At 34.1% G+C, this 57,671-nt stretch carries 41 protein-coding genes and 1 tRNA gene (2 of these 42 running past the window's edge); 23 read left to right on the forward strand and 19 right to left on the reverse strand.

All coding sequences use genetic code 11. The features are described from left to right. The 10 genes from ACVEGE_RS06015 to ACVEGE_RS06060 all read left to right on the forward strand — a co-directional run. Positions 1-1,009 carry the 3' portion of a 2Fe-2S iron-sulfur cluster-binding protein gene (locus ACVEGE_RS06015; protein WP_173853799.1) on the forward strand. Its footprint begins 41 nt before the window's first position, so the window shows 1,009 of its 1,050 coding nt (coding positions 42-1,050); its start codon lies beyond the left edge, outside the window; its stop codon occupies positions 1,007-1,009. Between the two features lie 3 nt (positions 1,010-1,012). Further along, positions 1,013-2,065, forward strand: coding sequence for an NADH-quinone oxidoreductase subunit NuoH (gene nuoH / locus ACVEGE_RS06020; RefSeq protein ID WP_173857310.1), 1,053 nt, complete (start codon positions 1,013-1,015; stop codon positions 2,063-2,065). A 135-nt stretch (positions 2,066-2,200) separates the two neighbouring features. After that, the gene (locus tag ACVEGE_RS06025) at positions 2,201-2,746 is read left to right on the forward strand and encodes a NuoI/complex I 23 kDa subunit family protein (protein WP_173853801.1); all 546 of its coding nucleotides are present in this window, start codon (positions 2,201-2,203) and stop codon (positions 2,744-2,746) included. Beyond that, positions 2,746-3,258, forward strand: a complete 513-nt coding sequence (locus ACVEGE_RS06030; RefSeq protein ID WP_173857311.1) for an NADH-quinone oxidoreductase subunit J family protein — start codon at positions 2,746-2,748, stop codon at positions 3,256-3,258. Before ACVEGE_RS06025 ends, ACVEGE_RS06030 begins: the two co-directional genes overlap by 1 nt. Before the next feature lies 1 nt (position 3,259). Continuing rightward, a complete protein-coding gene (nuoK, locus tag ACVEGE_RS06035) occupies positions 3,260-3,580 on the forward strand; it encodes an NADH-quinone oxidoreductase subunit NuoK (RefSeq protein WP_173853803.1) in 321 nt (106 codons plus the stop codon). A 6-nt stretch (positions 3,581-3,586) separates the two neighbouring features. After that, on the forward strand, positions 3,587-5,470 hold the full coding sequence (gene nuoL, locus ACVEGE_RS06040; protein WP_192499690.1) for an NADH-quinone oxidoreductase subunit L: 1,884 nt from the start codon (positions 3,587-3,589) through the stop codon (positions 5,468-5,470). A 9-nt stretch (positions 5,471-5,479) separates the two neighbouring features. Continuing rightward, on the forward strand, positions 5,480-6,922 hold the full coding sequence (locus ACVEGE_RS06045) for a complex I subunit 4 family protein (protein WP_192499689.1): 1,443 nt from the start codon (positions 5,480-5,482) through the stop codon (positions 6,920-6,922). Between the two features lie 13 nt (positions 6,923-6,935). Further along, positions 6,936-8,306 carry an NADH-quinone oxidoreductase subunit N gene (locus tag ACVEGE_RS06050; protein WP_192499688.1) on the forward strand — a complete coding sequence of 457 codons (1,371 nt, stop codon included), beginning with the start codon at positions 6,936-6,938 and terminating at the stop codon, positions 8,304-8,306. A gap of 178 nt (positions 8,307-8,484) precedes the next feature. Beyond that, a complete protein-coding gene (locus tag ACVEGE_RS06055) occupies positions 8,485-8,859 on the forward strand; it encodes a hypothetical protein (RefSeq protein WP_192499687.1) in 375 nt (124 codons plus the stop codon). Positions 8,860-8,979: 120 nt separating this feature from the next. Then, positions 8,980-9,696 (forward strand): DsbA family oxidoreductase, encoded by a 717-nt coding sequence (locus tag ACVEGE_RS06060; protein WP_192499686.1) that lies wholly within the window; start codon positions 8,980-8,982, stop codon positions 9,694-9,696. Between the two features lie 84 nt (positions 9,697-9,780). On the opposite strand, the gene ACVEGE_RS06065 is transcribed toward ACVEGE_RS06060, so the two are convergent. Further along, entirely contained in the window at positions 9,781-10,377 is a 597-nt protein-coding gene (locus ACVEGE_RS06065) for a hypothetical protein (protein ID WP_192499685.1), read from the reverse strand. A gap of 186 nt (positions 10,378-10,563) precedes the next feature. On the opposite strand from ACVEGE_RS06065, the gene ACVEGE_RS06070 reads away from it, so the two are divergent. From ACVEGE_RS06070 to ACVEGE_RS06095, 6 genes are all read left to right on the forward strand, one after another. Continuing rightward, complete coding sequence (locus ACVEGE_RS06070) at positions 10,564-11,436, forward strand: AraC family transcriptional regulator (protein WP_173853810.1); 873 nt, start codon at positions 10,564-10,566, stop codon at positions 11,434-11,436. A 136-nt stretch (positions 11,437-11,572) separates the two neighbouring features. Beyond that, the gene (locus ACVEGE_RS06075; protein WP_192499684.1) at positions 11,573-12,847 is read left to right on the forward strand and encodes a Y-family DNA polymerase; all 1,275 of its coding nucleotides are present in this window, start codon (positions 11,573-11,575) and stop codon (positions 12,845-12,847) included. Beyond that, positions 12,847-13,278: a LexA family protein gene (locus ACVEGE_RS06080; protein WP_173853812.1), complete on the forward strand. Its 432-nt coding sequence runs from the start codon at positions 12,847-12,849 to the stop codon at positions 13,276-13,278. Before ACVEGE_RS06075 ends, ACVEGE_RS06080 begins: the two co-directional genes overlap by 1 nt. A gap of 417 nt (positions 13,279-13,695) precedes the next feature. Next, positions 13,696-13,854, forward strand: coding sequence for a RhuM family protein (gene rhuM, locus ACVEGE_RS06085; protein ID WP_173853852.1), 159 nt, complete (start codon positions 13,696-13,698; stop codon positions 13,852-13,854). Between the two features lie 123 nt (positions 13,855-13,977). Further along, positions 13,978-14,820: a HipA family kinase gene (locus ACVEGE_RS06090; RefSeq protein ID WP_173853813.1), complete on the forward strand. Its 843-nt coding sequence runs from the start codon at positions 13,978-13,980 to the stop codon at positions 14,818-14,820. After that, positions 14,817-15,704, forward strand: coding sequence for a hypothetical protein (locus tag ACVEGE_RS06095; RefSeq protein WP_173853814.1), 888 nt, complete (start codon positions 14,817-14,819; stop codon positions 15,702-15,704). The genes ACVEGE_RS06090 and ACVEGE_RS06095 overlap by 4 nt, the downstream gene beginning before the upstream one ends. Positions 15,705-15,921: 217 nt before the next feature. Here ACVEGE_RS06095 and ACVEGE_RS06100 read toward each other — a convergent pair. Next, positions 15,922-16,001: transfer RNA gene (locus ACVEGE_RS06100), tRNA-Leu, on the reverse strand. A gap of 290 nt (positions 16,002-16,291) precedes the next feature. On the opposite strand from ACVEGE_RS06100, the gene ACVEGE_RS06105 reads away from it, so the two are divergent. The 3 genes from ACVEGE_RS06105 to pth all read left to right on the forward strand — a co-directional run bounded on the left by ACVEGE_RS06105 (position 16,292) and on the right by pth (position 18,928). Then, positions 16,292-17,233, forward strand: coding sequence for a ribose-phosphate pyrophosphokinase (locus ACVEGE_RS06105; protein ID WP_192499752.1), 942 nt, complete (start codon positions 16,292-16,294; stop codon positions 17,231-17,233). Between the two features lie 36 nt (positions 17,234-17,269). Then, positions 17,270-17,884: a 50S ribosomal protein L25/general stress protein Ctc gene (locus ACVEGE_RS06110; protein ID WP_173853816.1), complete on the forward strand. Its 615-nt coding sequence runs from the start codon at positions 17,270-17,272 to the stop codon at positions 17,882-17,884. Between the two features lie 417 nt (positions 17,885-18,301). Next, positions 18,302-18,928, forward strand: coding sequence for an aminoacyl-tRNA hydrolase (gene pth / locus ACVEGE_RS06115; protein WP_173857322.1), 627 nt, complete (start codon positions 18,302-18,304; stop codon positions 18,926-18,928). Positions 18,929-19,123: 195 nt separating this feature from the next. On the opposite strand, the gene ACVEGE_RS06120 is transcribed toward pth, so the two are convergent. After that, positions 19,124-21,796 carry a reprolysin-like metallopeptidase gene (locus ACVEGE_RS06120; RefSeq protein ID WP_192499753.1) on the reverse strand — a complete coding sequence of 891 codons (2,673 nt, stop codon included), beginning with the start codon at positions 21,794-21,796 and terminating at the stop codon, positions 19,124-19,126. Between the two features lie 205 nt (positions 21,797-22,001). Here ACVEGE_RS06120 and ACVEGE_RS06125 point away from each other — a divergent pair, with 205 nt between their 5' ends. The 3 genes from ACVEGE_RS06125 to bioB all read left to right on the forward strand — a co-directional run bounded on the left by ACVEGE_RS06125 (position 22,002) and on the right by bioB (position 24,717). Beyond that, positions 22,002-22,931, forward strand: coding sequence for a bifunctional riboflavin kinase/FAD synthetase (locus tag ACVEGE_RS06125; protein WP_173857324.1), 930 nt, complete (start codon positions 22,002-22,004; stop codon positions 22,929-22,931). 102 nt (positions 22,932-23,033) lie between these two features. Next, positions 23,034-23,471, forward strand: a complete 438-nt coding sequence (locus tag ACVEGE_RS06130; RefSeq protein WP_192499754.1) for a hypothetical protein — start codon at positions 23,034-23,036, stop codon at positions 23,469-23,471. A gap of 160 nt (positions 23,472-23,631) precedes the next feature. Next, positions 23,632-24,717 carry a biotin synthase BioB gene (gene bioB / locus ACVEGE_RS06135; protein ID WP_173853821.1) on the forward strand — a complete coding sequence of 362 codons (1,086 nt, stop codon included), beginning with the start codon at positions 23,632-23,634 and terminating at the stop codon, positions 24,715-24,717. Between the two features lie 134 nt (positions 24,718-24,851). Here bioB and ACVEGE_RS06140 read toward each other — a convergent pair whose 3' ends face one another. From ACVEGE_RS06140 to ACVEGE_RS06150, 3 genes are all read right to left on the reverse strand, one after another. Next, a complete protein-coding gene (locus tag ACVEGE_RS06140) occupies positions 24,852-29,435 on the reverse strand; it encodes a LamG-like jellyroll fold domain-containing protein (protein ID WP_192499755.1) in 4,584 nt (1,527 codons plus the stop codon). A 721-nt stretch (positions 29,436-30,156) separates the two neighbouring features. Continuing rightward, positions 30,157-33,348 carry a DUF7507 domain-containing protein gene (locus ACVEGE_RS06145; protein ID WP_225738029.1) on the reverse strand — a complete coding sequence of 1,064 codons (3,192 nt, stop codon included), beginning with the start codon at positions 33,346-33,348 and terminating at the stop codon, positions 30,157-30,159. Positions 33,349-33,925: 577 nt separating this feature from the next. Further along, positions 33,926-39,235 carry an Ig-like domain-containing protein gene (locus ACVEGE_RS06150; protein WP_192499757.1) on the reverse strand — a complete coding sequence of 1,770 codons (5,310 nt, stop codon included), beginning with the start codon at positions 39,233-39,235 and terminating at the stop codon, positions 33,926-33,928. Positions 39,236-39,493: 258 nt separating this feature from the next. Between ACVEGE_RS06150 and ACVEGE_RS06155 the strand changes: the two genes are divergently transcribed. Continuing rightward, the gene (locus ACVEGE_RS06155) at positions 39,494-39,967 is read left to right on the forward strand and encodes a regulatory protein RecX (protein ID WP_192499758.1); all 474 of its coding nucleotides are present in this window, start codon (positions 39,494-39,496) and stop codon (positions 39,965-39,967) included. Positions 39,968-40,543: 576 nt separating this feature from the next. Here the strand turns inward: ACVEGE_RS06155 and ACVEGE_RS06160 are convergent. The 13 genes from ACVEGE_RS06160 to ACVEGE_RS06220 all read right to left on the reverse strand — a co-directional run. Then, positions 40,544-41,698, reverse strand: a complete 1,155-nt coding sequence (locus tag ACVEGE_RS06160; RefSeq protein ID WP_192499759.1) for a beta-ketoacyl synthase N-terminal-like domain-containing protein — start codon at positions 41,696-41,698, stop codon at positions 40,544-40,546. 317 nt (positions 41,699-42,015) lie between these two features. Continuing rightward, the gene (bioA, locus tag ACVEGE_RS06165) at positions 42,016-43,320 is read right to left on the reverse strand and encodes an adenosylmethionine--8-amino-7-oxononanoate transaminase (protein WP_192499760.1); all 1,305 of its coding nucleotides are present in this window, start codon (positions 43,318-43,320) and stop codon (positions 42,016-42,018) included. A 2-nt stretch (positions 43,321-43,322) separates the two neighbouring features. Further along, positions 43,323-43,940: a dethiobiotin synthase gene (gene bioD / locus ACVEGE_RS06170; RefSeq protein ID WP_192499761.1), complete on the reverse strand. Its 618-nt coding sequence runs from the start codon at positions 43,938-43,940 to the stop codon at positions 43,323-43,325. A 52-nt stretch (positions 43,941-43,992) separates the two neighbouring features. Continuing rightward, positions 43,993-44,598 carry a hypothetical protein gene (locus tag ACVEGE_RS06175; protein WP_192499762.1) on the reverse strand — a complete coding sequence of 202 codons (606 nt, stop codon included), beginning with the start codon at positions 44,596-44,598 and terminating at the stop codon, positions 43,993-43,995. Further along, positions 44,588-45,091: an RNA polymerase sigma factor gene (locus tag ACVEGE_RS06180; protein WP_173855499.1), complete on the reverse strand. Its 504-nt coding sequence runs from the start codon at positions 45,089-45,091 to the stop codon at positions 44,588-44,590. Before ACVEGE_RS06180 ends, ACVEGE_RS06175 begins: the two co-directional genes overlap by 11 nt. 7 nt (positions 45,092-45,098) lie before the next feature. Then, complete coding sequence (locus ACVEGE_RS06185) at positions 45,099-45,962, reverse strand: TraB/GumN family protein (RefSeq protein WP_192499763.1); 864 nt, start codon at positions 45,960-45,962, stop codon at positions 45,099-45,101. A gap of 185 nt (positions 45,963-46,147) precedes the next feature. Continuing rightward, complete coding sequence (locus ACVEGE_RS06190; protein WP_192499764.1) at positions 46,148-47,284, reverse strand: aminotransferase class I/II-fold pyridoxal phosphate-dependent enzyme; 1,137 nt, start codon at positions 47,282-47,284, stop codon at positions 46,148-46,150. 183 nt (positions 47,285-47,467) lie between these two features. Then, positions 47,468-47,749 carry a FoF1 ATP synthase subunit delta/epsilon gene (locus tag ACVEGE_RS06195; RefSeq protein ID WP_173838899.1) on the reverse strand — a complete coding sequence of 94 codons (282 nt, stop codon included), beginning with the start codon at positions 47,747-47,749 and terminating at the stop codon, positions 47,468-47,470. A 78-nt stretch (positions 47,750-47,827) separates the two neighbouring features. Beyond that, entirely contained in the window at positions 47,828-49,339 is a 1,512-nt protein-coding gene (atpD, locus tag ACVEGE_RS06200) for a F0F1 ATP synthase subunit beta (RefSeq protein ID WP_173838900.1), read from the reverse strand. Between the two features lie 257 nt (positions 49,340-49,596). Further along, on the reverse strand, positions 49,597-51,162 hold the full coding sequence (locus tag ACVEGE_RS06205) for an SGNH/GDSL hydrolase family protein (RefSeq protein WP_192499765.1): 1,566 nt from the start codon (positions 51,160-51,162) through the stop codon (positions 49,597-49,599). Positions 51,163-51,199: 37 nt separating this feature from the next. Next, complete coding sequence (locus ACVEGE_RS06210; RefSeq protein ID WP_192499766.1) at positions 51,200-54,061, reverse strand: TonB-dependent receptor domain-containing protein; 2,862 nt, start codon at positions 54,059-54,061, stop codon at positions 51,200-51,202. 291 nt (positions 54,062-54,352) lie between these two features. Beyond that, positions 54,353-56,203, reverse strand: a complete 1,851-nt coding sequence (gene glmS / locus ACVEGE_RS06215; RefSeq protein WP_192499767.1) for a glutamine--fructose-6-phosphate transaminase (isomerizing) — start codon at positions 56,201-56,203, stop codon at positions 54,353-54,355. 6 nt (positions 56,204-56,209) lie between these two features. Beyond that, positions 56,210-57,671: the 3' portion of a DUF4270 domain-containing protein gene (locus ACVEGE_RS06220; protein ID WP_173855493.1), read on the reverse strand. 149 nt of this gene lie beyond the right edge of the window; only the last 1,462 of its 1,611 coding nucleotides appear in the window; its start codon lies off the right edge, out of view — the gene reads right to left on this strand; it ends in the stop codon at positions 56,210-56,212.

Genomic DNA, 57,671 nt, shown 5'->3' on the forward strand with positions numbered 1-57,671 from the left:
AGGAACAACTATCCTGCAAGCAGCACGTATGATAGGTGGTGAATCAGTTCCACCAGCAATGTGTTATTACTCTAAATTAAAAGGTAGTGGTGGTAAATGTCGTTGTTGCCTTGTTGAAGTAGCTAAAGGTAGTGAGGCTGATCCTAGACCAATGCCAAAATTAATGGCTTCTTGTGTAACAGGATGCATGGACGGTATGGAAGTGAATAGCAAATCTTCAGAAAGAGTAAGAGAAGCAAGACAATCTGTAACTGAATTTTTATTAATCAACCACCCATTAGACTGCCCAGTTTGTGATCAAGCAGGAGAATGTGACTTGCAAGATTTGAGCTTCGAGCATGGAAAATCCAAAACACGTTTTATTGAAGAAAAACGAACATTTGAACCCGAAAATATTGGTCCAAATATTCAATTGCACATGAACCGTTGTATTTTATGTTACCGCTGTGTAATGGTTGCTGATCAATTAACTGATGAGCGCGTACACGGAGTAATGGATAGAGGAGATCATTCAAATATTTCTACTTGTATTTCTAAAGCGGTAGACAATGAGTTTTCAGGAAATATGATTGACGTATGTCCAGTAGGAGCATTAACTGATAAAACCTTCCGTTTTAAATCAAGAGTTTGGTTCAACAAACCGTACAATGCACATAGAGAATGTACTACTCCAGGATGTTGCGGTAAAACAACAGTATGGATGTTTGGAGACGAAATTCAAAGAGTTACAGGTCGCAAAGATGTCTATCACGAAGTAGAAGAGTTCATTTGTAACGAATGTCGTTTTGACCACAAAGACCCAGCTGACTGGGTTATTGAAGGACCAAGAGAATTTGATAAAGATTCGGTTATCAATCAAAACAACTATACACAAAAATTAGATACTGTACATATTGCAACCGAAGAAGGAATTCTTAAAGGTAGAGAACAAGACCGTAAAAAAATAAGCATGCCGGCTATCCCATTGGATGAAGAGCAAGAAGAAGTTTTTAAAAAAGGTAATCTTTAGACCATGGATAGTACAATTATAATCGAAAAAAGTATCATCATCTTAGTTGTTTTTGCAATTACGATGGTAATGGCCATGTACTCTACGCTTGCTGAGCGTAAAGTTGCTGCTTGGTTACAAGACCGTATAGGTCCTAACAGAGCAGGTAAAGGTGGAATACTACAACCGCTTGCAGATGGTTTAAAATTATTCTCGAAAGAGGAATTCGAACCAGACACTCCTAACCGATTTTTATTTTTCGTAGGACCAGCAGTTGCCATGAGTACGGCTTTAATGACCAGTGCAGTTATTCCTTGGGGAGATCATTTTCATCTTTTTGGAAGAGACATCATACTACAAGCTACAGATATTGATGTGGCTTTGTTATACGTTATTGGAGTTATATCGATAGGAGTTTACGGTATCATGATTGGTGGATGGGCTTCTAATAATAAGTTTTCTTTGATAGGTGCTATTCGTGCCGCATCACAAATGGTATCTTATGAGGTAGCAATGGGATTGTCATTAATTGCTTTGTTAATGATGACGGGTACTTTAAGTTTAAGAGAAATATCAGCACAACAACCGGGAATGCATTGGAATGTTTTTTACCAACCGCTTTCCTTCTTAATTTTCTTGATTTGTGCTTTTGCAGAAACAAACAGAACACCATTTGATTTAGCGGAATGTGAAACCGAACTTATTGGAGGATATCATACAGAATATTCTTCGATGAAAATGGGTTTTTACTTATTTGCTGAATATGCAAATATGTTTATATCATCAACAATTCTTGCTGTATTATTCTTTGGTGGTTATAACTATCCTGGAATGGCTTGGGCTGTAGAAAACTGGGGCGTAAATATTGCTAATGTAATTGGGATTGCAGTTTTATTTGCTAAAATATGTGGATTTATATTTTTCTACATGTGGGTAAGATGGACTATTCCAAGATTTAGATATGATCAATTAATGCACTTGGGATGGCGTATTTTGATTCCGTTATCAATTATCAATATTATCATTACTGGAATTGTAATTTTGAGAGCTGAAATAGCTATTTACTTAGGATTTTAATCTTGAAAAGAATAGTTTAATCAATAGTTAAAAACGTACTAGCCCTGATAGCAGTGAAAATCCTTTTAGTTTTTTCTTTAAAAACTAAAAGATTATAACGGATAGCAGGAATAAGCTTCAAATAAAAATAAAAAAATGTCAATAGAAACCATATCCTTATCGGGAAGAAAAAAATTAGTCTCTAATAAAGAGATGACTTTTTGGGAGCGCATGTATCTTATTGCAATTGTCAAGGGTTTGATGATTACAATAAAACATTTATTTAGTAGAAAAGTAACGATTCAGTACCCAGAACAGGTTCGTGAAATGAGTCCGGTTTATCGTGGTCAACACCAGTTAAAACGTGATGAGCAAGGTAGAGAAAACTGTACGGCTTGTGGACTTTGTGCTTTGTCTTGTCCTGCGGAAGCGATTACTATGAAAGCTGAAGAACGCAAACCTGATGAGAAACACCTTTATAGAGAAGAGAAATATGCTTCTATATATGAAATTAATATGTTACGTTGTATTTTTTGTGGATTGTGTGAAGAGGCTTGTCCTAAAGATGCAGTTTACTTGACAACGTCAAAAGTATTGGTTCCTTCTAGTTATGAAAGAGAAGATTTTATTTTTGGAAAAGACAGGTTGGTAATGCCTTTGGATATCGCAATGAAAAATGCACAACTTAAAAACGCGAACTAATGTCTACAGTACTTATTATATTTTCAGTTTTAGCTGCTATTACATTAGCAACGGCATTTTTGGCTATTTTTAGTAGAAATCCAATACACAGTGCTTTATGGCTAGTGATTTGTTTTTTCTCGATTGCAGGACATTATTTGTTATTAAATGCGCAATTTTTAGCGCTTGTACATGTGATAGTATACTCGGGAGCGATTATGATTTTGTTCTTATTTACCATCATGTTAATGAATTTAAATAAAGAAAACGAGGTACATAAACCTAGAATTACCCGTTTAGGAGCGATTGTTTCTTTTGGATTAATTTGTGTAGTTTTGATATTAGTTTTCATTAATTCAAAACCTATTGTAGGAGAATATATCACCACTGGTGATGATTACCAATCGATCAAAGTTTTAGGAAAGGTATTATTGAATGAATATATGGTTCCGTTTGAATTTGCTTCTATATTATTATTAGTTGCAATGATTGGAACTGTTCTATTGTCTAAAAAAGAAAAAACAGAGAAATAAAATGAATAATATTTTAAATGAAATAGGCATCGAGAACTACATTTTCCTATCTGTAATACTTTTTTGTATTGGAGTTTTTGGAGTGCTATACAGACGAAATGCTATCATCGTATTTATGTCAATCGAGATTATGTTGAATGCAGTCAACCTATTATTTGTGGCTTTCTCAACATACCATCAAGATGCACAAGGACAAGTTTTTGTGTTTTTCTCCATGGCTGTGGCTGCTGCCGAGGTTGCTGTAGGTCTTGCCATACTCGTTTCGATATTTAGAAACTTAGGTTCGATTGATATCAATAATTTAAAAAACTTAAAAGGATAAACTATAATGAATACGAATTTAGCTTTACTCTTATTATTAGCTCCTTTTTTAGGGTTTCTATTTAATATTTTCTTTGGAAAAAGTATCGGAAAGACAGCTTCAGGAGTTATTGGAACACTTACTGTTGTGGTTTCCTTTGCTGTTACTTTATACTTTTTTGGACAAATATCTACTTCTAAAGAGCCCATCCAAATTCAGTTATTTGATTGGATACAAATTAGTAATTTCAAGGTCGACTTTGGATTTCTATTAGATCAATTATCAATTCTTTGGTTGCTTTTTGTAACTGGAATTGGTTCTTTAATTCATATCTACTCGATTAGCTACATGCATGATGACGAGAATATGGCTAAGTTTTTTGCTTACCTCAACTTGTTTATCTTTTTTATGGTAACGCTTGTAATAGGTAGTAACTTATTAGTATTGTTCATTGGTTGGGAAGGTGTTGGACTTTGCTCTTACTTACTTATTGGGTTTTGGCATAAAAACCAAGATTTTAATGATGCGGCAAAAAAAGCTTTTATCATGAACCGTATTGGGGATTTAGGATTATTAATCGGGATTTTCATCTTGGGTTCTATGTTCTCTACTTTAGATTACGCAACATTAAAAACAGCAATCGCAGGATCAGCTAACTTAGACATTAGTTTACTATCACTTGCGGCTTTCTGTTTATTTATAGGAGCCTGTGGTAAATCAGCACAGATTCCGTTATACACATGGTTACCGGATGCAATGGCAGGACCTACACCAGTATCAGCATTAATACATGCTGCGACAATGGTAACTGCAGGTATTTTTATGATTACTAGATTAAATTTTGTTTTTGATTTAGCTCCAGACGTTCAAAATATTATTGCTATTGTGGGTGCTGTTACTTCACTTGTAGCCGCAACAATTGCCTTGGTTCAAACTGACATTAAAAAAGTACTGGCCTACTCTACTGTTTCGCAATTAGGATTAATGTTTTTAGCATTGGGTCTAGGTGCTTATGAAGTAGCCGTTTTTCATGTAATTACACATGCTTTCTTTAAAGCTTGTTTGTTCTTAGGATCAGGATCAGTTATTCACGCACTACACGGAGAACAGGACATGCGTAAAATGGGTGGTTTGAAAAAAGTAATGGGAATAACCTTTGTTGCTTTCTTACTTTCTTCATTAGCGATATCAGGGATCCCTCCTTTTTCAGGGTTTTTCTCTAAAGATGAAATATTAATGGTAGCATTTGAGCACAACAAAGTATTATGGTTTATAGCCTCATTAGCTTCATTGTTAACTGCTTTTTACATGTTCCGTTTATTATACCTTACCTTCTTCAAAGAATTTAGAGGTACTGCTGAACAAAAAAGTCATTTGCATGAAAGTCCAGCCTTGATTACCTTCCCATTAATTGTTTTAGCAATTTTAGCAACAGTAGGTGGTTTAATTAGTTTACCAACAAATAGCTGGTTAAATGGGTATTTATCTCCTTTATTTTCGAAAGCAGAACACGAAGCACACCATTTTGGAACTACAGAATATTCTTTAATGGCGATTGCTGTTATCGCAGGATTTGTAGGAATAGGGGTTGCTTACGCCAAATACATCAAACAGAATCAAGTTCCTGCAGAAGATGCTGAAATAACAGGATTCTCTAAAGTACTTTACAATAAATATTACGTAGACGAAATTTACAATGTAGTATTTGTAAACTCTATTAATAGGTTATCAAAATTCTTCAGAGATTATGTAGAAACTACTTTATCTTCCGTGTTTTTTGGTTTAGAAAAAGTAACCAATGAATTAGGTTACCAAGGAAAAAAATTACAAAGTGGTAGTATTGGGTTTTACCTTTTTGCTTTTGTAATTGGTCTTTGCGCCATAATAACTTATTTATTTTTAGCTCAATAATTTTATACCATGAATGTATCTCTAATATTAATTATACTTTTAGTTGGCGCATTTGCAACTTATTTAGCTGGTGATAAATTAGCTTCAAAAGTAGCATTGCTCTTCAGTCTTGCATCTTTAGGATGTTCTATTGTATTGTTAAATCATTTCAACCTTAATCAAGACATTAGCTTTATAAGCCAATGGATTAATCAACCTAATATTTCGTTTGCTTTACAAGCAGATGGTTTAGCAATTGCTATGCTATTATTGACAACAGCATTGACTCCAGTTATTATTTATTCTTCATTTGCAAATGATTATAAAAATGCCAAAGCTTTTTATGCTTTGATCCTATTTATGGCTTTTGCAATGTGCGGTACTTTCTTAGCTGCAGACGGACTTTTATACTACATATTCTGGGAATTAGCATTAATCCCAATCTACTTTATCGCTTTAATTTGGGGTAATGGAGACCTAGAAGAACGTAAAAAAGCGGTTATAAAATTCTTTATCTTCACTTTAGCAGGTTCCTTATTTATGCTTGTTGCATTTATTTATTTGTACCAAAAAGCAGGAAGCTTCTTGATTCAAGATTTATATAAATTAGACTTATCAGCAACAGAACAGCTGTGGATATTCTTAGCATTTTTCTTAGCATACGCAATTAAAATTCCAATTATCCCTTTCCACACTTGGCAAGCTAACGTTTACCAAAAATCACCTACAGTAGGAACAATGTTACTGTCTGGAATTATGTTGAAAATGGGATTATACAGTATCATTCGTTGGCAGTTGCCTATTGCTCCACTAGCAGCAAAAGAATATATGGATATTTTTATTGCCTTAGGGATTGCAGGTGTTATCTACGGATCTATCGTTGCATTGAGACAAAAAGACTTGAAAAAATTATTAGCGTATTCTTCATTAGCTCACGTTGGGTTAATTGCTGCTGGAACATATACATTGACAATTGATGGCTTAAGAGGCGCTGTTCTACAAATGATTGCGCACGGATTTGTAGTTGTTGGATTGTTCTTTATTGCAGAAATTATTTATAGAAGATATGAAACGAGAGTAATTGCAGAAATGGGCGGAATACGTTCTCAAGCAATTAAATTTGCTTCTTTATTTATGATATTAGTATTAGCTTCTGTAGCATTGCCAACTACTTTTAACTTTATTGGAGAGTTCACGGTTTTATATAGCCTTTCTCAAATAAACATTTGGTTTGCCATATTGGGTGGAACAACAATTATTTTAGGCGCTTACTATATGTTGAAAATGTACCAACACGTGATGCTAGGTGAAACAAATGCAAAACCATTCGCTGATGTTACTTTCAATGAAGGAGCAACCTTAGTGATTATCGTTGCAGTATTATTCTTTTTTGGGATGTATCCAAAACCTATTACCGACTTGATTACACCAAGTTTAGAAAATATCATTACTCAAATTAATAGAATTAACTAGTCAAATAAAAAAAATGTATACATTAATAGCTATAATAGGATTAGGTGTTTTATGCCTTTTATTTGAAATCTTCGACTTAAGAAAAGCGATTATTCCAGTAACTGTAATTGGTTTACTGGCAATACTTGGACTTGATATAACTGAATTTAATTCACCGCAAGCATATTACAACAACATGATTGTTGTGAGCAAGTTTTCGGCTGCTTTCTCTGGGTTATTTATCATCTTGACTATTTTTTTAGTAACTCTTGGTCATAAATTTTATCAAAATATTCAATCTAAAATATCCGACTTTATTGCCATCAAAATCTTTCTACTTGCAGGAGCTGTAGCGATGGTTTCTTTTGGAAACTTAGCCATGTTCTTTTTAGGGATTGAGGTTTTATCTATCGCACTTTACGTTTTGGCGTCAAGCAACCGTTTAAGTATAAAAAGTAACGAAGCAGGATTAAAGTATTTCCTTATGGGGTCATTTGCCTCTGGAATTATCCTTTTTGGAATTTGCTTAATATATGGAGCAATGGGAAGTTTTGATGTTCTTGAAATCAGTGAATTATCACGCTCAGCCGAATTACCAATTTGGTTTCCAATAGGAATTGTATTAATATTCATTGGAATGTTATTTAAAATCGCTGCTGTACCATTCCATTTTTGGGCACCAGATGTTTATGAAGGTTCGCCTGCATTGACTACGGCCTTAATGAGTACATTAGCAAAAGTTACTGCAATTGCAACATTATACAAACTAGTTACTATCATGAACGCTGATTTATCTGAAGGGTTTCAATTAGTAATTGTAATCGTTTCTATGGCTTCTATGACAGTAGGAAACATAATGGCTTTGCGCCAAGTAAATGTAAAACGCATGCTTGCCTACTCAGGGATTTCACACGCTGGATTCATGTTAATGACTTTATTAAGTACTGCAAATTCAGCAGGAACTTTATTATATTACACATCTGCTTATGCTCTAGCAGGTATTGCAGCCTTCAGTGTTATTTTATATGTATGTAAGAATAACGAAAATGAAGACATGACCAATTTCCATGGATTAGGAAAAACAAACCCGCTATTAGCTGCTATACTTACAGCAGCATTATTATCTATGGCAGGTATTCCTATTTTCTCAGGATTCTTTGCAAAATTATTCTTATTTACACAAACAATACAAGCAGGTTATTTAACACTCGTAATAGTAGCTGTAATCAACTCAATCATCAGTGTTGGGTACTACTTCAAACTAATTGTAGCCATGTATACTAAAGAGCCTAACGAGACTAGAACAGCAACGCCAGCAGTTATTTATGCCGTTGCAGTAATTGCTATCGTTTTAAACATTGCTTTAGGTTTGTTTCCATCCTTAGTAATGGATTTACTTTCCTAAAAAAGATTAAAACTTATATTGCATAAAACCCATCAAACTATTTGATGGGTTTTTTGTTTAAGATCATTCATCGATCAATTCTAACCATCCGTCTTCACAAAACCTTAAATCAACTTTTATTAGCTAAAAAACATTCGTAAAATACTGATCTTTAAGCTCTATTACTAAAAAACACAAAATGAAAGCTTCAAGAAAACTAGGGATATGGATGGATCATTCTATGGCTTATCTAATGGAATTTACGACTAATCCTTTCGAAATAATAACCGTTGAATCAGATGCCGAAGAAAAAATAAATAGCGCAACAACATTCGAGGCAATGATGGCGACAAAAAAAAAGCTTTTGTTTACGTATTACAACCAAATAGCAAATGAGATAAGGAGCTATAATAAAATCATACTCTTTGGTCCGACTAATGCAAAAGTGGAATTATTTGATGTATTAAGTGAAGACGAGCATTTTTTAAAAGTAAAAGTAGAAATCAAAAACACCGATAAAATGACTCCTACTGAACAGCACAAATTTATAAAAGCTTACTTTTCTAAGTCTTAGCCTAATCCACACTTCACTTGGCGTATGCCAATAAAAACTTAAAGGTATTTTTGGTTTAAATTATTTTGAATACATTTGTATATACAAATTTTTGAAGTAATTAATTAAAACTACATGAAGATGGAAAATACACTTAAAATACAAATCTGGTCGGACATTATGTGTCCTTATTGCTATATAGGAAAAAGAAGAATTGAAGGAGCGCTTGCTGAATTCAATCACAAAGATCAAGTAGAAATTGAATGGAAAAGTTTTCAATTAGATTCAAATTTCGTTGCCTCTGATGATGATAATATGGCAGAACATTTAGCTGAAAAATACAGGAAAGATGTTAACTGGGCGCAAGAAATGATGGACAGTATGACTCAAAATGCTAAAAATGCTGGTCTAGACTTTCATTTTGACAAAGCGATAATGGCCAACTCATTTAATGCACACCGTTTATTGCACCTAGCTAAAAAAAATAATTTATCTAACGAGATGGAAGAATTATTATTTAAAGCTTATCTCACTGATGGTAAAAACGTAAACGATACCACTACATTAAAAGCCCTTGGTCTTGAAGTTGGTTTAAAAGCTGATGAAATTGACGCTGTACTAGAATCTGATGCTTACGCAAAAGAGGTCCATGCCGACATTGAAATGGCACAAAAAATAGGTGTGCAAGGTGTTCCCTTTTTTGTATTCGATAATAAATACGCCGTATCAGGTGCACAACACGTAGAGACTTTTGTAAAAACATTAGAAAAAGTATGGGAAGAAGGTGACTTTGGACCAAAATTAACGGTCCTAAATACTGGAGAAGGTGATAGCTGCGGTATAGATGGCTGCAATTAATATGTAATAGTATTATTTTACAAAATGTTATATAAAAAAACAGCTCTATTGAATAGAGCTGTTTTAATTTAAACTTATAATTGATTATTTAGCCGAAACCGTTTTTTCAAAAACCTTATCATTATCGTAACTCATGATGAATGTATAGTTTTCAAAAGGCAAACTTTTAATATCATAATATTGTTGAATATTTTGCTTGTCTACAAAAGAACTTGAATACACTAAATCCTCAGATTCATTATAAATCTCAACACTTACAGGAGCTTTACTCGCATTAGAAATACTAAAACAAACAACACCTTCTTTATTAATTAAAACTGGTTTATAAACTTCTGTAACTGGTTTTGCAGCAAGAACTGCTGTTTCTCCCACAACCGAAATTTCATATTTAGCAATTTTCGCATCTGATTCTGCAAATAAAAAGTAAGTACCCTCTGGCAATGCTTTTAAATCATAAGTTCTATTAATACTTCCCGTTGAAATCACATTTTCCTTATGAATCAATTTATGGTCTAAATCATAAATAGACAACACCACTTTATTTGCTTCATAAAGAGCAAAATTAACTGTTTTTCCCTGTCCTTTTTTTACATCTAAAGAAAATTCATTTTCTAAAGCACTTACGTTCAAAGCTGATAACAGCGCTACTAATACCAAACTAAATTTTAAAATCTTTTTCATAATTTGAGTTTTTAGATTTATAATCCTTTTAACTATTACAAATCTACGGCATCAATTTCATTGAATATAATGCAGAGTTTTCATGATTATACGTTATTTTACCTTTTACGAAATCGATAAAGGTTAAAAAACGTGATAAATTCGCAATAAACATTAAATTTGCATAAATAAAAAATAACTTAGAATATGAGACCTTTAGTGCCCAACTTAGAAATCATAATTCCCTCATTTGGAAGCTCATTTTCTATCTCTAATCATGAAGAGAAAACTAACGCACACACAAAACATTGGCATTACCATCCTGAAATAGAATTAGTTTACATTAATGGAGGTTCAGGCAAGCGACAAGTAGGTAGTCATGTCTCCTATTATAATGATGGTGATTTAATACTTATAGGTAGTAATTTACCGCATTGTGGATTTACCGATGAAGCTACAGGAAACAAAAAAGAAACCGTGATACAAATGAAACCAGACTTTTTAGGAAATACTTTTTTTGACTTATCAGAGATGAACAATATTAAAAACCTGTTCAGTCAAGCCAAACAAGGAATTTCATTCACAGGAGAAACTAAAAAAATACTAGGAAAACGAATTGAAGCATTAAGTGAGCAAACACAACTAGAACGCCTATTGAGCATGTTGTCTATTTTAAACGAATTAGAATTATCTAAAGACAGTACGATCTTAAACGCAGAAGGTCATTCCATGGAAATGCAAATGCAAGACAACGACCGAATGAACGTCGTGTATAATTATGTAAAAGATCATTTTCAAGAAAACATAACCCTTGAAGAAATAGCACAACTAGTCGCAATGACAGTACCTTCTTTTTGCAGGTATTTTAAAAAGATAACCAATAAAACATTTACAAAATTCGTTAATGATTATCGGTTGGTTCACGCATCAAAACTATTAGCCGAAAAACAAGTTAGTATCTCTGAAATATCTTTTGAGAGTGGTTTCAATAATTTTGGCCACTTTAATAAATCGTTTAAAGATTTTACGGGAAAAAGTGCTTCCCAATATAGACAAGAACTCCGTTCCTATTTAGGGTAAAACAATACTTTTAAACTCTAAATAAACAATATAACATCCCAAACAAAAACCAATTCTAAAAAACTACTTATCAACAATCCCTAAAATTAACAATTCAGCCCATCACCTATTATCGAGTATTGTGTAATTTTGCAGTATGTATGCTTTAGTCGATTGTAACAATTTTTATGCTTCCTGTGAACGTGTTTTCCAACCGGAATACAACGGCAAAGCTGTCGCCATATTATCAAACAATGACGGTTGCGTAATTTCTAGAAGCAATGAAGCAAAAGCTGCGGGAATCGCAATGGGAGCACCTGCGTTTCAAATCAAAGATTTAGTTAGAGAGCAAAATGTAAAATTATTTTCCTCGAATTACCCTCTTTATGGCGATCTCAGCAATCGCGTGATGGGGATTCTAGCCCACTTCACCCCTAACGTAGAAATTTACAGCATTGATGAAGCTTTCCTGAATTTTGACGGAATGCAAATTAGCAACTACCAGCAGTACGGAATCCAAATCAAGAAAAAGATTCAAAAATGGGTAGGCATCCCAGTTTGCGTTGGCTTTGCTGAAACGAAAGTATTAGCTAAACTTGCTAATAGAATAGCCAAAAAATTCCAGGATAGAACTTGCGGAGCTTACGTTATAGATACCAATGAAAAAAGACTTAAAGCACTCAAATGGACCCAAATTGAAGATGTTTGGGGCATTGGCTACCAAACTGCCAAAAAAGCGAAACTTCGCAAAATAAACACTGCATTAGATTTTACATTACCACAGCACGAAGCTTGGATAAAAAAAGAATTAGGTATTGTAGGCATGCGACTTAAATATGAACTTGAGGGCAAATCAGTCATGGATTTAGAACCAGATACGGAGCAGAAAAAAAGTATTTCTACAACACGTAGTTTTCCTAAACAAATAGCCGATTATGATTTACTCCGAGAACGTGTAGCTACTTTTGCAGCAGTGTGTGCAGAGAAATTACGCAATCAAAAATCCTGCTGTCAAACTATAATTGTAATGCTCGTAATTGACAAACACAGCATAGAAACTTCAAAATATTATTTTAATATGGCCGTTACTTTGCCCTTTGCAACTAACTCCACATTAACAATTGCAAATACAGCAATTACAATTTTAAAAAAGTTACATCAAGGTAACGAACAAATGAAATTTAAAAAAGCAGGCGTTATTGTAACTGGAATTATTGATGAAAATAAAAAACAGTTTCAGTTATTTGAGGATGAAAATCCAAAACACCTTGCTATCATGAAAGCAATGGACAAAATCAATAAAAAGGCTGGAGATACTAAAGTAAAACTTGCTTCACAAAATTTAAATTTAACCTGGAACATGAGACAAAATCATTTGTCACCTAAATATACAACCAGCTTTAAAGATATTCTAGAAATAAACTGCCTGTAATGAAAGAACAAAAACTCACTTTTTTTCGTCCTGATTTTGACAGCGAACTAAAAATTCCTTTTATTCCTGATGGCGTTTCAGCAGGGTTTCCTTCGCCGGCAGCTGATTTCATGGAAAACAACATTGACCTTAACAAAGAGTTAACCGAAAATCCGTTGGCTACATTTTACATAAAAGTAAAAGGAAATTCCATGATTGATGCTGGTATAAATGATAAAGACGTCCTCGTAGTAGATCGGAGTTTAGAACCTCAAAACAATAAAATAGCGATTTGTTTTATTGATGGAGAGTTTACCGTAAAACGCATTTTACTCGAAAAAGACTGTTTGTATCTCATGCCCGAAAACGAAAACTACGCCCCGATCAAAGTCACCGAAGAAAATGAATTAATTATATGGGGAATCGTTACTTATGTGATCAAAAAAATGTAACCTAAATTAGCTGAAATATCACTAAAAACGGGTATTGTAAGAACTATAATGTATTTGTTAATTTACATTCATAGTATCCTTTCTTGAAATAAACACAATTTCAATTATAATTGCCTATCTATCTAAACTAGAAGATTAGAAACTTTAATCTAGTACTCTTTAAAAACAATAAGTTTAAAACAAACAATCGAGAGTGAATTAAGAACAAATAAGAATGATTTCATCCATATACCATACTTGACGGATCTGCAAAGATTGAAGCTTATATTCAAGATGAAACTATTTAGCTTACCAAACAAAAATAACAACTATTTTCGAAAAGGGTTATTTCACAAAGCAACTACATAGAGTTATTCCTATCCGTACAAGAGAATGTAGGATACATCAACAAATCACAGATATACTTGCGAATATAATATTGATTACAATCTAAAAGCAGAAGCTAACCAAAACTTTTACGATACCTTTCAAAACAAATTTTACTTTGCTATTACAATCAAAACAGCGACCGAAATCATTTATAAAAAGTGGATAGCAAAAACACAAATGGGATTGACAACATTCAAAAATGCATAAGACTGCAGAATTTCAAACTTAACAGCAATTAAAAAGAGCCATCAATTTCCTATCGCATATTTGTAAAACAACGACAACAACAACGAACAAAAATGTATATTTGTTTTTAAAAAATCATAAAACTTGATAGATAAAATCCAAATAGTAAGAGCAGTACAAATTTTAGATTGTAAACGTACTAATAGTATTCCATTGCAAGTATTATGTGATGACAATGAAATTTACATCATAAAAACAATGTTTAAAAAACATCCTCCTATTGAGGATTTAATCAACGAAATATTATGTAATTATTTTTTTCAATGTTGGAACATTCCTGTTCCAGGACAAGCTTTAGTACTCTTTGACGATATATTAATTGAGCAATATTTACTTGAAAATAGTGCAATCGATAAAAAATATACAGATTTCAAGTTTGAAAATCATTTTTTCTATGGCTCTAAATTTTTACCAAATACAACAGAAATTGACTTATATAACCTTACTCTGAAAGATAAACACGATTATAAAAAATATCAAAATCCCTTAGATCTAATTAAAATAGGGGTGTTTGATAAATGGATCGCAAATATGGATAGGCGTAAAGACAACCCTAACATACTAATTGATAGTTCAAATGTGAAATACAGATTTATACCTATAGACAATACCCAATCTTTTGCCAATCAAAATAATTATAAAAATTTAAAATTAAGCATTATGGATACGGTAGGTAATAAATCAATTTTAAATTCTCAAATTACAAAAAGTATTTGTAAATTTGCAAACTCAAATAGTTACAGTAATTTAGCTAAAGAGATCAATAGTAATATTGAAAAATCAATAGATTTAATTGAATCAGTTTTTGAGAATATCCCCTCTGAATTTGGGTTAAGTAGACCAGGGAAAAATAAAATTAAAGAAATTTTATCAGACAAACCTAGAAACAATATTGTTTCAGCTAGTTATTTAAATTATTCAAAATGAAATCTTTTTACAGTATAATCCGATTTGTTAACAATCCTTTAAGCAAGGAGAACCTAGCTATTGGATTAATAATGATTTCAAATAATAAAGTTTATTATAAATTTTCTAACGATAAAATTCAGCTAGTCAGCAAAATTAATCCTTTAAATTTCAAACTTTTAGAATATACAATTGACAAAATAAATAATTTTATTAAAAATGAACTAGAGAAAGAAGTTTCTTTATTTTCAGACGATAATAAAGTAAATTTTGAATACTTAAAGAGGCTTTCAATTTATAACAACGGCTTCCTCCAATTTGATAATCCATCAATAATAAATATTGATTTTGACGAAGTTAAGTTTAATGGATTCTTTCACAAATATATTGATTTGGTAATTAAACCCGCTGATAAAAAAATAGTAGACAATACTTTTTCAAGAATAATTAAAGACACATTTCAAGAACCTTTAAAAGATATTATAAATATAAACTACAAGGTAAAAAAAGCTACTATCCCAAATTTATTCTTTGACTACAATCTTGACGGCATTGGCTATAATGGCATTATATACACTGTTAAATCAATTGACTTAAACTCTGACAAACCTATAGACCAGATAAGAAAAGATATTTCTGAATTTGAAAGTTTGAATCCAAGAATTGATTTATTTGGAGAATCAAATAACTTTCCTCCAAATAAAAACAAGCATTATTTGGTTATAGATAAATACGAAGGTCAAAAAGCTAGCTATAAAGAATTGTATGAGATTTTAAGTGGTCAAAAATCATCTGATTGTAATTATAAATTAATAAATTCAAATGATTTAAAAGATGTGACAAGTGAAATCAAAAAAAACAATGCACATAAATTCTCTGAATTAATTGAAAAAAACTCTCTATAATAAACTTTGAATTAAGTTTTTTAGCCAACCATTCTTAGAAATTTTAAAAAAACTCTCTTAAAGTTACAACTTTAAGAGAGTTTTTTTTATCCTTTAGAGGTAAAAATATTCAATTGAAAATAAGACAAATTTATCAATCTTAAAAAGATCTAGTATAGCTTAACTAACCCCTTAAAAATAAAAAACCTCTTAATCACACGATTAAGAGGTTTTTAAGTACCCGGAGCCGGAGTCGAACCGGCACGGTTTCCCACAGGTGTTTGAGACCAGCGCGTCTACCAATTCCGCCATCCGGGCTTTAGCAGACATGAAATGACGACAGTCATTTCAACGCAATAAAGAACTATTTGGTGGTAGCCAAACAGTTGTTCCTTTAACACGGTGCAAATGTAAAAAATAAAATTATAAATTCTAATAAAAATACTTAATTTTTTACTTCAAGAGTGGAATAATTTTTCTAAATTTGCAGCTCGTTAAAGCGAGACACACTAACTAACTACACCCGAGGCAAATACAGACATTAAGCTACCATCAAATGATATAGCCCAATTCTATATAGCGCAACGGAATAAAAAACAACAAATTAAATGTCACACCTAGAGCCAGAAGCTAAAATTTTTGCTTGTTCACAAAGTGTCTATCTAGCCGAAAAAATTTCCGCTCAATACGGAATTCCATTAGGAAAAGTTACCATGTCACATTACAGTGACGGAGAGTTTCAACCTTCTTACGAAGAGTCTATTAGAGGGTTACGTGTATTTATTGTTTGTTCTACTTTTCCAAATTCAGATAATCTGATGGAATTATTACTAATGATTGATGCTGCAAAACGTGCCTCTGCAAGACATATTACTGCGGTAATACCTTACTTTGGTTGGGCAAGACAAGATAGAAAAGACAAACCTAGAGTTCCGATAGGAGCTAAACTAACAGCAAAACTGTTAGAAACAGCCGGAGCAACAAGAGTAATGACCATGGATTTGCACGCAGATCAAATTCAAGGATTTTTTGAAAAACCAGTAGACCACCTGTTTGCTTCTACTATCTTTTTACCTTACGTAAAAAACTTAGCATTAGACAACTTGACTATTGCCTCTCCAGATATGGGAGGTTCAAAAAGAGCTTATGCTTATTCTAAATTCTTAGAATCAGATGTGGTTATTTGCTACAAACAAAGAAAAGAAGCGAACATCATTGACACCATGGAGTTAATAGGTGATGTAAAAGGTAAAAATGTGATCTTAGTAGATGACATGATTGATACCGGAGGCACTTTGGCGAAAGCCGCTGATTTAATGATGGACAAAGGAGCATTAAGCGTTAGAGCAATTTGTACCCACGCCATTTTATCAGGTGATGCTTACGAAAAAATAGAGAATTCTAAATTATTAGAATTAATCGTAACTGATTCTATTCCGTTAAAGAGAGAATCTAAAAAAATAAGAGTGTTGAGTTGTGCCCCACTTTTTGCTGAAGTTATGCACATGGTACATCATAACAATTCCATTAGTGGAAAGTTTATCATGTAACAAAAACAAGTATTATTAACAATTATATATATTACAATGAAATCGATTACAATTAAAGGATCAGAAAGAGAAAGCGTAGGAAAAGTTGCGACTAAAGCCTTACGTAATGCTGGAGCGGTTCCTTGCGTGTTATACGGAGGAGATCAACCAGTACATTTTTCAGCAGAAGAAAAAGCATTCAAAAGCTTGGTTTACACTCCAAACGCTCACACAGTTGTGATTGAATTGGCAAACGGAAAGTCTTTTACTGCAATCATGCAAGACATCCAAGTTCACCCAGTTTCTGACAAAATCCTTCACCTTGACTTCTTTCAAATCTTTGAAGATAAAGAAATCACTATTGAAGTTCCTGTAAAAGTTATTGGTAACTCTAAAGGAGTTATGGCAGGTGGAGATTTACGTTTAAACAACCGTAAATTAAAAGTAAAAGCGTTACCTAAAAATCTTCCTGATTTTGTTGAGGCTGACATTACTCCACTTAACATGGGTAACAAATTATACGTTACTCAAGTTCCTACTCCAGACTTTAAAATCATGCACCCAGACAACACTGTTATCTGTCAAGTGAAGATTTCTCGTGCTGCTATGAAAGCGGCTCAAGAAGCTGCAAAAGCTGCAAAAGCAGGACCAGTAAAAGGAAAGAAAAAATAATATTTTTCTCTACAACATATCAAAAGCATCAGTTTTATTACTGGTGCTTTTTTTTTGGATTTCAATTCATACGCTTACAATCTATTTTCCTTCTCTATTTTATCAGGAGCACAACCATTCACTTCTCCACAACGGTTGTCCCGCTATTCGCTTCAATCTTTTAGCACGCCAAAAAAGGCGCACAAAAAGGATTTTCACTCCTATCGGGGCTATTTTACACCGTTCATTCCATTTAAGAAAACACTCAAACAAACACTATTCACAATTAAAGTTTGAATCACCCATCACAAAATCATTTCAGAAACCAGTATAAATCCGTTTCATTCGTGACTCATCACCAATCATAAAACCAAACCACTTCAAAATTTTACCAATTATCTAATTGACTATTTATCTAATTAAGTTTACTTTTGCAGCATGATAAAATGGATCAACAAACTGTTTTCATCAACCACAACAGTAGAAAATACAGATTATATGAAGAAATTTCTAATAGTAGGACTTGGAAATATAGGTGCTGAATATGTAAACACCAGACACAACATAGGATTTAAAGTACTAGACCACCTTGCAAAAAAAGAGAGTCTTTCTTTTGAAACCGTAAAACTAGGCGCACTTGCCGAATACAAATTCAAAGGAAGAACATTCTTGCTATTGAAGCCCAATACCTACATGAACCTTAGTGGTAAAGCGGTAAAATACTGGATGGATAAAGAAAACATTCCTCAAGAAAACATCTTTGTTATCACTGATGATTTAAATCTTTCTTTTGGAACCATCCGCATCAAACCAAAAGGCAGCGACGGAGGACACAACGGACTTAAAAACATCAACCTAGTACTAAACTCAAATGAATACACTAGATTTAGATTTGGAATCAGTGATGAGTTTAAAAAAGGGCAACAAGTAGACTATGTACTAGGAGACTGGGATGAAATAGAAAAAGAAAAACTACCCGAACGTTTAGAAACAGCTTCAGAAATCATTAAATCTTTTGGTACAGCAGGTCTAGAAAACACCATGACGACTTACAACGGTAAATAACACCAAAATACAATAAGCCTAACCTACTTTTATAAATTGGAGCGCAGTCGCGATGCAATAGCGGTTCTCGACTGCGCTCGAACTGACAATTGAACTAACAATTGAACTGTTTTATAAATAGTATTAGCACAACATAAAAAAGGGAAAACTTTACAGTTTTCCCTTTTTCATATATCGATTATAAAATAGTGCGAACTATTTAATCAGTAACTTTCTAACCGTTTTTTTACCGCCATCAATTACGGTCATTATATAAAGACCTGTAGCTACACTACCAAGTTCTATATCTTCTCTAAAAGTATTTTGCTTACTATATTCTTTTTCAAATATTTTTCTTCCTGCAATATTATGTACAAAAACCTTAATTTGACTTGCTCCAGAAGAAACAAATTCAACTGTGATATTTCCTTTAATAGGATCCTGATAAATAACAACATCATTTTTAGAAAAATCTGTAGTATCAAGCACAAAATCTTTGGTACAAATAGCAATAGAAGCTGAAGTCAATGTTCCTGTATCTCCATCATAGGCATCACGAATTCTAAAAGTCCAATCTCCACCTGCATTCTCACCATTAAACGCAGCTAATGATCCATCAGCAGTGATGGTTTGTAATGTTATCGTACCGCAAACAAGATCCCCTCCAGCATCATCATAAGTCAACAATAAGCTACCCTCTTTATCACTACAACTTCTATTAAATAATTTCACAGTAGTACCACTCGGACTTACAACTTCCATATCTACATCAGATAAATAAGCGTGATTGAAACCTACATTAAAATTAACATCCGAAATCGTAGCTGTAGTAGCCGGAACAGTAACCTTAACCGTTTTATAAGAAGCTGATTCAGGAATAGCAAATGGTGTAGCAAATGTATAACTCGCACAACCAGTAGTTACCGTATAACCTATCGAGAAAGAAGTTTCATTGACCGCATAATAAATATTATCAGTAGGCTCAATTAAAATCCTACAATCTTTAGCAACAACACTTGGAGCAATAATATCTTCACTACCATCATTAGGAGTATTTGAAGCTAAAACTGTTGGGAACGTCAAACCGCCATCTGTAGATAATTTAATATTCACATTTGCAGATCCCGCTAACGTACTAGTATTATTAACTGCCCAAGTTATTTTTTTGGCTTGACCCTGAAGCCAACTTACATCGGCTGTATTTTGAGAGGTAATTTCAAACGGCCCTGCGGTTGCACTCACATTTACCGTCATTTCATCATAATTAGTTTGAGCAGTTCCTACTGTACCATTATCTCTTGCTGTTAATACAAAGTGCAATGTTCTAGCTACAGTAGCCACAGACTCCCACTTACTAGTTAACTTATTAGAAAGCACATTAGCATAAGAAGGCATGTATCGGTTACTTGAGCTTACTGGTAAAAAAGACCGAAACAAGGGACCGTCTTTTTTAGTAGATATAGCAAAACTATTCTCATTACTAGCAGTTACAGCACTATCATCCTGTTCCCAAGTATAGGTTAAATTGCTTCCGTTTGTCGTTGAACCAGTTCCCTTTAAAATAAAAGCAGTACCATTAGGAATCACATAATCAGCCCCTGCACTTACTACTGGTGCATTTGTAGCAATCGCAACATTCACAGGACAAGATTTTCTAGCAAGATTTTGTTGAATTTGCAAAATACTTGCATGCGTAAAATAATCATCTGATTTAGGCTGAATATCGTAATCAGTAGTAATTCCAGCGTAAGCCATAATTGTAGAACCACTTCCAGGTTCGACACTCACTCCTGTTCCTTCTATATCATAAGAAAAAGTATGATTTGCACCCAACTGATGCCCCATTTCATGACTAACAAAATCAACATCAAAATCATCTCCCTCAGGCTTACTGTCAGAAGGAGAAGTAAAAGCACTTCCTTTACCAAAAGGATCACCAGCTGTAGGGGCATCACAAACACAACCAATACAACCTGCATTTCCACCACCACCAGATGCTCCAAAAAGATGCCCAATATCATAGCCACTATTACCAATCACTGATGTTAAATTTTCTTGCAACTCAAGGCTCCAATTACCGTCTGCTCCAGCAGCAGCATCTGAATAAGGATCAGTTGCAGCATTAGTGTATATTAATTTTTCGTTGTCGGCAATGATATTTAATTGCAACGCTAAATCTCTATTAAAAATCCCATTTACCCTACTCATAGTCGCATTCATAGCCGCTAAAGAACCTGCAACCGTACCTCCAAAATACGTAGTATATTCGGCTGTACAAGACAATGCCAATCGCATGGTTTTAAAAACTTTATTATTTGCCGCAACACGAGCAGTACTTGCTAATAATTTTTTATTTACCGCAACATCAGTCGTCTTACAAACCATAGGTAGACTTCCTTTTTCTCTATTTCTAGAGGTGATCAATGTGTATAATTTTTTATTATCTGGATACGCTTCAATAAACTCTGAACCGCTATCTCCTCTTAAAACCATTGTTTGAATCCCCTTAGAAGAAACACTAAAATGTAAAGATGCTGTAGGATCTGTAATTCCAACTCCTGCATACCCACGGATATCAGGATATTTGGCTTGTAATTCAGGTGCAAAATTAGAAGATTCCCAAACCATGAATTTTTCGATCACACCTTCACTATTTGGCATCGTCAACACAACAGAACTTCCTTTATTATCTTTAATACCTTCAAGCGATTCATTTAAAAGTTGCTGATTTAATTGCAATAGCATTTTATCAGATGAGGAATTTGTTGTGCTATTTTTACTAGTTGTTACAACCTTAGATTGATTAACAACACTCCAAGGAGATTGGTTTTGCGCGTTCAAAGAGAAACACCAACCAATAATTAGCAATAACAGGATATTTTTTTTCATATTTAAAGATATATAGCTCCAAAAATAAAACATTTAAGTGTAAATAAAGGTGCTATTTTATAAATCAATTAATACAAACAGAATCCATAGTTACAACAGCAGTCATTTTTACTACGAAAACATCAAAAAAACATCAAAATCAATTCTGGATATTCTCTCAATTAAAATAGATAGTATAAATTTGCATAACTATAAAACAGTTCCATTGAAGATTTTTCATTCTATAAACGATTTCAGCAGTTCTAAAAAAACTATTCTCACATTAGGTACCTTTGACGGCGTTCATATAGGTCATAAAAAAATTCTTGAAAAAGTCACCCAAAATACTCAGGAAGGAAAATACGAGAGTCTTGTACTAACTTTTTTCCCACATCCTAGAATGGTGCTGCAAGAACAGGCTGATATTAAATTACTCAACACTATTTCTGAAAAAATTGAATTATTAGAAAAAATCGGAATTGAAAATTTAGTTATTCATCCGTTTGATGAAACTTTTTCTCGCCTTTCAGCTGAGGATTTTGTGGAAACAGTTTTAGTTAAAAAATTAAATATTCATAAAATCATCATTGGTCATGATCACCGCTTTGGCAGAAACAGAACCGCAAATATTGATGATTTAATTGATTTTGGAAAAAAATACGGCTTTGAAGTAGAACAAATATCTGTTCAAGAAATAAATGCAATCTCGGTTAGTTCGACTAAAATTAGAGCAGCACTTTCTGATGGAGATATGAGTCTTGCTAACAAATATTTAGGGTACGACTACTTTTTAACTGGTACCGTTTTTAAAGGAAAGCAACTCGGGCGAACAATAGGTTTTCCTACTGCAAATATCAATATTAAAGAAGACTACAAGTTAATCCCAAAAAAAGGGGCGTACATCGTTGAAGCCATTATTAATGAAAAGCTTGTTTCGGGGATAATGAACATTGGCTTCAACCCTACCGTTAAAGGAGAAAGCTTGTCGCTAGAAATTCATTTCTTAAATTTTGAAGGAGATTTATACGATCAAAATTTATCTGTTTCTCTTTTAGAATATTTACGTCCAGAGCAAAAGTTCGATTCTTTAGAACTATTGATAAAACAATTAGAAATAGACAAAGCAACTGCCATAGCATACTTCAACAAACGTTAATGTTAGATCATTGACCTCAATATATTTCAATAATTTCCGTAGCTTTGATAGTGAAGCACTTATTTTCAAATAGTTAACTTTTAATAATTTAAAACTAAACGCATGAAACTAACTAAAGAACTATATTATGGGATTATTATTTGGGTGGGAATTAGCATCTATTTCCTAATTATGAAAGCGTTAAACCTTGCAGATTTATTTTATCTACGAGCACTAAACATCCTTTTTATTTATTACGGTGTAAATAGTGTTTTGAAAAGCAATTACAAAGAAGGAAAAAATAGTTTACCCGCAAATGCAACCTCGGCCCTGATAACCGGTCTTATAGGTGTATTTATTAGTATTGTAGGATTAGTCACTTACTGCTATATTCAAGGAGGCGACAAGTATATTGAATCGCTTTCAGCTTCGTTTTTATTTGGCGGAGACCCTACTGTTATAACTTATGGTATTTCTTTGCTTTTTGAAGGCATCGTATCTGCAGTAATTGTAACATTTACTTTAATGTTATTTTGGAAAAAACGCTATCCATCTGACTAGCAAAACAAAGCTTATCGATTTTAAATAAAAATTCTGAGTCAATAATAAATCTCTGAACCAATACATAACGTATTAACTTCATTCAAAATTAGGTTTTAAAGGCATTGCATTGATTCTTTAGAACTATTTGATTACTTTTGGGGCTTTAAAAAACGTATCAATGAGCATTACAAAACATAATTGGACAAAAGAAGAGATTATTGCAATATATAATAAACCTATGATGGACCTGCTTTTTGAAGCAGCATCTACTCATAGAGAACACCACGACCCTAATGTGGTTCAAGTTTCAACATTACTATCTATAAAAACAGGTGGTTGTCCAGAGGATTGTGGTTACTGCCCACAAGCAGCTAGATACCATACTTCAGTAGAAGGAAATGATCTAATGTCAGTAAATCAGGTAAAAGCGCAAGCTTTAAGAGCTAAAGAAAGTGGTTCTTCAAGAGTGTGCATGGGAGCTGCATGGAGAAACGTTAAAGACGGACCAGAATTTGACCAAGTGTTAGAAATGGTGCGTACCATTAATAAACTAGACATGGAAGTGTGTTGTACTTTAGGTATGATTACTGAAAACCAAGCACAACGTCTAGCCGAAGCTGGTTTATATGCTTACAATCACAACTTAGACACCTCTGAAGAATATTATAAAGAAGTTATTTCGACTCGTGGCTTTGAAGACCGTTTAAAGACTATTGAAAACGTTCGTAAGACAAATGTAACAGTTTGTAGCGGTGGAATTATAGGAATGGGAGAAAGCATTGAAGACAGAGCAGGAATGCTTGTTGCTCTTTCTACATTAAACCCACAACCAGAATCGGTACCCATCAATGCGCTTGTAGCTGTTGAAGGAACTCCAATGGAAGAAGAAAAACCAGTTGAAATTTGGGAAATGATTCGCATGGTTGCTACCACACGTATCATCATGCCAGAAACTCAAGTTCGTTTATCAGCAGGTAGAATGAATATGAGCAGAGAAGGCCAAGCAATGTGCTTTTTTGCTGGTGCAAATTCTATTTTTGCCGGTGACAAACTACTTACAACTCCAAACCCAGATGTTAACGAAGACATGAAAATGTTTGAAATGTTAGGTCTAAATCCTCAAAAACCATTTACTAAAGTTTCGCAACCAGCAACTGTTGAAGCACAAGATTCACAATACAACACACTTGGTGAAAAACCAAAATGGTCTAGACCAGGTCATACAATTGACCGTAATCTTGAAGCTTCAGGTAAAGGAAAATAAAATTTTATTTATTAAAAAAACGCCCTGTTTTGAATTTCAAAATAGGGCGTTTTTCGTTTATTACACTCTTAAGAATACAAGCACTTTAATTCTCAATTTAATGAATAGGAATATAAAATGCTATGAACTATTTATTAATAATTAATTTTCTTAGTAATAACTTTTCCGTTTTGAAGAATCACTTTTACAATTAAAGCTTGATCTCCAGCAATTATATTAGGAATAAGTAATCGTTCACTAGCCACCTTTGTTCTACTATAAAGTTGTCTTCCTGAAAAATCATAAACGTAAACTTTATCTATCAAATCATCTGAAGCAGTAATAGTAATCGCTTTGTCTTTAGAAGCTATAAAAACGGTATTGTTTATAGTTTCAAAATCATCTGTCGCCAGTGTTTTATTAGCATAGCTAATAACGAAGCGATCATCAAAAACCCCTATTTCTGTTGTAAAAGCGTAAGGTGAATCATTTAAATTATGAATAACACTTAATAACTTATCTTCTAAATAAACCACTTGACTAGTAAAAAAACCGTCAACTTGATCAATTGCAATTTTAAAATCGCCTGCAATAGTACTTTTATACCCTAGTGGAACAATATCGCTTTGATCGAATGGCAATGCTCTTCCTTGTATCGCCATGGCAGAAGTACCCTGCAAGCTATAAAAATTAACATAAGCATTCGCATTAAAACTAGACCCATCATAAGCACTTTCATAATCATTAGTCGCTCCTGTAATATAACCAATTAATGTTTGTTTAAAAGCACCTTGATCATTCATCAGGTCCAACCATAACCTGTTTTTCTCAACCACACTAGTTTCTTTTGAACTAGATACTTGTTTAAAAAATTGAGTATTATCAATTACTACACCTGAGTCTAATCGCATACTATTATTAAAAGTTGCTGTACCTGGAACAATACTAGTTCCAAAAAAAGATTGTCCTGCTGCAATTTCACCAGTAGGTATTGAAGTGTTTGCCAACGGAGTTGATCCTCCACTTACTGCGCTAGTTCCCGTACCTCCAGTTAAGTTATAAGAAGCATAATCATCTGATGAGTAAGCATATGCTCCCGTACCGGGATTAGAAACACCAGTACCAATATCAGTATTGTGCGTCCAGAAATACAAAGTCCCACTTAAAACACTATTATTTGTCATTAAAAATGCATCTGCACTTACCGCTGATGGATACGGATTCCCCATTAAGTTAGAAACTCGCGTACCTGCTATCGCAACAGAAACCACACCATTATTAGGCTCTCCTATAAATGAAGCTTCATAAGTAGAAGGTGGATTAGGTGCATTATGGGCTTCTGGTCCTCTTATAATATATCCTTTACCAGGAGTCATTATATTTGTATTCGTTTCATATTTCCAATTATTCACACTTGAATCAAATGACAAGAATTTATCTCCAGAAGTGGTAGGAGAAACATCTATTAAGCGTTGATTTTTAACTGGGGTAGACCAATACGTATAATCAAATTTATCAATTGCAGTTGTCTCACGTTTATAAGTTATATTACCTGAATTAATTGCCGCATCATTAATTTGAACAAGACTAGATTGGTCTTCAAAAGTAAGCGTTCCTGTTCCTGTAACCACAACTCCGTTTTTAATTTTCATGTAACGCTCTTTCTTAATAGTAACTTTTACCCCATTTTCTACTGTACATGAGCAACCAATAAGGTCTACATCATTAGAGTTTAAATAGTCTCCCGTGAAAACTAACCTTTGATTTATTGTTGGCGTACCTTTAGACCACATTGTTCCGTTCCAAGTATTGGTAACAGCAGAATTTATAACAACTGCAGTTGTTGTTCCTGAACTACAACCAGAACTTGTAACTGCAAAATTATATGAACCTGGAACTAAACCAGAAATAGTCATTGAAGTAGCTGTTATAACATAACTTTGAACTGCACTTCCTGTTTGATTAATGGTTCCTGTAGAAGGTAACCCACTTAAAACAATACTTCCTGATGGCGTTACACAATTAGGCTGAGTTGAAGTTCCTAAGGCTGGAGTTAGCAACGTACTCCCTCCACCCACGGTAAAACTTTTAGTAAACGAACAACTTACTCCTACAGATGTAAGAGTTAAGTTATATGAACCCGCTGATAATAAATTAATATTTCTAGTTGAAGCTGTATAAGAAGCTGTTCCTGTTTTTGTCCATGAATAATTGTAATTCCATTCTGGTGACTTTTGAAAAGTTCCATTAATTCCTAGAGGAAGCTTCGTTAGCATCGTACCTGTTCCTTCAGAAAAATTATAGCCCGCTAATAAGCCTGCTTCAGATCCTGTATATTGTATAGTAGAACTTGCTAATGCCGCTATTGTATCACTTGACAGAGCTGTTGAATAAATTCCAACTTTTTTAATTTGCCCAGTAAACCCACCACCTGCAGCATCGATTACTCCTCCACCAATCTTAGGAGTATATGCTGATGATGAACCGTAATTTGAAGTCGTTGAACCACCAGTTACAACCCACATCCCATCTATATAAATCTTAATTTTGCTTCCATCACCCACAGCTGCTATATGATGCCAAGTATTATCCCCAAAATCAGAAGTTAATGGAGTTGTAACACTACCACCCCCAGCGGTCCAAAGTAATATATTATTATTATTTGTAAATCCAAACTCTATCACATCATTTTGACCGAATAAACTATATCTATTTCCTATGTCTGATTTATTAAATTTTACCCACCCTTCTAAAGTAAATGCTGACCTATTAGACAAAGAAAAACTACTTCCGAGATCAATATAATCGCTATCAGCATTTTTAAATTCTATTGCACTATCTGGATTAGTTAAAGTAATTGATCCGCTACTAGTATTTGAACAACTAGCATCAATTATATTTGCATTAATTATTGGATCTGGAATTATTGTCACATTTACTGCATTTGAAACCACTGTAGACAGACAAGAGCTACTAATCAATACATCATAACTCCCCTCATTTAAAGCAGTGGGATTTGTTAACGTTAATGTAGCGGTTGTCGCTCCAGATACTACTCCACTATTAGATAAACTCATACCCTCTTTTCGCCATTGATAACTTGTTGCACCAGTAGCCACAACTGTCATTATTTGAGTACCATTACCTGAGCATGAAGCAGCAGGAGTAGTTGGCTGTGTTGTTATAGAAGGTCCAGCACAAATTTCATCAGCACCCATATAAGGTTTTACACGATTTTGTCCATCAATATCAGTTGTAATACCAGAAATTGCAATTCCTTGCAAATTATTATTTGAACTAATATTTTGCAAATGAAAATCTGTCGTAGAGATAAATTTTGGGGAAATACTTTTGGAGTTAGAATCTGAAACTGCTGAATTCCATGAAGTAAATCCAGTTGTTCCAATATATTCAGTTGAATTATTTCTATTTGAAAAAGTATTGGTAGCATTGGTAATGTAATAATCATTATTACTAATCGAAGCTATAGTACCTCCATTTTTAAAGATCGCATATTGACTATTAGATTGAGAATTGACAAAAATATTATTTTTTACATTGATATTAGAACCACCAGTAGTATATAAACAAGAAGAATAAGCTGTACCACTTGGCGCACCATTCATTACTATAGTATTATAATAAATATTCGTTGAGCTACCTAATGTGATAAAAATACCATGTGCTTTGTTATAATAGTTATAATTATTTGAATCAGCTGTAGAAACATAAACATTACTTATTAAATTATTATAAATATTTGTAGATCCCGTTGACTTTATTAATATTCCGGCCGTAAAAGTAGAATTGTTATGCAACGAATTAGCTATATTAGTAATGTCGTTATTAGATATAACTCCTGAACTTGTCCCTAAAAGAACAATAGCAGCGGTATCATTACCATTATTCAAATTGTTTTTTATACCTGAAATTGTATTCCCTGATATTTCATAACTTAAGGCATTAGATAAATAGATGCCTCGAACAGGTTTTTCAGACTCTACGGTACTACCAATAATATTTGCTTGTATTTTCCAATTAGATGGGGAAATTGATGCATTATCACTGCCATTAATATAAATCGCATCCTTTACATTTATCGCAGAGTTATTCACAACTGAAACATTCGTATTTAAAGCAGTAGAAGCCTGAACATCAATAGAGCTATCTCCTCCAACTCCATTATTCCCAGAATACACACCAGTACATAACGTTAAATTCGAATTGCGATATGTAAATTTTAAAATATTATTTTTTACAGTAATATTTGAGGAACCAGTTGTTCCATTACTAGCGACCCAAATTATAGATCTATTAGTGTAACTAAGGTTATCATTGTTTATTAAGGTTAAATTTTTAGTGCTTGCTATAGAGTTACTACCATCAATTACAATATTACTAGCTCCATTCAACATAAAGACAGCTGCGATCCCTGTACTATTATTTAACATGTTAGCATTAATACTGATATCCTTACCTACGTTAGGCTTTATTATCAGCGTATTAGTAGTACTTGATCCTGTAAATTTTTTAATTTCAATTCGCGAAGTTATCGTTTGGTTCTCATCAAGCAAAAAAACTACTGGACCTGAAACGCCTACCGCATTAATACGAGTAACTGCCGCCGCCAATGTCTTAAAATTAGTATCAGAGTTAGCAGTATTGATTATATAAGAACCAGATAATTGTGCAAAACTTAAAAAAGGCAATAATAAAAATAAAAGTAAAATTCTCTTCATAGTATGGTATTTGGGGTGACTCCAAATATTAAATAGTAGGCTATTCTTATTAATATCTAGAAAATTTTTACAATATCGAGGTTTCTAAATAGCAAAATGAAAAAAATCGATTAAAAGCATTAAAAAACGGCAAGACGCATGTTTCAAGCTGTATTTTGGTCAAAATAAAATGCTTGAACTATCTAAATATTTAAATAACAACACTATAATTAGACTTACGAAATCCTTATATTTTTAGTTTTAAATAAGTTTAAACCTTACTTAAATATTACGAGATAAGTCAATTTCACGTCAAAAAAAAACAACCATTGCTCTACCTGCCAAGAGCGTTGCCATGAAGAAGTCAAGTCAAAATTGGTTACGGTGAAAATACAAGCAGATCAAATAGATCAAATTATTACGCATCTCATTCAAGACACCCTCCTTAACGTAGAGCATTATGCTTGTAATATATTAAGAGAAACACCGAATTAAATATTGGGATACAATCTGAATTACGAATGAACGTACTCCCCTAACAAGAAATCACTTGCGAAGAATAACAAGAAACTTTTCACAAAACTGCACACCTAATTTAGGAAAATATCACAGAGAGAAATTCCTTAAAAAACTTATTCAACTTTACAAAAAGAACCATCTTAAAAATTTTCAAGATGGTTCTTTTTATCTGCGACTAATTAAAGACTATATAATCTAATATAAACTTATTTTCTCTATTGTATTAGTAAGCAATTTTTCGAGTAATTAGCTCACCATTATTTAAAACTACCTTTATTATTAAGGCTACGTTAGCATTAGTAAGATTATTCATAACTAGTATATTAGAATCAATTGCCGCTTTACTATAAAGTTGCCTTCCTGAAAAATCATAAACGTAAACTTTATCTATCAAATCAACTGAAGCTGTAATAGTAATCGCTTTGTCTTTGGAAGCTATAAAAACGGTATTGCTTATAGTTACAAAATCATCTGTCGCCAGTGTTTTATTAGCATAGCTAATAACGAAGCGATCATCAAAAACCCCTATTTCAGTTGTAAAAGTGTAAGGTGAATCATTTAAATTATGAATAACACTTAATAACTTATCTTCTAAATAAACCACTTGACTAGTAAAAAAACCGTCTACTTGATCAATTGCAATTTTAAAATCGCCTGCAATAGTACTTTTATACCCTAATGGAACAATATCGCTTTGATCGAATGGCAATGCTCTTCCTTGTATCGCCATGGCAGAAGTACCCTGCAAGCTATAAAAATTAACATACGCATTCGCATTAAAACTAGACCCATCATAAGCACTTTCATAATCATTAGTCGCTCCTGTAATATAACCAATTAATGTTTGTTTAAAAGCACCTTGATCATTCATCAGGTCCAACCATAACCTGTTTTTTTCAACCACACTAGTTTCTTTTGAACTAGATACTTGTTTAAAAAATTGAGCATTATCAATTACTACACCTGAGTCTAATCGCATACTATTATTAAAAATTGCTGTACCTGGAACAATACTAGTTCCAAAAAAAGATTGTCCTGCTGCAATTTCACCAGTAGGTATTGAAGTGTTTGCCAACGGAGTTGATCCTCCACTTACTGCGCTAGTTCCTGTACCTCCAGTTAAGTTATAAGAAGCATAATCATCTGATGAGTAAGCATATGCTCCCGTACCGGGATTAGAAACACCAGTACCAATATCAGTATTGTGCGTCCAGAAATACAAAGTCCCACTTAAAACACTATTATTTGCTGTTAAAAATGCATCTGCACTTACCGCTGATGGATACGGATTCCCCATTAAGTTAGAAACTCGCGTACCAGCTATCGTAACAGAAACCACACCATTATTAGGCTCTCCTATAAATGAAGCTTCATAAGTAGAAGGTGGATTAGGCGCACTATAGGCTTCTGGTCCTCTTATAATATATCCTTTACCAGGAGTCATTATATTTGTATTCGTTTCATATTTCCAATTATTCACACTTGAATCAAATGACAAGAATTTATCTCCAGAAGTGGTAGGAGAAACATCTATTAAGCGTTGATTTTTAACTGGGGTAGACCAATACGTATAATCAAATTTATCAATTGCAGTTGTCTCACGTTTATAAGTTATATTACCTGAATTAATTGCTGCATCATTAATTTGAACAAGACTAGATTGGTCTTCAAAAATCATTGTACCATTCACGGTTAGTTGATTGCGTAGTTGAACAGTTTTGCCTGAAGCAACCGTAGCTGTTACACCCGCATTCACTGTACATGAACACAAATCAACATCGCTACTAATTGTGCCCGTTCCTGTAATGACTCCTACTTTATTTAAATCTGGTGTTCCACTCCAACTTGAACCATTGTAACTAACCGTTTGAAGAGTGTTTACAGCTGCGCTACTTGAAGATCCGGATGAACAACTTCCATTTGAAACAATAAATGTATAGGTTGTTCCTGCAGTTAATCCAGAAACAGTAGTTGTAACTCCTGTTCCAGTTAAACCAGTTAAACCAGCAGTTGTTGGACTTGCTGTTACTGTCCATGATCCAGACGACGGTAAACTACTCAAAGCAACACTTCCTGTAGTCGTAATACAATTGGGCTGCGTAATTGTTCCTATTGTAGGTACCGATGGGACAGTAGACAAATAAACAACTGTACTAATATCATCGGCAGTGGTTTGTCCTGAAACATCAGAAACAGTATTCAACGAAGGATCTATTCCTGAAACACTTGCAGAATTAACTACTTTACCCGCTGTCACATCAGTTGCAGTAATGGTATATACAGCAGTAAGTATTTTTGTTTCTCCAGCTGCTAAACTAGGTATAACATTAGTAGTCAATACTAAACCTGGCAAAGGATCACTAAGAACAATATCTGTAATAGCAGTCTCACCAGTATTCGTTACTTCAAAAGAATAATTAATTTTATCTCCCAATACACCGCATCCAGACATAGATGCTTTTTTTACCAAACTCAATTCTGCAGTTTTAAGAGAAGCTTTATTAACAGCAATAAAGGCACAATCAGAACTACCTGAAAAATTAACGACAAAACGATCAACAGAAGCTGCGTTAGCCGAAGTAATACCAAAAGTACTTAAATCCATAGCAAGCAACCGAATATCTCGAGTATCATTGGCTGAAAAACTAGAAGCTGCCAAACCATTATTAGCATTAAACAAATCCAATCTATAAGTTCCAACTACTTGAATACCATTAAACGCAACATTTATAGCGGTCCCTACTGTAGCACCTGTTGCATCTATAAATTTAAATGTATCTGTTGCCGAACTCGGCTGAGCTACCTGACTCACGACTATATCCGGCACTCCATCCCCTATACCTGTTAAGCTTATATTATCCGTACCAATTTTAAACTCTGATGTACTACTCGCTATATTGGCAATTCCCGTTCCTAATGACAACCCATTAAGTCCATCGGTTAGTCTATATGCTAATTCAGCTGCAGTAGTAATACTGCCCGAAATTGCAGGGATTAACGTCCTAGCTGTCAATGAACCATCCATCATAGCACCTTGTAAAAAATAAGTACTTGATGTATAGCCTAAAGATTGTATTTTTAAAGCCCTAAAAGCCTGTGTGTTAAAACTGACCCCTTTTGTTGTAAGTATTGCATCATTTACACCTGTAGAATAGACAATGCTATTCCATTTAAATGCTAATAAATTATTCTCAGTATTAGGCTGATTACCAGTAGCTGTAGCGGTACTAGAGCTCCAATATCCATTCCAATCTGTATAAATTTGATTGACCGCTGTTTGACTATACACACTAGACCCAACTAGAAAAAAAATAAAGAATAAAAGCTTTCGGTATGAAAAAACGGAATGAAAAAAAATTATTCGAAATAAAGAAGGACAGCTATTATAGGTTAATTTAAAGTAATTTAGGGTCATTTTTACACTTTTAAAATTTGGAGATTTAACCTAGGTTGTGTGCAAAATATATAATATATATTTGTCTTGCATATTTAATCGTTAAACAAATAAAATCGTCGTCCAAATACACATTTCAACATCTCTTTAAAGCAATTTTCAGTTCAATTTATCGTAAAAACGATAGGCACTATCCATTTGTTAAAAACAAAGTGATTTCACAAATGGTTATTTTACCGATAAAATGCCTTTATTAAATTGCAAAAATGCAAAAAAAGGTATGATTTTTAATCAGATAAGTCATCTAAATTAGATTTCAACAAAAGGGGTTTGAAAGCAATCATATTTACGAGAAAGTGAAAAGTTATAAATATTGATTCACAGTTGATAATCGCGCATGAAAGGGTTTCAACAACTTAAAACAGACACCCTCATTTAGATCATAAATGCTATTCTTTTGCACAGTGACAATATTAAAAACTTATTCAACTTTACAAAAAGAACCATCTTAAAAATTTTCAAGATGGTTCTTTTCTTCTGCAACTAACTAAAGACAATAAAATCAATAATCTAATAAAAACTTATTTTCTCTATCATATTAGTAAGCGATTTTTCGAGTAATCATCTCGCCATTATTTAAAACTACCTTTATTATTAAGGCTACGTTAGCATTAGTAAGATTATTTACAACTAGTATATTAGAATCAATTGCCGCTTTACTATAAAGTTGCCTTCCTGAGAAATCATAAACATATACTTTATCTATCAATTCGACAGAAGCTGTGATAGTAATTTCTTTGTTATTAGTAGCTACAAAAACAGTGTTGTTTAAAGTATCAAAATCATCAGTTCCAAGTGTTTTATTAGCATATAAAATAGCAAAACGCTCATTAAAAACCCCTATTTCAGTTGTAAAAGCGTAAGGCGACTCTTTTAGATTATGAATAACATTTAACAATTTATCTTCTAAATAAACCACTTGACTAGTAAACAAACCGTCTACTTGATCAATTGCAATTTTAAAATCTCCTGCAATATTACTTTTATATCCTAAAGGAACAGTGTCATTTTCATCAAATGGCAAAGCCCTTCCTTGTATCGCCATGGCAGAAGTACTTAGCAAACTATAGAAATTAATATAGGCATTGGCATTAAAACTAGATCCATCATAAGCACTTTCATACTCATTTGTAGCACCTGTAATATACCCCACCAATGTTTGTTTAAAAGCCCCTTGATCATTTACTAGATTTAGCCATAACCTGTTTTTCTCAACATCAACAGTAGTTTTTGAAGTTGATGCTGGTCTGAAAAACTTGCTATTATCAATAATAGCACCTGCTTTTAAACGCATAGCATTATTAAATATAGCTGTTCCTGGCGCAATACTAGTCCCAAAGAAACCTTGTCCTGCCGCAATTTGTCCGTCTGGAATTGAGGTGTTAGGTCCGCTACTTGAAGCCCTCGTTCCAGTACCTCCTGTTAAATTATATGAAGCATAATCATCTGAAGTATACGCATAAGAACCTGAACCTGCGGTACCATTTGTAATATTAGAAGCTAATTGAATTGAAGTATTGTGCGTCCAGAAATACAATGTCCCGCTTAAAACACTATTATTAGCTATTAAAAACGCATCGGCATTTAGTGCTGATGGATACGGATTTCCAATTAAATTAGAAACTCGCGTACCTCCTATAGCCACAGAAATTACTCCATTGATAGGCTCGCCTTTAAACGATGCTTCATAAGAACTTGGAGGAGCAGGTGCATAATTCTCTTGTGGCCCTCTTATAATATACCCCTTTCCAGCAACCATTGTTGTATTGTAAGCATCTTCATATTTCCAATTATTACTGCTTGAATCAAATGACAAGAATTTATCCCCCAAAGTGGTAGGAGAGACATCTATTAACTTTTGATTTTTCACTGGTGATGACCAATACGTATAATCAAAATTACTTACTGCAGATGTTATACGTTTATAAATTATATTACCACTATTAACTGCCGCATCATTTACCTGAACAAGACTTGCCTTATTCTCAAAAGTAAGCATTCCAGTACCTGTTACCACAACCTGATTTGTAACTTTCAAAGTATTACCACTATTAAAAACAACAGTCTTTCCTGTATTTACCTGACAAGAACAACCTACAAGATCAGCTGATGATGAGTAATTCCCATCAAAAATAATATTACTTGAACTAGTTGGACCAGTTCCATTTGACCATGTAGATCCATTCCAAGTTACCGCAGCATTATTAGTAATAACAATACCACCAGTAGTTGTAGCTGGCGAAATACAGCCTGAAGCATTAGTAACTGTATAAGTATACGACCCTGCTGTTAAACCTGTTATTGTATATGAAGTTCCAGTTCCTGTAATAGCACCTGGATTAATGGTCCAATTTCCAGTTGGCAAACCATTCAAAACAACACTACCTGTTGGATTTACACAATCTATATTAGTTACTGTTCCGATTGTTGGAGCAGAAACAGATCCTACCGTTACAGAAACATCAAGTCTATTTGTCCCTTCACAGCCACTAATAGTTTGACTCGCATAATAATGTGTACCATTCGATAAAGCAACAGTTGTTGCCAATGCAGTTCCTCCCGTCGCAACTGAATACCATTTAATTGCAGTACCAGTAGCTGATAAACTAGCTACAGTTGGTGAACTATTACAAAATGACTGATTTGCTGAACCAGTTGGTGCAGCGGTTGCCGCATTCACGATAACAGATTGTTGTGCTTGTGCGCTACCGCATCCGCCACTTATTGAATATATTATCAAAGCAGTTCCTGGTGTAACAGCTGTTACTACTCCTGTTACTGAATCAACAGTTGCAATAGCGGTATTTGAACTAGTCCATGATCCCGTTCCACCACTTAGTACTACCGAATTTGCAGTGTATGTAGTAGTACTCCCAAAACAAATAGGAGAAGCACCCGATACAGATACTACGCTTGAAGGAGCATTTACTGTAATAACTTGTGAAGCACTCACTGTACCGCCACATCCACCAGTAATGGTGTATGTAATAGTTGCAGTTCCTGCAGATTCACCTTTTACAGAACCCCCTCCGCTTACCGAAGCAACAGTTATATTACTTGAACTCCAAGCACCTGTACCACCACTCAAAACAACAGAAATAGCTGTATAAGTAGCATTTCCCGCAATACATATTGAATTGGACCCAGAAACAGAACCAATACTTGCACTCGGACTAATTGTAACTGTTTTTTGTGCAGATGCGGTTGCACCACAGCCTCCAGATACCGAATAAATAATATTGGCAGTACCAGAAGCAACTCCAGTTACAACTCCAGTTGAACTTACAGTTGCAGCAGATGTATTATCACTGCTCCAAGCACCTGTACCACCACCCAAAACAACAGAATTGGCTTGATACGGAGCAGTCGATCCCACACAAAGAGGTGAAGTTCCTGTAACTGACCCTACGCTTGCGTTAGGAGTCACCACTATAGCTTTGCTTATGCAGCTAGTAGTATTACAACTTCCCTCATAACGCACATAATAAGTAGTATTAGCAGTTGGCGAAACTGTTATACTAGTCCCTGAACCTACTAAAGTCCCTCCGCACGATCCTGTATACCATTTGGCATCAGCACCAGTTCCTAAAGTCCCACCGCTTACAGTCAAAGTAGTTGAGCTACCCGCACAAAAAGTGGTAGTCCCAGAAATAGTTGTAGGGGTAACTGACAATGAATTTACAGTTATAACCGCATTACTTCCTGTTATAACACTTGAACAAGTCGATAAAGATTTATATTCTACTTTTGTTAAATTATAGGTATATGTACCTGATGCTGTAGTTGGTGCAGTAACAATAGTAGATAAACTTGGAGTAACATCTACTGTAGCGCTTGTCCCTCCATTTATATTATAAGTTACCGTGATCACCGCCGTTTGGGGATTTGTAAAAGTAATATTAGGCGAAGAAGCCCCTTGACAAACTGTCGTTGTACCACTAATAGTTGCAGTAGGCAACGCACGAACAATTAAATTTGCTCCAGCACTACCAAAACCACTAGTTCTTGTGCAAGTTGCATTTGCAATACTTAACAAGGTGTAAGTAGTGTTTGTGGTTGGATTATCACCGGGAGTGAAACTTGTTGCAGCAGCAGTAGGAATCGTTACAGTATAAATTGTTGGAGACGAATTATTTTTATAAGTAATTATGTAAGGACCTACAAACCCAGTATCATCTGCATCAAAGGTTATTTTAGGTGTATCACCAGTACAAATAGTAGTAGCTGAAAAACCACTACTAACATTATTAGGTAACAATTCCACCGTAGTTGTATTAGATGCAGGAATCGTTCCAGAACAACTTGATGCATAATTAACTGTTACCGTTTTACTACCTGACGTCAACCATTTTAACGTTACGGTATTGCTGGTCGTTCCTATACTTCCAGAAGTTATAGTATAATCGGTGTTCAATGTACCTGGAACCGACCACACATAATTAGTCATTCCAGACTGTGTAGTATAGGTAACATCGGTATTAGAACAAGTACTTGATGTAGGCGCCGTAGTAAAAGTTTTGGTTGAAGGATTGGTAGTCACTTTTACAGAACTCGAATAAAAAACACAACTTGAAGCATTAGTCGCAAAAGCCTTAAGTGATCTGCGATAATATCTTATAACATTTGTAGTCGTAGTGGTAACTGTCGGAGGAGTATAATCTTCCGTATTAGCACCAGAAATATCTGCAAAAGTTACATTATCAGTTGAAACTTGCCATTGATATATTGTATTAGTACCACCATTATTCCCTCCAGTACAGTTACCAAATGCGGCACCGTCAATTAGACCAGGTGAAGATCCTGAACATACCTGAACATCCGATGAACTTGTAATAACATTAGCTGACCCATCAAATGGTGTCAAACTAAAACCTACCACATTACCTCCTTGGTGCTCATAATAATCTAAAACAATATCACTATTACCATTCAAATAAATTAAATTATTACAATAATAAGTTGTTCCCTGTTGTTTCCATTGATCAAAAACCAAAACATTATCAACATAAACCCTAACCCCATCATCGCCACTAACATTTAAAAAATAACATCCAGCCGGCCTTGTTGATTTCATACGATAACGCACCGAAAACAACTCTGTATAAATATTAGTGCGATTTACACCATCACTTAAAACATTGAAACAATTGCTACTCCCTCCAAAGTTTTCATTTATAGTTTCTGTATTTATATTATAATACCCCACATAGTTTACAGCAGTAAATGGTGATGTTGTTGTTGAAGGTGATGTTGGTGAAGTAGATCCACCTGGAGGTGGTCCATCGGTATGATTATATACGTGACCGATCCAAGTATTTGTACCAAATGTTGTTTGAGAATCTTGCGTATTTCCGACAGTATTTAATCTTATTGTCATTTTACTATTTCTTCCACTAGGATCATTATTGCAGTTTCCTCTTGACACTAGTACATATATCTGTCCACTAAATGTAGCTGTCCAATTAATAACTGCATCCGCAGAAGTCGTAGATGTAACAAATGCTACAGCCGTAGCTGTATTTACTGCATTAAAAATAGTCAAATTTTCATTTCCTCCAAATAATTCCGGGAATGTAAAAGTATAATTAAAACCTTTAACCACATTTACAGCAACATATTGACCAGCAGTCAAATCATTTGCAGTTACTCTTGTATTTGAGTTATCGATACAAAAAGTAATTGTTTCTCTTGGACTTGTAGTTCCTGATGGAAAAGCACATTGAGCGCTTACTGAATAAGCATTAACAAATATTAAAAACAAAATAATTGCCCTGTATTTAAAAAATACAGAAGCTTTAAAAGTAAAGTTTCGAATCATAGACCTGGGGGTTTCTATTATTATTTTCATTTGTAAGCACTTTATAAACTGATAACTACATTTACGAAATTAAACAGCTTAAAGTTTTACAAACTCATTGCAAAATAACCACTTATCGAAGAGACTAAAAAAGAAAGCCGATTAACTACTTTTATACTCGTCAAACAACACCAAAAAATCATGTTTAAAATTTTTATATTAATTTTTTTATACCTATATAAAAATATAGTATTAAATTAAACATGTAATTTCGCACACCATATATTTGTGATTTAATTTATTCCAACAATGAAAGAGACCTACACTATAAAAGATGCGCTAAAAAAAATAGAACATTACTGCGCTTACCAAGAGCGTTGTCATGAAGAAGTGGAGTCTAAACTTCGTGCAATGAAAATGGACTCACATGAAATTGACCAAATCATAGCACATTTAATCAAAGATAATTTCTTGAATGAAGAGCGTTTTGCTCGCAGTTTTGCTCGTGGCAAACACCGCATTAAATATTGGGGAAACATCCGAATTACGAATGAACTGAAATTCCGTAAAATAAATCAGCGCTTAATTAGCACGGCACTAAAAGAAATTACTCCCGAAGAATATTATGAAACTTTCGAGAAATTAGCGTTGCGAACTTGGGAAAATACTAGGGAAACAAATTCCATGAAGAAACGAAAAAAAGTTTGTGATAGTTTATTGCGTAAGGGTTTTGAAAGTAATTTGGTCTATGAAAAAGTGAAGGAATTAGAAAACAAGGATTGATTTATGTTTTGTAAATGGCCGTAACTTATCGACCAACTGTTCTTGGTGTTAACTATTGGCACGCGGATGACACGGATTTAGCGAATTAAAAACGGATTTTTCTTGTTTATCAAAGGGATTGCAGTTGATATATTTGTTATTCTTACTTTTTAATAATGGCACACAGATTTCGCAGATTGAAAACAGATTTTTCCTTGTGAAATGGAATAAATCTCAAATTGAAGGTTCCTAACTTTGGCTATTGGAACGCGGATTTAACGGATTTTTCTTGTTTATCAAAGGGATTGCAGTTGATATATTTGTTATTCTTACTTTTTAATAATGGCACGCGTATTCCACAGATTTAAGTGGATTTACTTTTAAGAAAATTGTAAATGACATTGAACTAAAATCGTCTCATTTCTGTCAGTTCGAGCGGAGTCGAGAACCGTATTAGCAAACAGCTCTCTATCGATAGACGGTGTACGCTACAATTATTATAATTACTAAATCTTAAACAAAACTCGTTTAGCACCTCGATTTTAAGAAAACTTTTGTTTCACTAAAGAGCAATTACAACATCTATTTACAACTATGCTATAACGAAAGTAGCACACTCACCGCATTACCTCCAAAACCTACTGCGTTTACTAATACTTTTTTAATGGGTTTAGTTTGTTTTTGCGCTTTAGCAAATGGGACGCTGATGAAGGTATTGTGTTGCATCATCATGATAGCCAACTCTAAACTTAGTAACCCTGAAGCGCCAAAAGTATGTCCGATTTTCCATTTATTGGTGGTCAGTAAAGGCAGGCTTTCGCCAAAAACTTTTTGGATTGCTCTATACTCTGTTAAATCCCCTTTTATGGTTCCGGGAGCATGCATAACAATAGCACCTACATCTGATAATTCAATATCTTTTAAAGCCATTTTCATGGATTTTTGAAAACAAGTGGCTTCTGCAGAAATGGATATGTTGTGTTCCAGAACCTCTGTAGCGTAACCAATGCCTTCGATAAAAGCTAATGCGTTTTCTTTTTTCCCTATTTCTAGACAACAAACTGCTGCGCCTTCACCAAGAATCATGGTGTTTTGTGTTTTCTCTAAATCTAATGCACGATTTGGATACGCATCATCTGACCTTGAATAGATTTTTAAAGCACGCATTTGCGCGATGGTAAAATCGGTTAAAGGGGCTTCACTGCCGCCAACCAAAAACTTATTGACCATACCTGATTTTAACCAAGCAACACCGTTTAAAACAGCGTGCAATGCAGTAGAACAAGTAATAGAGTGTGAAATTTCGGGGCCAGAGCTTTGTAAATCATGCGCTATCCAAGAGGAAATATTCCCCAGAGTAGTTGTAGGCGAAGCCAATGTTTGCGCTTTTCCCGTTTCTAGATATTCTTGATGGTGTTTTTCGAATAATTCAGTGGCTCCACGTGACGAACCAATATTGATTCCGAATACATCATCAGTTGTCCAAGCTGCTTGCTCAACCGCTTTGCGAGACGCTTCCATAGCATATAGCACCGAATTGTCTAGAAACTTATATTTAGGATCTGAATGTTTTAATAATTCAATTTTAGCAATTGAATCTTCATTTAAAGGCGCTACAAACGTTGGGGCTTTATCAATGTTTTTTTGAGTAAAACAATGCTGGTCGTTCAGGTAATGGTCCCAAATTAATTTTGGGTCATTACCCAATGGAGATAGAGACGAGAGAGCGGTAATGGATATTATTTGTGACAAGGTGTATTATTTTATTACACGAAGATTCACAGAGAATTTTCGCAGAGATTCACAAAATTCAAATAGAGAAATCAGCTTGGCTAAACGTGACATTTTCTCCTTGTTTTATTTTGTGCAATTATTTATAGTTTAACAGCAAAGGTCGCAAAGTTTTTCGCAAACTGTACAACGAATGCTACCAAATAATGCGTTTTTAGAATTGAAATCCTTATTTGATTCAGCACTTATTGCTTTTTAGCCCTGATAGCAGTGGAAATCCTTTACCGCCGTTCTTTAAGGCGGTAAAGATTGCAACGAATAGCAGGATTAGCTCCAAATTAAACTATATCAAGTGCTTGTTCGACTACTTGATATATTTTTTCTAATTGTACATGACTGATGATATACGGTGGCAAGATATACACGATATTTCCCACTGGCCTTAAGATTACGCCATTCTCGATGAAGAAATCGTAGAGTTTGTTTCGCAAGCTTCCATAGTAACTTGCTGCTCCTTCTGTCTTTATTTCTAAAGCAAAAATAGTTCCCAGAACACGAGTGGTTTTAACCTTAGCATGCTCCTTAATTTTTGCTTGAAAGGCCAAGTGATTGGCGTTGACACGAACTAAATTAGCTTGCATTTCGGGAGTTTTTAACAACTCTAAACTCGCTAATGCAGCGGCACAACCCGTAGGATTAGCTGTAAAAGTATGTCCGTGAAAAAGGGCTTTATTAATATCTTCGTCATAGAAAGCATCAAAAATATCTTGCGTAAATGTGGTAATCGCCATAGGGATAGTTCCACCAGTCAATGCCTTAGACAAGCACATCATGTCAGCAGTTTCATTGACGTAATCCATGGCAAAGGTCTTGCCTGTTTTTCCAAAACCAGTCATCACTTCGTCAGCAATGGTCAAAACATTATTCTCTTTGCAAATTTTTATTAGATTCCCTAGCGCTTCCGGTTCATGCATGACCATTCCTGCAGCACCTTGCACTAAAGGCTCAAAGATAAAACCAGCGCAATTGTTCTTTTTGATTTGCATTTTGAGAGCGTCATAACTTTCTTGCTCGCGTCCTTTTGTTGGTGCCGGAATTCGAACCACGTCAATAAACATCCCTTCGAATGCCTGTGTATAAAAGGAAATTCCGCTTGCCGCCATAGCAGCAAATGTGTCTCCGTGAAAGGCATTTTCGAAAGCTATAATTGTGGTTCGTTTTTCGCCTTTGTTAAAAAAGAATTGCAAAGCAACTTTGATTGCTACTTCTACAGCCGTTGAACCATTATCAGAAAAGAATATTTTTCTTTGGTTTTCAGGTAATATTTCGATTAGCTTTTCACCAAGTTCGATTGCTGGCTCATGCGTAAATCCACCAAAAAGCACGTGTTCTAGCGTAGTTAGCTGCTTGTAAATCGCATCAGCAATGTATTTATTACTGTGCCCGTAGGGATTCACCCACCACGAAGCGATAGCATCAATATATTCTTTGTTGTTTTCGTCCCAAAGCAAAGCGCCTTCTCCTCTTTTAATAGCGATAGGAAGCGCAGCTGTTTTATGTTGTGTATAAGGGTGCCAAAGGTATTCTTGATCTCTTTCAGAAAGCCCCTTAACCCCCGAAGTGGGAATAGTTGTAGTACTCATATTTATAATTTCAAAAGGTTTTCTCTAAATTGATCGGCGTAATCCTTAATTACATTTTGATCAAAGTAAGGTTCTTGTTCGATGCGACCGATACAATTAATTCCAGTTTTGGATAAAATTATGGACTCAGTAGCTTGATTTTGTTCACCACTGAAAATAATTCCAGCAATTTTGATCTTGCGGTTTTGCAATGCTTCAATCGTTAACAAAGTATGGTTGATACTCCCCAAATAATGCCTTGAAACAACCACTACTTTATAATCTGGAGCAATTAAATCGACAATAGTATCTTGATTATTTAAGGGTACAAATAAGCCTCCTGCTCCTTCTATAACCAAATGATTTTCGGTTTCTGGTGCGACAATCTTAGCTAAATCAATTGTTAAACCGTCAATTTTAGCGGCTAGATGTGGACTAGCTGGCGTGTTTAACTTATAGCTATTAGAATGAATAACCGTTTTATCGTTACTGATGTATCGTTCAATTTTATGACTGTCCGAATTATCAAGGTCACCCGCTTGAATGGGTTTCCAATAGTCGGCCTGTAGTGATTCTGTTATAATTGATGAGGCAATCGTTTTGCCTACATCAGTTCCTATTCCTGTTACAAATATTTTCATTACTATCTATTTTCACAAAAGTAAAAAACCCATCGTTAAGATGGGTAATTTATTAGTCTTCTTTTAATTCATCGATTAATTTTCGGATTTCTTTGGCGTATTTTCCGTAATAATATTCTACCCAACATTCGGTAATGAATCCCACAAATAAAATTGATGAAGTAATTATAATTAGTATGGTTACCAAAACCGTATTATTAATATCCGTAATTTTCAAATCAGGCTTTGAATACATTACGAAACCTAATAAAAACATGACCATAAAGGGCATTAAAGCAAATGTAAATGTTTTATACAATTCCATATTCAGACGAATATCAAAATACGTTTCATACAAACTATCCTTTGTATTTAAAGTCACCTTATCCAATCTTTTGTAAAACAAGAACAATTTTAGTAAATAATATATTGAAACTGCAGCAAACATACTGTAAACAAAATAAAAGGGAGTAAGCCATTTAGCTATAAATCCATGTATCACAGGAGCGAAACCTATTAATATTACTGCTAAGGTTTGAAAAATGAGTTCATTTTTAAGATTCTTTTTAATCTTATCTAGCGGCGTATTAGCCGATTGAATTTTTTCTAAATTAGTTGGAACAATTACCTTATTAGTATTTTGTTTGTCCCAAGCATTTTGCATATCGTTAAAATCCATATCCTTGATTTTTTATAATTTCTTTTAATTTTTCTTTTGCTCTGTTTAATTTTACTCGAGCATTTCCTTCTGATATTCCAAGATTGTTTCCAATTTCTTTATGCGAAAACCCTTCTAATTGATAGAAAATAATAGCTTTGTCAATTTTTTCCAATTTTTGAATTGCCTTATAAAAATGTTCCATCTGACTCTCTTTTATCTCTGAATCACCTTCCTCTTCTTTTATATTTTCAGACACTATTGGATATCTATCAACCTTTCTTTTTTCTTTTTTCAAGAAAACGATAGCTGTATTAATTGCTACCCGATACATCCAAGTCGAAAACTGACTTTCATTTCGGAACGAATCATACGATTTCCATAGTTGACAAATAATCTCCTGAAATAAATCTTGTTGATCGTCATGATTATCCATGTACATCTTAGAAACTTTATATAAAATCCCCTTATGCTTTTCAATGCGATTTAAAAATTCTGGCTCTCTTTCTTTCAAAACAATACTACTTCATAATTGGTTTAACCGTGTATCCCGCTTTTCTTAATAAGTTAATTACACCCAAATCACCTGCTAAATGAGCTGCACCAACAGCAATAAAAGCACTCTGTTCTTTTACTATATTTGGCAGGTTTTGAACCCAATTAGCATTTCTTTTGTCTAACATTTCGTTTTTGGCTAAGGAATTCATAATTTTTATATCTGTTAAGCTGTTATAAACGTCTTGAATATGTTCTTTTTTATACTGTGAAACCGTATTAGCTGCCTCAGTTTCATTCATGTCCTCAAACATTTTAAGCATTTCATCATTAGTATATGCTTTTTCAAAAATAGCTATTTGGGCTTTTATCGATTCAAAACCAGCTACCTCCATACCGCGCTCCTTTGCCTTTGCAATAAATTCCATTTCATAAAATTTTAAGTCCGTACATTTAAAGCTTTTCATTAACACTAAACTCATTACTGTTGTCAAACTGTAACTATTAACTTGCTGTACTGACAATCCTGTCCTGCTTTTTAAAATAGCCTCTAATTTAGAAAGCTGATCTGGGGTTAATGTTTTATCTAAGGTTTCTTTCCCCATAGCCATTTGTTGCGCATCAGCCAACTCCTTTGGATCAGCTAGATTAATTTCTAAAACTAATTTATCCGAAACATCAAATGCTTTTTTCACCTTTTCAGAAAGGAAATAATCTTCTGAACAAATCATGTGAATCGTACCATATAAATAAGAAGTTTTGCTTAATCCTTTTCCTGATATTTCCCACAAAAGTGAATTTTCTAAGGAAGTACTTTTCGTTTGTGCTTGGCTTGACAAACTCATTAAAATTATAAATGCTGCTACTACTGATTTGAATAAATTTTTCATTTTTTTATTGATTTTGATTGTTGATGATTGAAACTCTTTTTTATTTTCCAATTGTTAATTTGATTACGAGTCGTAAGTAAGCAATCCATCAAAACGTTACAAAAAAAAATAATTTTTAAAAAATGAGTGATAGCAGGACTTAGGAAAATAATTTTTTCTATCGAAAAATGAATAATTTGAAAATACTAAAAAACAAAAGCAGTTAAGGAATGCAAAAGTTCAGAAATTTGATTTTTAGTATTATAACTATGTAAACAAAAACGGAGTCGCTCTTGTCCTTCTGGAACTGTGGGAGATAAAATTGCTTTTACATTAAAGCCACTATCTTGAAACTGTTGGGCAATCCTTTTCACTCTTTCATTGCCAGGAATTATAGCGGACTGTATTGCTGATTTAGATTGCACAAACATTGGTTTTAAACCTAATAACATTTTTTGTTGGTTGAAATGAACAATATTCGATCTCAACTCAGCTAAGCTATTAGTATTAGCATCTAGAAATTGATATGCGTGCAAAATTGTAGCTACAGCATGCGGTGACATTCCTGTTGTGTAAATAAAGCTACGAGCAAAATTTACTAAATAATGTTTTAATTCATTTGAACCTAGGATAGCTGCACCGTGGCAACCGAGACCTTTACCGAAGGTCATGATGCGGGCAAAAACTTCCTCTTGCAATCCCAACATTTGAACCAAACCTTCTCCTTTATCACCAAAAACACCTAAAGCATGCGCTTCGTCTACAACCAAATAGCAATCGTGTTTTTTACAAACGACTACTAACTCTTCGAGTTGGGGTGTATCTCCATCCATTGAGAAAACACTTTCGGTAACAACGTAAATATTTGTTGTTTTATGCCGCTGTATAAGCGTCTCTAGCTCTTCAAAATCGTTGTGAGTAAATTTATAAGCTTTTGCATTAGATAGCTTGATTCCGTCTCTAATTGAAGCATGGCAGAGTTCGTCATACAAAATCAAATCCCCTTTTTGAGGCACACTACTGAAAAAACCAACATTTGCATCATAACCCGAATTAAAAATCAAAGCAGACTCGGATTGATGAAATTGAGCAATGTAATCCTCTGTTACTTGATACAACGGATGATTTCCAGAAATTAACCGCGAGCCTGTCGCCCCATTTTGAAAATACTTATGGTCGATTAAAAATTGATGCGTTTGATTAAAAATGACTTCTGATTGAGAGAATCCTAAATAATCATTTGATGTAAAATCAATTAGATCACTTACATTAGGTAATTTTCTAAGCGCATTTTCGCTGTTGCGAACATGAAGTTTTTTGAGAAGATTTTCAGGTAATTTCATGCCATCAAAGTTATGAATTATTGTGCAAAATAAGCAGTTATCTTCTAGCCCAGATAGCAATGAAAATCCTTTTACTTTTTTTCTTTAAAAAGTAAAAGATTGCAATGGATAGCTGGAATAGCTCCTAAATAAAAAAGCCAAACATAAATGCTTGGCTTTAAATATATAATATTGTGAAACGTTTTAGTCAGCTAAAATGATCACTTTATTGTCTTTCATTTCTAACGTTCCAGAAGAAATCGCTAGTGTATAATTTTGATCATTAATCTTTGTGAAGATCGCTGATGCTTCTTTACTTAACTGGAAAGATGGAGCAGATATACTCACGATTCCTTTTTCAAGTATTGAAACTATGGGCGCGTGATTATTTAATATTTGGAAGCTACCATCAACACCTGGTACAGCTACTGAAGTAACTTCTGCTTTAAATAAAGATGCCTCTGGTGATACTATTTCTAATAACATATTTTTGTAGTTAAAGGTTTAAAAGCTTAAAGTTTAAAGTTGCTTGTGAACCTTAAACTTTAAACCTTAAACTATTTTTTAAGCTTCTGCTAACATTTTTTCTCCAGCTTCGATAGCTTCTTCGATAGTACCTTTAAGGTTAAAAGCTGATTCTGGTAAGTGATCTAATTCACCGTCAATAATCATATTAAATCCTTTGATAGTATCTTTGATATCTACTAAAACTCCTTTTAATCCTGTAAACTGCTCCGCTACGTGGAAAGGTTGAGATAAGAAACGTTGTACACGACGTGCTCTAGAAACTGCTAATTTATCTTCTTCAGATAATTCTTCCATACCTAAGATCGCAATAATATCTTGCAATTGCTTGTATTTTTGAAGAATTTCTTTCACTCTTTGTGCGCAGTCATAATGCTCATCACCAAGAATTTGTGGTGTTAAGATACGAGAAGTAGAATCTAACGGGTCAACAGCTGGATAAATACCTAGCTCAGCAATCTTACGAGACAATACAGTTGTTGCGTCAAGGTGAGCAAACGTTGTTGCTGGTGCTGGGTCAGTTAAATCATCCGCAGGTACGTATACCGCTTGTACAGATGTAATAGATCCTTTGTTTGTAGATGTGATACGCTCTTGCATCGCTCCCATTTCTGTAGCTAATGTTGGTTGGTATCCCACTGCAGATGGCATACGACCTAAAAGAGCCGAAACCTCTGAACCTGCTTGAGTAAAACGGAAGATATTATCAACGAAGAATAATACATCTTTACCTTGATCAGTTCCTGCACCATCACGGAAATATTCAGCGATAGATAATCCAGAAAGTGCTACACGAGCACGAGCTCCTGGTGGCTCATTCATTTGTCCGAAAACGAAAGTAGCTTTTGACTCTCTCATTCCTGGTAAATCTACTTTAGATAAATCCCATCCTCCATTTTCCATAGAGTGCATGAAATCATCACCGTATTTTATAATACCTGACTCTAACATCTCACGAAGTAAGTCATTTCCTTCACGTGTTCTTTCTCCTACTCCTGCGAATACTGAAAGTCCACCGTGACCTTTTGCGATATTGTTGATCAACTCTTGAATCAATACTGTTTTACCAACACCGGCTCCACCAAACAATCCAATTTTACCCCCTTTTGAGTAAGGCTCAATTAAATCGATTACTTTAATACCTGTGAATAAAACTTCTGACGAAGTTGATAAATCTTCAAATTTAGGAGCTTGACGGTGAATTGACATTCCGTTTACACCAGTCTTAGGTAATTCAGGTAAACCATCAATTGCATCACCAATTACGTTAAACAAACGTCCGTAAACATCTGCTCCAATTGGCATTTGAATTGGGTTCCCAGTACCTACTACTTCATAACCTCTACTCAAACCATCTGTTGAGTCCATTGAAATGGTACGAACAGTGTTCTCTCCGATATGAGATTGTACTTCAAGTACCAATAGAGTACCATCTTTTTTTGTGATTTCTAATGAATCATAAATTTTTGGAAGTTCAACATCTTTACCGTTGAAAACTACATCAACTACTGGACCAATGATTTGCGCAACTTTTCCTATTACTTTTGACATTACTTATGTATTTATTAAATAGCTATTTAGGTTTATGAAATATGCCTAACCGAAACTTATCGTTTAGACCCTTTTTTCAAAGTGCAAAGATAATTTTTTAAAATAAAAAATCAATTATTTTTTTGATAAAAATCAGCAACTATTAAATGAATCTCAAAAAATCACATTTAAAATAGCCAAATACCTGCATTTCAGTACAAATAAAAACCACCACGTCAAAAAAACGGGTGGCTTTATTTTTATCTTTTGATCAAAATTTATTTAATTACTTTTGGATATAGTATAGGAAAAAGACTTAAATCTATTTTTTTCAATGTAGATCCATATTTTTCATTAATTGCTGTACTAAATTCATTTGCGATTAAAGCATAACCCATAGGACTTGGATGTATTCCATCTAATGAAAAACCACCTCCTGTTACATAAGTTGAAGTTATTGTAAAACCATTAGACGCAAAACCACCTGTTGACAATTGAGTCATAATTGCCTTAGTGTCAACAAAAGCCAATCCTTTTGCATCTGCAGCCGCTTTAATAGTAACATTATAAGCATCTGTAGCCACCTTGATCTCATTGATCTCAGTAGGGATCAAAACATGAGCATCTTGTAAAGGAAATGTAATTCCAAACTTATTTAAAGGAGAAGGCGGCGCCATACCTACACCAGAATTAGCAGCTGTTGGAGCTGTTCCAATAACTGATTGTGTTGGCAATAAAACTAAATCAGTAGCGGTAGCTTGACGCGCTTGACCAAAAACAGTACCGTAAAAAGCGGCTGTTTGCGCACCTAGTGATGCTGAAAAAGCAGCTGTTAATTCATTCGATAAATTAGGCAAAGACTCATCTTTAATTAATAATGGATTCGCAGCAGTAGCAGACAATAAGTTGATACGATCACCAGCACCAAATGCAGTCAAAGCTTCTTTTAAAGGACCATATAGCAATGAATTAAGTTGCCCAACAGTTGCTTGTCCTGTAGCAAGATTCCCAGCACCAAGTACTGAAGCAGTTAAAGGATTATAAGGAACGGTTTTAAAATAAGGCAAGGTATTAACATAAGGTAAATTAGCCACAACACCTTTAGCTCCATTAGCCGTTAAACCGTCAACTAAAGTTGAATAAACAGCAGTAAAGACATTAGGGTCAGTTATATCATTCCCTCCGTAAGTTGCTAGATTTGTATTACCAGTTTGATTTACGCCAATTCCACCAGAAGTAGCATAACCTAATACGTCATTACCACCAATCCATAAAGTAAAGAAAGTAGGCGCTTGCACTAAAGCATCTGCTATTACAGTTGAAGTATTTGAAGTAGCAAATCTTGCATAATAAGGATTTGCTGTTCCAGTAGCTACACCTGTTAAATTCCCATACCCAGGAGCTACTAAATGATAACTTTTTGCACCCGGAACTCCTAAATTATTAAATGGGCCCGTAATACGATTTGTCACTTCTGTAGTAGGCACTCCATCAACAGAAGCTGGACCTGTCCCATTAAAATACAAACGAACTGCCGCTATTTGAGTACCACCATATAACAACCCTCCAATATTATCAGACGCCAAAGGAGTCTTAAATTCCCCTCCTCCTGCTTCAACAAATTGCCCCGCTAAAAGATTAGTGTACGCACCTTGTTGCCCCTTAATAAAAACGGAACCGTCACTATACCCAGCTGCAAAGGAATCCCCTAGGGCTACATATTTTGTAAAGTTTGCCGAACCCGAAGTTGCGGGCACATTAACCTCAGTAGCAACATTGTCGTCACTACTACATGCCACAACGGTTAAAGAAACCAATAAGAGCAATTTTAAATTTTTTTTCATTTTAAAAGTTTTTATTTTATTAATTATTACTACTTGTTTATGGAGTAATGGTCCATGACGCAAAATATTGCTGACCAATTAAACCAGCGCCCAATACCTGAGCATATTCCTTACCACCTATGTTTGCAGCACCAATTTTTAAAGTAGACTTTAATTTAGGAAAACTATAATTCACTTGAGCATCAATAACTGTTGCCGCATCAATCATACCATCCACCATTGAAGACTGCCATAAATATGAGCTACTCCATCTTCCACTAATATTAAACCCAAAGTTATCAAATAATTTTTCATTACCAAAAGATGCTTTAGCTCTATGTTTAGGTGTGTTAAACCCTGCTTCAAAACTGGCATCTTGAGATTGATCGAAATTAAATTCAGCATAATTGTAATTTACACTTACTTCGAAATCTTTATAGACTTTTTTAGACAAACCTAAACCAAAACCTAAAGATTTAATTTCTACATCTGTATTTGTATATAACTGATACGCTCTATAATCTCCACCTTTAAGAGCTGCAACAGTTTGAAAACCTGTATCAGCTGGATTAACTACAGTACTGGGATTATCTTGCACGATTCCGTAATAAGGAGCTACAACATTTAAATTACCAATAAAATCATTATATACATTGTAGTACCCATTAATATCCACTGAAACATCACTTATATACGAACGGTAACCTAACTCAAAAGCTTTTACCTGCTCTGGTTTAACATAATTTACATTTGTTTTTTGCAACAAACTAGCATTTCCTGTTGCAGAAAAAGCGCCAACAGAAGCTGCGGTATACGAATTGTTATATGCATTAAGCCCCGTTAAAGTTACTGTATTTGATCCTAAAATCAACTGCCCGAAATCAGATATTTTTCCACTTCCATCAATATCGTCACCTCTAACTTCAGAAAATCTAGTTAAATTATCTGGAGCTGACCCTAACAAAACCGCGCTACCTACGTTAAAACCAATGTATTGATCTTGTGTAGATGGATTTCTAAAACCCGTTTGAAACGAAGCTCTAAAATTGTGCTTTCTACTTTCACCACCCGAATACACAAACGAAATCCTAGGTGAAACATTACCATCAAAATTCTTTGATTTATCATAACGTATTGATCCTGTAAATTTTAAACGATCATCTAATAACTTTTTAGATAATTGCGTATAAGCACCGTACTCATTATAATAAATTGGTCCATCAGCATCAGTATAGATTCTACCAAAAGAATTCAGTTCATATTGACGGTAAGACCCACCAACTTGCACCTCTGCAAATTTTATTAAATCTTTAAAATTATAATTAGCATCAGAATGGTAGATTTTAGAATTATCAACCAATTTAGAACCATTAAGAACACTTTCCCCAGCAATTACTTTATTAAATGCATTCTTAAAAGCTTGTGTACCCGGCATCAATCTAGTCCCTCTTGGATCATTTCCATTTACATTAGGTGTTAACACCAATCCCCCTATTAAACCTGTTGGACTAATATTGTAATCAGCAAAATTTCTAGCACCAGCATGCGCTTCTGCAGCCACTTGACCCGCGAGTCTAGCATTTGCAAATGCATTACCGTAATCAGTAAACCAGTTTTTATCTGACTTCCATTCCCTATTCACATTTATACCTGTAAACAACATATCATACGAATTACCTCCATCCTCAGTGGTAGTATACCCTCTTACGAAGAAGTTTTTTCCTTTTATTTCCAACTTATGTTGTTGCATAAAAAAATTATTCAAGTAATACCTATTAGCCCCTTGATAAACTGCGTTACCATAACCAAATTTACTTTGCCAAATTACTTCGAGATTCTCATTTCCAAAAGGTCTATAATGTAAAGAAAAATCAATTTTGGTATTACTTGCCTTGTTATCGGTAAGATCCGTTTCATTATATCCTGTTCTTGAAATTTTCTCAGTTGGTAATGTTGGAGCAGAAATTATAGTAGCAACCTCATCTCCATATACATTAATACCATCGTAACCATAATGACTTCTATCTCTTCCTGCAACTGTTTTATCGTTAGTATTCGTGGCATACCAGTCCGTACCACGCATGTAAGTAAAATTAGCTTTAGCTGCTAATTTCGGACTAAAAGCATGTGCCATGCGTATTCCGTAATCTACATATTCATTATTTCCAGCTGCTTTTTGAGAAGTTTGCCCAAATTTTGCATAAGCAGTAATCCCTTGGCTAGTAAACGGACTTTTGCTTGTCATGAATAAAATACCATTAAAAGCATTTGCACCATACAATGCAGATGAAGCACCCGGCAAAAGCTCCACACTCTGAACATCAATTTCAGAAATACCGATCATATTCCCCAATACAAAGTTCAATAGTGGAGAAGCATTATCCATCCCATCAACTAATTGCATAAAACGAGTATTGGCTACTGTAGCAAATCCTCGAGTGTTTATTGATTTAAAAGACAAACTACTCGTATTCATTTGAACTTCTTTCATATTCTCCAGACCATCATAAAAAGATGCAGAAGCTGATTTCTTTATATCAGCAACACTCATTCTTTCAATCGTCACAGGAGACTCTAAAACACGTTCAGGAGTTCTAGACGCCGAAACAACAATCTCATTAAGCAGGTTGTCTTCTTCACTTAAGACAACTTTGACTTTTTGATTATTACTAGTAATATTTACCTTTTTTGCAACAAAACCAATACTTGAAATTTCAATAGCAAAAGGGAAACTTTTTGTTGTTTTTAAAACAAACTTACCGTCAAAATCAGTCACTGCTCCAACTGAAGCACCAACAATTTTAACATTCGCTCCAACAATAGCTTGACCCCCACTCTCTAACACAGAACCTGATATTGAATTCTGAGCAAAACTGAGGCTGCAGAAAAACAATGCTAACAAAAGTAAATTAATTTTCATTTGGTTGTTTTTAATGATTAGTACAGCCAAAATACAAATAATATTCATATTATCAGTAAAACAGTAAATTAAATAAACATATTACAATAAATATAGACTTTTTTAACACTAAACTATAAATATTGTTTTTATATTATAATTAGTTATTATGTTAAAAAATTACAATAAACTATGCACGCATAAGAAAATGAACTAAATATTGAATTAATCATAAAAATGCATCATTTGACTTCATTCCATAAAAAAAGCGAGATAAATATCTCGCTTTTCAAATTTATAATAAAATACTGTTTATTCAACAGTTACTGATTTTGCCAAATTACGGGGTTGATCCACATTACATTCTCTCATGACAGCGATGTGATAAGACAACAATTGCAAAGGTATTGTAGTAATTAGAGGCGAAAGTGCATCAGACGTTTCTGGAATTTCGATAACAAAATCAGCTAATTTACGCACCTCAGTATCTCCTTTGGTTACGATTGCTATAATCCTTCCGCTTCTGGATTTTATCTCTTGAACATTACTTACAATTTTGTCATAATGACCTTGCTTTGGAGCAATAACCACTACCGGCATATGTTCATCAATCAAAGCAATAGGACCATGTTTCATTTCGGCTGCAGGATATCCTTCAGCATGAATGTATGAAATTTCTTTTAATTTTAAAGCACCCTCTAAAGCTACTGGAAAATTATAACCTCTACCTAAATAAAGACAGTTTGGTGCATCAATAAATGTTGCAGCAATTTCCTTAGCAATATCATTAGTAGTTTCTAAAGCTTCTTTAACTTTCTCAGGAATTAACTCTAACTCCTGCAAATACATGTGATAGTCTGAGTGAGATAACGTCCCTTTGGCCTTAGCCAAACGCAAAGCAATCATTGTTAAAACAGTGATTTGAGTTGTAAAAGCTTTTGTTGAAGCTACTCCAATCTCAGGACCTGCATGTGTATAAGCTCCCGCATGAGTTTCTCTAGAAATGGAAGAACCAACTACATTACAAACACCAAAAACAAAAGCACCTTTTTCTTTAGCTAATTTAATAGCTGCCATAGTATCAGCAGTTTCTCCAGATTGAGAAATTGCAATAACCACATCCTTACGTCCTATAATTGGATTTCTGTATCTAAACTCAGACGCATATTCTACTTCAACAGGAACCCGAGCAAATTCTTCAAAAATATACTCAGCTACTAAACCAGCATGCCATGATGTACCACATGCTACAATAATTATCCTATCAGCATTTAAAAATTTCTCAAGATTATCTTCAATACCTGCCATTCTAATAATACCTTCATTAGCATGTAATCTCCCTCTGTAAGTATCTTTAATTACGCTTGGTTGTTCATAAATTTCTTTAAGCATAAAGTGATCGTAACCACCTTTTTCAATTTGCTCTAAATTCATTTTTAGTTCCTGAATGTATGGATCAACTAAAGAATCATCTTTAATTTTCCTAACTTTCATTTGCTTATGAAGTCTAATATTAGCCATTTCACCATCCTCTAAATACACTGCATTTGAAGTGTATTCAATAAACGGAGAGGCATCAGAAGCAATAAAATACTCCCCTTCACCTATACCAATTGCTAATGGACTTCCTAATCGAGCCGCAACAATTTCGTTTGGATTTTTTTTATCGAAAACAGCTATTGCATAAGCTCCAACAACTTGATTTAATGCTACTTGTACTGCTTTTCCTAACTTAAGCTTTTCTTTTCTTTGAACCTCTTCAATAAGATTTACTAAAACCTCAGTATCGGTATCAGAATGAAAAACATAGCCTCTTTTTATTAATTCTTCTTTCAATGGTGCATAATTTTCAATTATCCCATTATGAATAATCACTAAATCACCAGAATTAGATACATGAGGGTGTGAATTTACATCATTAGGAACACCATGCGTAGCCCATCTTGTATGACCGATACCTACTGTACCATTAGTAGTTATTTCTGTAGTTGCTTTTTGCTCTAGATCAACTACTTTTCCCTTAGTCTTGCAAAGTTTAATAGCCTCACCATCGTAAATCATTACTCCAGCACTATCATAACCTCTATATTCTAGTCTTTTTAAGCCTTTTATAACAATAGGATAAGCTTCTCTATAACCAATATATCCAACAATTCCGCACATATTTTTTTAATTAGATTTTGTATAATAAATTTCAAGCTTCAACCTTTTCTTGTCGTCAACAACAGGAGAAGAACCATATAAAACAACCCCTTGCGGACTCATTACTGATGCTTTAGCTACCTTTGAAATTGTAGTATTAGCTGTTTTCAAACTACTTGATGTAATAACATTAATATCTTGAGTTACCACCAAACCTAATTTAACATTAGTTGAATCAGTGTTCTTAACAAGGTTTCGTATTTGATTTGTAATTCTTATTTTATAATAATTATCAGTCGCTGATTCTGTATTCAAAATACCGTCATATATCAACTTTCCATTTTGAGACGTCGTACCTGTAGTAGGGTCAAAACCATAATCTACAATTGCTCTACTATTATTTAAATCATAAAGATAAACTCTGTTTACTTTATTTTCATTTGCAATAGCATCATCAACATGGAAAACTAGATTCGCTTCATTAATCAACCAACCACTTGCTCTAATTACATCTATTTCATCTGCAACACCATTAGGAGCTCCAGTCTTACCATCAACTCCATAAAGATCTTTACCAAAAAGTTCTATAACAGCCATTGAACCTTCTCCTCCTTTTAAATACAACTTGTCATCACCAACTGTTTTATTAATATTACTCACTGATGTAGCATTAGTATAACTAGCCTTACTGTTACTTTCTTGCAATAAACTCACCGTATTACCGGTAAGATTAAGCACAATAGATTTATCTACCCTAGTCTCATCAGTCGCAGAGGTGTTTTCTTTATAATTAACCGTAATTTTACCTTTTGTAAAATCAAGAACAGCTAAACTTGAAGGACTCGATCCTGATTTTTCTACTTTAAAATACAAACCTCTAAAATATTCTCTAAAAACATCATTAGTAGCTAATTTACCGCTAGCGATAGCATCCATGATTTTTGTTTTAAAGAAAGTAGTATTAAGATTTAAACGCATTCCAGGAGCTTCTCTTGTAACAACTTCTACACCATCTTTAGTTTCTGATTTTTTATATTGAGCAGCACTAAATACGAACTCATCATTTTCACTTGTGATACCAGAATCATTCAACCTTGTCCCAACTTTAGCAACATCAAAAGCAGCATTTTCGTTCGTATAATATTTTTGTACTTCACTAAGACTTGTCGTAGGATCTAAGGTTCTCATAAAATAACCAGATTCATAAACACTTAGTTTTATTTTACCATCACTTGGCCCATAGATAGAAGATAGCTCATAAGTTCCATCACCACTAGAAGCATCAGTAGAAACTAAAGTACTTGTATAAGGAATCGTTAATACCACACTCTCAATAACAGGATTAACGCCTAGCGTAGGATTTGGACTAGCTAAAGAAATTTGCGTAGCAAAATTTGCAATATTAGTACCAAAAGCTTCTGTTTCATAAATACCTAAAGCATTTACAGCAAGGTTTTGAGACTCTACTGGGCTCACTTTTTGATTATAA

The organism is Flavobacterium sp. PL002 (assembly GCF_054165825.1).

Coding starts and splice junctions, on each gene's coding strand:
- ACVEGE_RS06065 (WP_192499685.1), bottom strand. CDS start 10,377: ATGAAAAAGATTTTAAAATTTAGTTTGGTATTAGTAGCGCTGTTATCA.
- ACVEGE_RS06210 (WP_192499766.1), bottom strand. CDS start 54,061: ATGAAAATTAATTTACTTTTGTTAGCATTGTTTTTCTGCAGCCTCAGT.
- pth (WP_173857322.1), top strand. CDS start 18,302: ATGATAAAATGGATCAACAAACTGTTTTCATCAACCACAACAGTAGAA.
- ACVEGE_RS06205 (WP_192499765.1), bottom strand. CDS start 51,162: ATGAAAAAAAATTTAAAATTGCTCTTATTGGTTTCTTTAACCGTTGTG.
- ACVEGE_RS06185 (WP_192499763.1), bottom strand. CDS start 45,962: ATGAAAAATTTATTCAAATCAGTAGTAGCAGCATTTATAATTTTAATG.
- ACVEGE_RS06150 (WP_192499757.1), bottom strand. CDS start 39,235: ATGAAAATAATAATAGAAACCCCCAGGTCTATGATTCGAAACTTTACT.
- bioB (WP_173853821.1), top strand. CDS start 23,632: ATGAGCATTACAAAACATAATTGGACAAAAGAAGAGATTATTGCAATA.
- nuoK (WP_173853803.1), top strand. CDS start 3,260: ATGAATAATATTTTAAATGAAATAGGCATCGAGAACTACATTTTCCTA.
- ACVEGE_RS06110 (WP_173853816.1), top strand. CDS start 17,270: ATGAAATCGATTACAATTAAAGGATCAGAAAGAGAAAGCGTAGGAAAA.
- ACVEGE_RS06195 (WP_173838899.1), bottom strand. CDS start 47,749: ATGTTATTAGAAATAGTATCACCAGAGGCATCTTTATTTAAAGCAGAA.
- bioD (WP_192499761.1), bottom strand. CDS start 43,940: ATGAAAATATTTGTAACAGGAATAGGAACTGATGTAGGCAAAACGATT.
- ACVEGE_RS06130 (WP_192499754.1), top strand. CDS start 23,034: ATGAAACTAACTAAAGAACTATATTATGGGATTATTATTTGGGTGGGA.
- ACVEGE_RS06095 (WP_173853814.1), top strand. CDS start 14,817: ATGAAATCTTTTTACAGTATAATCCGATTTGTTAACAATCCTTTAAGC.
- ACVEGE_RS06055 (WP_192499687.1), top strand. CDS start 8,485: ATGAAAGCTTCAAGAAAACTAGGGATATGGATGGATCATTCTATGGCT.
- ACVEGE_RS06190 (WP_192499764.1), bottom strand. CDS start 47,284: ATGAAATTACCTGAAAATCTTCTCAAAAAACTTCATGTTCGCAACAGC.
- ACVEGE_RS06140 (WP_192499755.1), bottom strand. CDS start 29,435: ATGAAGAGAATTTTACTTTTATTTTTATTATTGCCTTTTTTAAGTTTT.
- ACVEGE_RS06080 (WP_173853812.1), top strand. CDS start 12,847: ATGAAAGAACAAAAACTCACTTTTTTTCGTCCTGATTTTGACAGCGAA.
- nuoH (WP_173857310.1), top strand. CDS start 1,013: ATGGATAGTACAATTATAATCGAAAAAAGTATCATCATCTTAGTTGTT.
- ACVEGE_RS06030 (WP_173857311.1), top strand. CDS start 2,746: ATGTCTACAGTACTTATTATATTTTCAGTTTTAGCTGCTATTACATTA.
- ACVEGE_RS06105 (WP_192499752.1), top strand. CDS start 16,292: ATGTCACACCTAGAGCCAGAAGCTAAAATTTTTGCTTGTTCACAAAGT.
- ACVEGE_RS06175 (WP_192499762.1), bottom strand. CDS start 44,598: ATGGATTTTAACGATATGCAAAATGCTTGGGACAAACAAAATACTAAT.
- ACVEGE_RS06050 (WP_192499688.1), top strand. CDS start 6,936: ATGTATACATTAATAGCTATAATAGGATTAGGTGTTTTATGCCTTTTA.
- ACVEGE_RS06070 (WP_173853810.1), top strand. CDS start 10,564: ATGAGACCTTTAGTGCCCAACTTAGAAATCATAATTCCCTCATTTGGA.
- bioA (WP_192499760.1), bottom strand. CDS start 43,320: ATGAGTACTACAACTATTCCCACTTCGGGGGTTAAGGGGCTTTCTGAA.
- glmS (WP_192499767.1), bottom strand. CDS start 56,203: ATGTGCGGAATTGTTGGATATATTGGTTATAGAGAAGCTTATCCTATT.
- ACVEGE_RS06155 (WP_192499758.1), top strand. CDS start 39,494: ATGAAAGAGACCTACACTATAAAAGATGCGCTAAAAAAAATAGAACAT.
- atpD (WP_173838900.1), bottom strand. CDS start 49,339: ATGTCAAAAGTAATAGGAAAAGTTGCGCAAATCATTGGTCCAGTAGTT.
- ACVEGE_RS06145 (WP_225738029.1), bottom strand. CDS start 33,348: ATGACCCTAAATTACTTTAAATTAACCTATAATAGCTGTCCTTCTTTA.
- ACVEGE_RS06045 (WP_192499689.1), top strand. CDS start 5,480: ATGAATGTATCTCTAATATTAATTATACTTTTAGTTGGCGCATTTGCA.
- ACVEGE_RS06060 (WP_192499686.1), top strand. CDS start 8,980: ATGGAAAATACACTTAAAATACAAATCTGGTCGGACATTATGTGTCCT.
- ACVEGE_RS06025 (WP_173853801.1), top strand. CDS start 2,201: ATGTCAATAGAAACCATATCCTTATCGGGAAGAAAAAAATTAGTCTCT.
- ACVEGE_RS06075 (WP_192499684.1), top strand. CDS start 11,573: ATGTATGCTTTAGTCGATTGTAACAATTTTTATGCTTCCTGTGAACGT.
- ACVEGE_RS06120 (WP_192499753.1), bottom strand. CDS start 21,796: ATGAAAAAAAATATCCTGTTATTGCTAATTATTGGTTGGTGTTTCTCT.
- nuoL (WP_192499690.1), top strand. CDS start 3,587: ATGAATACGAATTTAGCTTTACTCTTATTATTAGCTCCTTTTTTAGGG.